The sequence below is a fragment of the Paracerasibacillus soli genome (assembly GCF_042432965.1).
Lineage (GTDB): Bacteria > Bacillota > Bacilli > Bacillales > Amphibacillaceae > Paracerasibacillus > Paracerasibacillus soli.
Window position 1 is genome coordinate 187,823 of sequence record NZ_JBHLWL010000067.1, and the last position, 57,671, is coordinate 245,493.

Annotated in this window: 48 protein-coding genes (1 of these 48 cut by a window edge); 13 read left to right on the plus strand and 35 right to left on the minus strand. The window is 37.7% G+C overall.

Annotated elements, in window-relative coordinates; genetic code table 11:
• The 3 genes from ACFFIS_RS17680 to ACFFIS_RS17690 all read right to left on the minus strand — a co-directional run.
• Positions 1–834, minus strand: partial view of a carbohydrate ABC transporter permease gene (locus tag ACFFIS_RS17680; protein ID WP_390188577.1) — the 5' portion only. 57 nt of this gene lie to the left of the window's left edge; the window shows 834 of its 891 coding nt (coding positions 1–834); the start codon lies at positions 832–834; its stop codon lies beyond the left edge, outside the window.
• Between the two features lie 12 nt (positions 835–846).
• Complete coding sequence (locus ACFFIS_RS17685; protein WP_390188579.1) at positions 847–1,794, minus strand: ABC transporter permease; 948 nt, start codon at positions 1,792–1,794, stop codon at positions 847–849.
• An 80-nt stretch (positions 1,795–1,874) separates the two neighbouring features.
• Positions 1,875–3,500 carry an extracellular solute-binding protein gene (locus ACFFIS_RS17690; RefSeq protein ID WP_390188581.1) on the minus strand — a complete coding sequence of 542 codons (1,626 nt, stop codon included), beginning with the start codon at positions 3,498–3,500 and terminating at the stop codon, positions 1,875–1,877.
• A gap of 907 nt (positions 3,501–4,407) precedes the next feature.
• Here ACFFIS_RS17690 and ACFFIS_RS17695 point away from each other — a divergent pair.
• Positions 4,408–5,361 (plus strand): acetamidase/formamidase family protein, encoded by a 954-nt coding sequence (locus tag ACFFIS_RS17695; protein WP_390188583.1) that lies wholly within the window; start codon positions 4,408–4,410, stop codon positions 5,359–5,361.
• Between the two features lie 94 nt (positions 5,362–5,455).
• Positions 5,456–5,611 carry a ribbon-helix-helix domain-containing protein gene (locus ACFFIS_RS17700; protein WP_320379966.1) on the plus strand — a complete coding sequence of 52 codons (156 nt, stop codon included), beginning with the start codon at positions 5,456–5,458 and terminating at the stop codon, positions 5,609–5,611.
• Between the two features lie 224 nt (positions 5,612–5,835).
• Here ACFFIS_RS17700 and ACFFIS_RS17705 read toward each other — a convergent pair whose 3' ends face one another.
• Positions 5,836–6,414 (minus strand): transposase, encoded by a 579-nt coding sequence (locus ACFFIS_RS17705; RefSeq protein WP_390188585.1) that lies wholly within the window; start codon positions 6,412–6,414, stop codon positions 5,836–5,838.
• 102 nt (positions 6,415–6,516) lie between these two features.
• Between ACFFIS_RS17705 and ACFFIS_RS17710 the strand changes: the two genes are divergently transcribed.
• On the plus strand, positions 6,517–7,293 hold the full coding sequence (locus ACFFIS_RS17710; protein ID WP_390188586.1) for a formate/nitrite transporter family protein: 777 nt from the start codon (positions 6,517–6,519) through the stop codon (positions 7,291–7,293).
• Here the strand turns inward: ACFFIS_RS17710 and ACFFIS_RS17715 are convergent.
• The 11 genes from ACFFIS_RS17715 to ACFFIS_RS17765 form a co-directional block, all read right to left on the minus strand.
• Positions 7,270–8,013 carry a hypothetical protein gene (locus ACFFIS_RS17715; RefSeq protein WP_390188588.1) on the minus strand — a complete coding sequence of 248 codons (744 nt, stop codon included), beginning with the start codon at positions 8,011–8,013 and terminating at the stop codon, positions 7,270–7,272. The two genes, ACFFIS_RS17710 and ACFFIS_RS17715, sit on opposite strands and share 24 nt — an antisense overlap.
• 856 nt (positions 8,014–8,869) lie before the next feature.
• Positions 8,870–9,274 carry a hypothetical protein gene (locus ACFFIS_RS17720; RefSeq protein ID WP_320379970.1) on the minus strand — a complete coding sequence of 135 codons (405 nt, stop codon included), beginning with the start codon at positions 9,272–9,274 and terminating at the stop codon, positions 8,870–8,872.
• 118 nt (positions 9,275–9,392) lie between these two features.
• Positions 9,393–11,060 carry a glycerol-3-phosphate dehydrogenase/oxidase gene (locus tag ACFFIS_RS17725; RefSeq protein ID WP_320379971.1) on the minus strand — a complete coding sequence of 556 codons (1,668 nt, stop codon included), beginning with the start codon at positions 11,058–11,060 and terminating at the stop codon, positions 9,393–9,395.
• Positions 11,061–11,398: 338 nt separating this feature from the next.
• Positions 11,399–12,889, minus strand: a complete 1,491-nt coding sequence (gene glpK / locus ACFFIS_RS17730) for a glycerol kinase GlpK (RefSeq protein ID WP_390188591.1) — start codon at positions 12,887–12,889, stop codon at positions 11,399–11,401.
• 104 nt (positions 12,890–12,993) lie between these two features.
• A complete protein-coding gene (locus ACFFIS_RS17735) occupies positions 12,994–15,012 on the minus strand; it encodes an alpha/beta fold hydrolase (RefSeq protein ID WP_390188592.1) in 2,019 nt (672 codons plus the stop codon).
• Between the two features lie 367 nt (positions 15,013–15,379).
• Positions 15,380–15,940: a glycerol-3-phosphate responsive antiterminator gene (locus tag ACFFIS_RS17740; protein WP_320379975.1), complete on the minus strand. Its 561-nt coding sequence runs from the start codon at positions 15,938–15,940 to the stop codon at positions 15,380–15,382.
• Positions 15,941–16,286: 346 nt separating this feature from the next.
• A complete protein-coding gene (locus ACFFIS_RS17745) occupies positions 16,287–17,660 on the minus strand; it encodes an alanine/glycine:cation symporter family protein (RefSeq protein ID WP_390188593.1) in 1,374 nt (457 codons plus the stop codon).
• 579 nt (positions 17,661–18,239) lie between these two features.
• The gene (gene cax / locus ACFFIS_RS17750; RefSeq protein WP_390188595.1) at positions 18,240–19,307 is read right to left on the minus strand and encodes a calcium/proton exchanger; all 1,068 of its coding nucleotides are present in this window, start codon (positions 19,305–19,307) and stop codon (positions 18,240–18,242) included.
• A gap of 419 nt (positions 19,308–19,726) precedes the next feature.
• On the minus strand, positions 19,727–20,176 hold the full coding sequence (locus ACFFIS_RS17755; protein WP_320379976.1) for a DinB family protein: 450 nt from the start codon (positions 20,174–20,176) through the stop codon (positions 19,727–19,729).
• A gap of 472 nt (positions 20,177–20,648) precedes the next feature.
• The gene (locus tag ACFFIS_RS17760) at positions 20,649–22,334 is read right to left on the minus strand and encodes an LPXTG cell wall anchor domain-containing protein (RefSeq protein WP_390188597.1); all 1,686 of its coding nucleotides are present in this window, start codon (positions 22,332–22,334) and stop codon (positions 20,649–20,651) included.
• A gap of 524 nt (positions 22,335–22,858) precedes the next feature.
• The gene (locus ACFFIS_RS17765; RefSeq protein WP_320379979.1) at positions 22,859–23,350 is read right to left on the minus strand and encodes a DUF2798 domain-containing protein; all 492 of its coding nucleotides are present in this window, start codon (positions 23,348–23,350) and stop codon (positions 22,859–22,861) included.
• 306 nt (positions 23,351–23,656) lie between these two features.
• On the opposite strand from ACFFIS_RS17765, the gene ACFFIS_RS17770 reads away from it, so the two are divergent.
• Entirely contained in the window at positions 23,657–24,193 is a 537-nt protein-coding gene (locus ACFFIS_RS17770) for a ribonuclease H-like YkuK family protein (protein ID WP_390188599.1), read from the plus strand.
• Positions 24,194–24,237: 44 nt separating this feature from the next.
• Here ACFFIS_RS17770 and ACFFIS_RS17775 read toward each other — a convergent pair whose 3' ends face one another.
• A complete protein-coding gene (locus ACFFIS_RS17775) occupies positions 24,238–24,684 on the minus strand; it encodes an OsmC family protein (protein ID WP_320379980.1) in 447 nt (148 codons plus the stop codon).
• 486 nt (positions 24,685–25,170) lie between these two features.
• Between ACFFIS_RS17775 and ACFFIS_RS17780 the strand changes: the two genes are divergently transcribed.
• The 4 genes from ACFFIS_RS17780 (at position 25,171) to ACFFIS_RS17795 (ending at position 30,561) form a co-directional block, all read left to right on the plus strand.
• Positions 25,171–26,073 (plus strand): AAA family ATPase, encoded by a 903-nt coding sequence (locus tag ACFFIS_RS17780; protein WP_390188600.1) that lies wholly within the window; start codon positions 25,171–25,173, stop codon positions 26,071–26,073.
• 12 nt (positions 26,074–26,085) lie between these two features.
• Positions 26,086–28,008, plus strand: a complete 1,923-nt coding sequence (locus ACFFIS_RS17785) for a vWA domain-containing protein (protein WP_390188602.1) — start codon at positions 26,086–26,088, stop codon at positions 28,006–28,008.
• Between the two features lie 408 nt (positions 28,009–28,416).
• The gene (locus tag ACFFIS_RS17790; protein WP_320379984.1) at positions 28,417–29,484 is read left to right on the plus strand and encodes an ABC transporter substrate-binding protein; all 1,068 of its coding nucleotides are present in this window, start codon (positions 28,417–28,419) and stop codon (positions 29,482–29,484) included.
• A gap of 198 nt (positions 29,485–29,682) precedes the next feature.
• The gene (locus ACFFIS_RS17795) at positions 29,683–30,561 is read left to right on the plus strand and encodes a GNAT family N-acetyltransferase (RefSeq protein WP_320379985.1); all 879 of its coding nucleotides are present in this window, start codon (positions 29,683–29,685) and stop codon (positions 30,559–30,561) included.
• Positions 30,562–30,615: 54 nt separating this feature from the next.
• On the opposite strand, the gene acpS is transcribed toward ACFFIS_RS17795, so the two are convergent.
• The 18 genes from acpS to ACFFIS_RS17885 all read right to left on the minus strand — a co-directional run bounded on the left by acpS (position 30,616) and on the right by ACFFIS_RS17885 (position 50,386).
• Positions 30,616–31,011 (minus strand): holo-ACP synthase, encoded by a 396-nt coding sequence (acpS, locus tag ACFFIS_RS17800; protein WP_320379986.1) that lies wholly within the window; start codon positions 31,009–31,011, stop codon positions 30,616–30,618.
• Positions 31,012–31,041: 30 nt separating this feature from the next.
• Positions 31,042–31,257 carry a hypothetical protein gene (locus tag ACFFIS_RS17805; protein ID WP_320379987.1) on the minus strand — a complete coding sequence of 72 codons (216 nt, stop codon included), beginning with the start codon at positions 31,255–31,257 and terminating at the stop codon, positions 31,042–31,044.
• A 66-nt stretch (positions 31,258–31,323) separates the two neighbouring features.
• A complete protein-coding gene (locus ACFFIS_RS17810) occupies positions 31,324–33,774 on the minus strand; it encodes a beta-ketoacyl-[acyl-carrier-protein] synthase family protein (RefSeq protein ID WP_390188603.1) in 2,451 nt (816 codons plus the stop codon).
• A 16-nt stretch (positions 33,775–33,790) separates the two neighbouring features.
• Positions 33,791–34,909: a glycine cleavage T C-terminal barrel domain-containing protein gene (locus tag ACFFIS_RS17815; protein WP_390188605.1), complete on the minus strand. Its 1,119-nt coding sequence runs from the start codon at positions 34,907–34,909 to the stop codon at positions 33,791–33,793.
• Positions 34,872–36,242, minus strand: coding sequence for a DUF6365 family protein (locus ACFFIS_RS17820; RefSeq protein WP_320379991.1), 1,371 nt, complete (start codon positions 36,240–36,242; stop codon positions 34,872–34,874). Before ACFFIS_RS17820 ends, ACFFIS_RS17815 begins: the two co-directional genes overlap by 38 nt.
• Entirely contained in the window at positions 36,208–39,528 is a 3,321-nt protein-coding gene (locus ACFFIS_RS17825; protein WP_390188606.1) for a GNAT family N-acetyltransferase, read from the minus strand. Before ACFFIS_RS17825 ends, ACFFIS_RS17820 begins: the two co-directional genes overlap by 35 nt.
• A complete protein-coding gene (gene fabZ, locus ACFFIS_RS17830) occupies positions 39,525–40,058 on the minus strand; it encodes a 3-hydroxyacyl-ACP dehydratase FabZ (protein WP_320379995.1) in 534 nt (177 codons plus the stop codon). The genes ACFFIS_RS17825 and fabZ overlap by 4 nt, the downstream gene beginning before the upstream one ends.
• 7 nt (positions 40,059–40,065) lie before the next feature.
• Complete coding sequence (locus ACFFIS_RS17835; RefSeq protein WP_320379996.1) at positions 40,066–40,353, minus strand: phosphopantetheine-binding protein; 288 nt, start codon at positions 40,351–40,353, stop codon at positions 40,066–40,068.
• A gap of 20 nt (positions 40,354–40,373) precedes the next feature.
• Positions 40,374–41,120 carry a 3-oxoacyl-[acyl-carrier-protein] reductase gene (fabG, locus tag ACFFIS_RS17840; protein WP_320379997.1) on the minus strand — a complete coding sequence of 249 codons (747 nt, stop codon included), beginning with the start codon at positions 41,118–41,120 and terminating at the stop codon, positions 40,374–40,376.
• A 15-nt stretch (positions 41,121–41,135) separates the two neighbouring features.
• On the minus strand, positions 41,136–42,074 hold the full coding sequence (gene fabD / locus ACFFIS_RS17845; RefSeq protein ID WP_320379998.1) for an ACP S-malonyltransferase: 939 nt from the start codon (positions 42,072–42,074) through the stop codon (positions 41,136–41,138).
• Between the two features lie 283 nt (positions 42,075–42,357).
• Positions 42,358–42,774, minus strand: coding sequence for an acyl-CoA thioesterase (locus ACFFIS_RS17850; RefSeq protein ID WP_320379999.1), 417 nt, complete (start codon positions 42,772–42,774; stop codon positions 42,358–42,360).
• Between the two features lie 295 nt (positions 42,775–43,069).
• A complete protein-coding gene (locus ACFFIS_RS17855; protein WP_390188607.1) occupies positions 43,070–44,308 on the minus strand; it encodes an ABC transporter permease in 1,239 nt (412 codons plus the stop codon).
• A gap of 17 nt (positions 44,309–44,325) precedes the next feature.
• Positions 44,326–45,288, minus strand: a complete 963-nt coding sequence (locus tag ACFFIS_RS17860) for an ABC transporter ATP-binding protein (protein WP_390188675.1) — start codon at positions 45,286–45,288, stop codon at positions 44,326–44,328.
• Positions 45,289–45,543: 255 nt separating this feature from the next.
• On the minus strand, positions 45,544–46,530 hold the full coding sequence (rfbB, locus tag ACFFIS_RS17865) for a dTDP-glucose 4,6-dehydratase (protein ID WP_390188609.1): 987 nt from the start codon (positions 46,528–46,530) through the stop codon (positions 45,544–45,546).
• A gap of 54 nt (positions 46,531–46,584) precedes the next feature.
• The gene (rfbD, locus tag ACFFIS_RS17870; protein WP_320380006.1) at positions 46,585–47,445 is read right to left on the minus strand and encodes a dTDP-4-dehydrorhamnose reductase; all 861 of its coding nucleotides are present in this window, start codon (positions 47,443–47,445) and stop codon (positions 46,585–46,587) included.
• Positions 47,442–48,008 (minus strand): dTDP-4-dehydrorhamnose 3,5-epimerase, encoded by a 567-nt coding sequence (rfbC, locus tag ACFFIS_RS17875; protein ID WP_320380007.1) that lies wholly within the window; start codon positions 48,006–48,008, stop codon positions 47,442–47,444. Before rfbC ends, rfbD begins: the two co-directional genes overlap by 4 nt.
• Positions 48,005–48,904, minus strand: a complete 900-nt coding sequence (gene rfbA / locus ACFFIS_RS17880; RefSeq protein WP_390188611.1) for a glucose-1-phosphate thymidylyltransferase RfbA — start codon at positions 48,902–48,904, stop codon at positions 48,005–48,007. The genes rfbC and rfbA overlap by 4 nt, the downstream gene beginning before the upstream one ends.
• Positions 48,905–49,609: 705 nt before the next feature.
• Positions 49,610–50,386 (minus strand): REP-associated tyrosine transposase, encoded by a 777-nt coding sequence (locus ACFFIS_RS17885; protein WP_390188613.1) that lies wholly within the window; start codon positions 50,384–50,386, stop codon positions 49,610–49,612.
• Positions 50,387–50,972: 586 nt separating this feature from the next.
• On the opposite strand from ACFFIS_RS17885, the gene ACFFIS_RS17890 reads away from it, so the two are divergent.
• From ACFFIS_RS17890 to sdaAA, 4 genes are all read left to right on the plus strand, one after another.
• Entirely contained in the window at positions 50,973–51,641 is a 669-nt protein-coding gene (locus ACFFIS_RS17890) for a helix-turn-helix transcriptional regulator (protein ID WP_320380010.1), read from the plus strand.
• Positions 51,642–51,692: 51 nt separating this feature from the next.
• On the plus strand, positions 51,693–52,730 hold the full coding sequence (locus tag ACFFIS_RS17895; protein WP_320380011.1) for a PTS sugar transporter subunit IIC: 1,038 nt from the start codon (positions 51,693–51,695) through the stop codon (positions 52,728–52,730).
• A 175-nt stretch (positions 52,731–52,905) separates the two neighbouring features.
• Positions 52,906–53,568 carry an L-serine ammonia-lyase, iron-sulfur-dependent subunit beta gene (gene sdaAB, locus ACFFIS_RS17900; protein ID WP_320380612.1) on the plus strand — a complete coding sequence of 221 codons (663 nt, stop codon included), beginning with the start codon at positions 52,906–52,908 and terminating at the stop codon, positions 53,566–53,568.
• Between the two features lie 23 nt (positions 53,569–53,591).
• The gene (sdaAA, locus tag ACFFIS_RS17905) at positions 53,592–54,473 is read left to right on the plus strand and encodes an L-serine ammonia-lyase, iron-sulfur-dependent, subunit alpha (RefSeq protein ID WP_390188616.1); all 882 of its coding nucleotides are present in this window, start codon (positions 53,592–53,594) and stop codon (positions 54,471–54,473) included.
• Between the two features lie 664 nt (positions 54,474–55,137).
• On the opposite strand, the gene ACFFIS_RS17910 is transcribed toward sdaAA, so the two are convergent.
• Positions 55,138–56,304 carry a M20 metallopeptidase family protein gene (locus ACFFIS_RS17910; RefSeq protein ID WP_320380012.1) on the minus strand — a complete coding sequence of 389 codons (1,167 nt, stop codon included), beginning with the start codon at positions 56,302–56,304 and terminating at the stop codon, positions 55,138–55,140.
• A gap of 858 nt (positions 56,305–57,162) precedes the next feature.
• On the opposite strand from ACFFIS_RS17910, the gene ACFFIS_RS17915 reads away from it, so the two are divergent.
• Positions 57,163–57,558: a helix-turn-helix domain-containing protein gene (locus tag ACFFIS_RS17915; protein ID WP_320380013.1), complete on the plus strand. Its 396-nt coding sequence runs from the start codon at positions 57,163–57,165 to the stop codon at positions 57,556–57,558.
• The last annotated feature ends 113 nt before the right edge of the window (positions 57,559–57,671 follow it).

A 57,671-nucleotide genomic window follows, 5' to 3' on the forward strand; every position in this document is an offset into this window, starting at 1 on the left:
ATAAACTAATAGTAATGGTAGAGAGGATACAATAATGACTGCATATTTAATAAGCCCTGCTGTTTTGACTTGATCCACTAACGACTCTGCACCACCACCGGTTGGGTCATTTAATTGCATTTGATTGACAACGAGTATTTCCCGCAAAATTAATTGCAATGGATACTTACTTCGGTCTGATAAATAAATGAGCGCGTTAAAATATTGATTCCATAAATTCACTGCATGAAATAGTGCCATTACCGCAATAATTGGAATCGACAAAGGTAAAACAATTCGCATAAAAATATAAAGATCAGATGCACCATCAATTTTGGAAGCCTCCACTAATTGATCAGGAATGCTTTGTTGAAAAAATGCACGCGCAACTAAAATCGACCAGGCACCGACGACGTTTGGAATGACAATTGCCCACATCGTATCGAGCATACCTAGTGACTTAATTACTAAATATGTCGGTATGAGTCCACCATTAAATAGCATCGTAAATAAAATAAACCATAAAATAAATTTCTTACCCATTAATTCTTTCCGTGATAACGCATAAGCACACGGTAATAGCACGAATAAGTGAATCGCCGTTCCAACAATTGTATATAAAATTGTGTTGCCATATCCACGCCAAATGGAATGATCCGCAAAAACACGTTCATACCCTTTAAATGTAATATCCACAGGCCATAACCACATTTTCCCTGAACTTACAGCTTGAGGATCACTAATGGATGCACTTAATACAAATAGTAACGGATAGACGACAATAATGAGTATGACCGTTAAAAATATATTGTTTATTATTTCAAATGTTTTATCTGACATGCCGGATTTTGACATGATTGACACCTCCTACCACAGACTATTGTCACTCGTTTTTCTCGCAACATAGTTAAACACAACGAGTAATGTAATGTTAATAACAGAGTCGAATAAACCAATTGCCGCCGCAAAGCTATATTGTCCTTCTAATAATCCAGTTTGATATACAAATGTCTGAATAACATCAGAAGTCGGGGCATTCAAGTCGTTTTGCATTAATAAAACTTTTTCAAAACCGACAGTCATAAAGCTGCCAATATTCAATATAAATAACACAATAATTGTCGGCAAAATACTTGGAATATTAATATGTATAATTCTTTGCATACGCGTAGCCCCATCAACTTTCGCTGCTTCATGTAACTCCGGGTTTACGCCCGATAATGCCGCTAAGTAAATAATGGAACCCCAACCTAACGTTTGCCAAACACCAGACCATGTAAAAACATGTCTAAACCAAGACGGGCTTGTTAAAAATGGAATCGGCTCGCCACCCATTGCAACCATAATCCGATTTACTAAACCTGTTGTCGGGTCTAAAAAGATTACAATCATCCCTACCACTACAACGACGGATATAAAATGGGGTGCATACGTTAACGTTTGCGTCCATTTTTTAAAATACTTATTCCTTACTTCATGTAAAGATAGCGCCAAAATGATTGGAAGTGGGAATAATAATAATTGGTAACCACTTAAGATAAGCGTATTTTTTAATAACCGCCAAAAATAATACGAGTCAAAAAACCTTGTAAAATGATCAAATCCTACAAATGGACTTCCCCAAATTCCATCCGTTGCAATAAAGTTCTTAAACGCAATTTGTACCCCATACATCGGTACATAATGAAAAACGATAAAATAAATTGCCGCCGGAATGAGAAATAAATAAATTTGCCAGTTTCTTTTAAAGTTTCGCCTAAATATATGAAATTTCGTTGGGACAGGAGTGGTTACTTCTGCTTTTCCATGTTTCATACTGACTACCCTCCTATTAATTAGTGGCCGGAATATATCCAGCCACTAATCCTTTCTTCCTTGCATGTTTTATTTTTATATTAGTTGCTCTTATACCGTTTATAAGCTTCTTTTTGTATTTCCATATACTCATCTAAACGCATTTTTTCAATTTGTTCGACATACGCATCCCATTCTGAAAAGTCTGCTTCGCCTGTAATAAATTGTGCTTGCATTTCACTTACATATTTTGATAAGTCTGTTTCTAAAATCGCCATTTTCTCATTTTCTTCTGGTGTATACGTAAAGCTAGGCCATACTTCATCAATTAAGTAAGGCATTAAGTTTTCTGTTGCTTCTTTATCCGTAGGCGCATTTTCAGAACCAGTAAAGTAATCGTCCGTAACCATTACAGGATGGTTACCACCTGGATTAATGATGTATTCAGCAAGTGCTTGCGTTAATGTTAAACCATCCGGATGATTTGTAATTTCTTCTTTCAATTTCGGACCTTCCGCTGTTTCCTCATATGTCACGCCTTCAATCCCCATGAAGAACATTTTTGATCCTTCATCTGTCCAAAAATAGTCAATCCAACGTAAAGTTGCTTCGGGATTTTCGTTTACTTTCGTAATAAGGAAGTTTCCTAATGAGCGTAGTGGTGACGTAATCCCTGTATACATTTTTGTTCCATCTGGGCCTTCCAAAGCATTACCTGGAATAAACTGTCCACCTATTTCTTCTCCATACAATTCAATAGGATTATAGAATTGCACTGCACCGTAACGATCTGCAGCTGCATTTGCTAAATGTTGATCAACTTCAAGAGAGTAAATATTTTGTTCGATAAGTTCATCTTCGTATAGTCGATTCAAATATTTCAGCATTTCTTTATATGGATCAGTAATCGGGAAGAAGCGGATATCACTAGATTCTGGATCCTCGTCCACGAGCGTATGTAACTGTCCTTTGTTTTGTACGCCAAATGCACCTGAAATCCAGTGTATAATACGCGACATTTGCGCAACACTACTTAACGGAATTTCATCATGTTCCCCATTCCCGTTCAAATCTGTTTCTTTCACAGCCTTCAAATACGCATAGAATTCTTCAGTTGTTTCCGGATTATCCATCCCTAACTTTTTCAACCATTCCCCGTTTATCCAGCCTTTCGCACCAGTTAATAATGAAGTAAATTCTGGTGAGTAAACAGTTGGAATGGAATAAATATTTCCATCTGGGAATGTTAAACCTTTTTTAATATCTGGATTTTCATCTAACACTTTGGCAATATTTGGTGCATACTCCTCAATTAAGTCATTAAGCGGAATGAATGTCCCTTGTGCACCATACTTTTGGATATCTGATACTGGAATATTTGCAGCATAAAATACATCTGGCAAATCATCACTCGCCAAAGCTAAATTCCGCTTTTCTTCCAAACCATCTGCTGGAACTTGATTCCATTTAATTTTCATATTCGTCATTTTTTCATATTCATTTAATAGTAAAACATCATTCCAATCATCTGCTGTTGTCGCAGATTTTCCCGCAAAAATATTTAACTCGATTTCCTCTTTTACAATAGGCATATCCGTTTTATTTAAATTCTTTAATGATTCCTCATTACCAACTTTTGACTCCTGCTTGCTATCTTTATTACATGCTGCAAGAAGTAACAAAAAGGCCAAAAACATTAGTAACATTACTTTTTTAAACTGTTTCACTAAAAAACCTCCCCACAATATTTTCTCTCGCCCACCCATTACCTTTAGATGGTAAACATTTTGACTTACTTAACAATGGCAATAAAATTGCTGTTTGAAAAAAACGCTGATGCTTAGGATTGGAGTATGATGAAATAAATACCATATCCTCCTTGTTTTTATGTTATGAGTGTTTTTTACCTCACCTCCTTTACGGTTTTTGGAATTCTGGAAATTTATCGCATCATGTACGGGCTTCATGATCCGTTATCATTACCATTCGGTTCAGCTATGCATGTAAGAAAACACGACAGGCTAGATTTTAGGATTCTAAAGTTTTGGGATTTCTGGACTTTGGATTTCTGGATTTCTGGATTTTGGATTTCTGGATTTCTGGATTTCTGGATTTTGGATTTCAAAGTAGCTAGTTTTCCTCACACCAAAGATTGGAATTGCTGTAACAACTTATACACTTGATAATCCTTTTTATGACAAATCCTGAAAGCGTTTACTATTATGTGCTACATGAATCAATGGAAGTTTGCGTCATTCTTCCATTGATTGTTAGTCAAACTAATCTGACCTTTACTCGTTATTAGCTCCCCACTCATGATCTTGAATCCCTGCGAACCTATGAAATGGATCATATAGCTAGTAACTTACGATAAATTTTAAAAATAAATCCAAATAACAGAAATAACATTTTACCTTTATTGAAACTTTTCTAATATATTATTTTATTTCATATAATACCACAACATAACAAAAAATGAAATATTAAATTAATATTTATTTTATATCATGTAATAATATTTCATGTGGGGTCAGACCCCAATATCTCTTAGAAACCATGCACATTTACTTGTATTATGCTGCGATATTATCTAGTATATTATTAATCTAAAATTTCTAAAGGGAGCGGATTAATATGACAATTCACCACCATCATCCTTATATGACCATTCACGATTTCAAATCCCATAGCCATTACAGTTGGGATCACGCTTTAAAGCCAATTGCTGAAGTAGATTCAGGACAGACCATTACATATGAAATTACAGATGCTTCTGGTGGACAATTTACCAAAAACTCGACAGCTGCTGACGTGATGAAACTCGATTTCAATAAAATAAATCCTGTGGCTGGGCCAATCTATATTAAAGGTGCACAGCCCGGGGATACACTTGAAATTGAAATGATTGATTTCCGTCAGCTTGAATGGGGCTGGACGGCTTTAGTTCCTGGTCTCGGACTACTAGCAGATGATTTTAAAGAGCCAGCATTTAAAACATTTGACTTAACAAAACGAAATAGATTTGAATTTTTGGATGGAATCGATCTATTTCTAAAACCATTTCCGGGTACTGTCGGTGTTGCCTTACCCGAGCCTGGAAGCCACAGTATTTTACCCCCAAGGAAAAATGGGGGGAATATGGATATACGGCATCTTATCCGAGGAACAAAGCTTTATCTTCCTGTTTGGGTGGAAGGGGCACTATTTTCCATCGGGGATACACATGCTGCACAAGGTGATGGCGAAGTTTGTGGTACCGCTGTCGAGGCGTCAATAGAAACGACAGTTCGTTTTAAATTGCACAAAGGTAAAACAATTCAAGGGCCACGATACGAAATTCCTGGGCCACCGACTCCCGAAGCAGACAGTAATGGATACTATGTCACAACAGGACACGGCGAAGATATTTATCAGGCATCACAACACGCTATTCGCTACATGATTGAACATTTAGTCGACACGTATAAAATGAGCGAGCAAGAAGCATATATGCTCTGTAGTGTTGCAGTTGACCTACGCATTAGCGAAATCGTCAACACACCAAACACACTCGTATCCGCCTTCCTCCCACAAGCTATATTTTATTAATGGGGTCAGACCCCTTGTGTATTGCTTCACAAGGATAATGTCTAATCCTTGCTATAACAGGGTTTATGCGCCATACTTAATATGAGGTGAGCATATGCCAATTAAGAATAGGACCACCAGTATGTTTGTGATGTTGCCAGAAGATTTACTTAAAAAGATAAAAGAATTCAAAGAAGATAACAGAATTAGAACGAGAAATGAAGCAATTAGAACACTTATTAGAAAAGGGCTAGAGGACTCTCAAGAATGAGAGCCCTCTAAAACAGCTCTTCACCGTTATTAACGTACATGATCAAATAAGCTAAGCACCGCCTGTACCTCATCCCCTTTCTATAAAATTATAAAGGTACAGCAGCCATATCATTCCACATAAGCACTTCATGGGGGAAAAAACACAACCTATTCACATACTACGTTTTTGTCATTCCTTTAACATTTTTATTTGCTATATCAAGAAAATCATTTCGGGCTTCTTCAATCTTTCTCTTTTTCAAATATCGGCAGGGGGTCAGACCCCTCATCTTTCTCTTCTACAAACTTTTGATAGTTTTCTTTTACAGGTTCGTCCAAATATTTTAAAATTTTATCCGTTCGAATGTGCGGGTTTTCCTTATTTGAGATATATGCTGCATAACTACTCCAAAGGTACTCACTTGGCGTGCTGACCATCTTTGCTTCCACTGGATTTAAATGAATATATCGGCTCACATCTAGTTTATAGTCCTTTGACTCTATTAGTTTTGCGCCATAACGTCCTTGAAAAACATGGTCAATATAGTCATGACGCCTGTTAAAATACATTGCATACTTGGAATTCAGCATTTTCATAATGTCCTTTGTATGATGATCTATCGTTTCTAATTGGAGGTGGATATGATTGGTCATGAGGCAATATGTATGTAGATAAAATGGATAGGTAGCGCGCGTTTCTTCTAATATATCTAAATACTTCTGATAATCTTTCTCATCATAAAACAATGCATTTTGTCGATTTCCTCGAGAAGTTATGTGATACATCGCGCCCGGATACCAAACACGTGGTTTTCTTGCCATATTGTGGACACTCCTTTTAGTTATAAAATTGCTAGTATTATCATATACTCTATTAGATTGCTTTTTGTAGGGGGGCTGACCCCAATAAACGAGGTGGATACATTGGCGTTTAATTCTCCTGAGAGAATAGTAGAGATTGCGGCTCATACTGGGAAATGGAAAACTCGCCTTTCTATATTACGTACGCTTCTATTAGGATTTTTAGCTGGGGCTTATATTTCCCTTGGCTTTTTACTATATATTCGCGTAACAGCGGAGCTTCCACAAGATATTTGGGGATCAGTGTCGGTCTTAATTGGTGCGGGGGTTTTTCCACTTGGACTAATCTTTGTAATTATCGCTGGTGGTGAACTTTTAACCGGAAATATGATGACATTAATAACAGCAAGACTAGCGAAAAAAATAACAACATCACATATCATTAGAAACTGGACAATCATTACGATTAGTAACTTTATTGGCGCTTTGTTTGTTGCTTATTTTTTTGGACATGTTCTTGGCCTAACGGAAACTGGGCCATATTTAGAAAGGACAATATCCGTTGCGGGTAGTAAGATTAGCGAATCTTTTCCCAAGGCATTTGTTTCTGGTATTGGAGCAAATTGGCTTGTTTGTCTAGCAGTATGGTTAGCCTATGCTGCGAATGATATTGCAGGTAAAGTGATTGGCATCTGGTTTCCGATCATGGCCTTTGTCGCTATTGGCTTCCAACACGTCGTTGCCAATATGTTTATCATTCCTGCTGCTATTTTTGCCGGATATTTTAACTGGATTGACTATCTTTTTAACTTTGGAGCTGTCTTTTTAGGAAACTTAATCGGGGGGGCAGTCTTTGTAGGAAGCTTTTATTGGGTTTCATATGGGGTCAGACCCCAATAAAAGCTTTGCTAGCTGTTCTTTATTTGTTTCAAATTGTTTTTTTCGATGTCCATTCGCTCCTGATGGATGTGGAAATCCATAAAGATACGTGTGATCTGGTATCTTCTTATCGTTAACCAACTGCTTTAAAGTTTGTTCCACCACTTTTCCAAGCGGAATAACAATGACTTTTTCGTACATTTCACATAACTCTTCTGGAAAAACCTCATTCACATATGTGGATAATAATGTAGATTGTTTAATTGTCGGTTGATAGCCCGTATAATTTTTTTCATGATAGAAGGTGGGATATTTTATTATAGAAGTAGTATGAAGTAATGACCGATTTTCCTCAAATAAGGTTGCTGAACGATTGATATGAAGTTTCTCCGGTACACCACATTGATCAAGCATCGTGATAATATTTTTTCGCATGCTTCCTGTAAAACTTGCTGCAACTTTGGCATGTTTCGTTACATGCTCTTGACTATGTCCAAGCTGAATACTTTTAACGGCTTGCTCATAGGCTACTTTCATTTGTTGCCAACCTGGGGTAATCCCAACGATAACAATTTTCGCATGTCGATTGATATAATCATTATGTGGTGCATAATACATACTCAAATTCTTATCCGTTTCAATTAAAAATTTACGGTTTAGTAAATCTTGTTTGGTGAGTTTGCGATTGGAACATAAACTTTGCATGGCCTGAATATAATCCTGAAATTTTACATATCTCATCTTATTACATCACCTTTCATCATGGGGGCTGATCACGTCTGAAGGGGAGATGATGACAATCAATCATCTCCTTTGAAACAAGTAATTAAAGTAGGTAGAAAGCGGGCCCCTCATCAGTTTATATTTATGATAAGCGACGCATAAAATATATAAATCCTTTACGTAAAATTCATCCGTTTTACTATTACATTGCCGCAGATTATGCTGATGATAGCAAAATCGCTTTCCATTCTGCTCCATTAGTTCTTCAAATTTCATCATATTTCTCATCCCCTCATGTAACACACAATACATTTCTATATAATCAGCCAAAAAGATATACGAAAACAAACTAACCTTGTATATTTAGGTTGATTTTGATACATGATATCGTGTTTCCTTTTTAGCAAATAATTGCGGCTTGATGGAAGTATATGATGTTTTATGAAATTATTTTATTCGTTAAATTTTGATAGGAAACTTTAGTAAATCTCACTTCCTCATGTTATGATGCGTATTTTTCTTTCTTTTTCTCCGCTATTAAATGAATATCATAAAATAAGATATACTAATTCATTTAGATTTGCTAAGTTCATTTGTACATAAGATTTTTGCACATTACACCTTCTGTATAAATGAAACTAATTACCTATATTTCTACCCTATTTTTATAGGTTAATAGTACCATATTACACAACATAACGCAAAGCGCAAATTATATAATTTAGAATATTTGGCCTTGTGTGGTTTTTGAAGGGGTCAGATTAGTTGGTCTTGCATGAATAAAAAACCATGCAAGTTTTATAATAACTTCACAGTATACTATAACAATTATTGTTATCAATGGAATTGGTGACGAATGCTCAATCACAGAGCTCTAGTGGGAGCTTGATATGCGTGAATCAATAATCTTTAAACGTCCTAATTCAGGGTTTATTCCTTTATGGTTCTTCGTTAGCTCCTGAATTTTATGCACTACGCTTTGAAAAAGCGCTTGTGCATGCTCAGTTGGTAAATCATTAATTCTACGGCTTAATTGCACGCCACTTATACTTGGAAGGTTGATAGATTGGCAAAACTCAGGGTTAGCACGAAGCTTTTCTTCCATTTCCCGTAAGATTGCCAGTTGTCTAGTTGTGCAGCCACAAGAATCTTCATTAATGCATGCATCCACAGAAAGCTTGTCATAGCCATAGTTCAGCAATGGACATGAAAAAGACCCTGTAGGTAAACTAGATAAACATTGACTTATTAACTGTTTATGACCTATACTTTTATTCACAGTTGACTCCCTTGTAGAAGATTTGGGAACACTCTTCTACAATAGGAGCCTTTTTTATTTCTGTAAACAAAGATGTTCATTTTTTCAACCTATGGAATTTTTATCCACACATGCAAAACTAGTTGATTTCATCCTCTATAGGATGTACTGCTTCGTACAGTTGTTGTTCGAGTTCTTTGGTGTAGTTTTCTTTGATTTCTTTTGTCCAGTTGAATGTTTTTGCCATATGGTTGATGACGGGTTGTTTGTATTCCTGTACCCAGTTAATATTAAAGAACAATGCTCCGGTACGGCGAATAAAGAAATCAATTGGTCTATATGCTAGCTCATAGTCAATAGCATAACGAAGCATGGCCAATACAACCGGGTCAAGTTTTTCAATTTTTGCATGCTCGTAATTATTTTTATAAAGATCAAATACAATGTCTACGTTTGAGCCATATCTTCTAATTAATTTTTCCGAAGTGACTTGGTCTAACCCAATTTCTTTTCCCTCTATGAGTTTTTGTTCGATAAACCTCTCAAATCCCTTCGAACCACCGACATCTCCTCCAGAAATCGGAAGATGCACCGTATGCGCTGCTGGATAATGCTGCCCTTCTTCGACATTTAATTGTTTTGCAACAAGGTCAACAATACCCTCCGCCATCTTACGGTAACCAGTTAATTTGCCCCCTGCTATCGACATTAGCCCAGAATCGGATACAAAGATTTCGTCCTTACGCGAAATTTCAGAAGGGGATTTGCCTTCTTCACTGATTAATGGGCGAACTCCAGACCAGCTTGATTCAACATCATCCGCTGTAATTTTCACATTGGGAAACATAAAGTCAATCGCATGGAGCACATAATCCCGGTCGGCAACCGTCATTCTTGGATGCGTAATATCACTTTCATACACTGTATCTGTAGTACCGACATACGTTTTTCCTTCACGAGGAATCGCGAAAATCATCCGTCCATCCGGTGTATCAAAATAGATTGCTTGTTTTAACGGGAACCGTTCCCCATCAAATACAAGGTGAATCCCTTTTGTTAACTGCAATGTTTTCCCTTTTTTAGAGCCGTCCTTTTCTCTTATCGTATCTACCCATGGCCCCGCAGCGTTGACAATTTTCTTCGCGTAAATTTCACTCACTGTATCATCTGTTAAATCTAGTACCTGAACACCTACTACTTTTCCACCTTCATATAAAAGATCTGTTACCTTCATATAATTTAGTGCAACTGCTCCTTTTTCAACTGCCTTTTTCATTACCTCAAGCGTGAGGCGTGCATCATCTGTTTTATATTCGACATAATACCCTGCACCTTTCATTCCCTCACTTTTTAATAAGGGTTCCCGCTCCATCGCAACATTCGGCTTTAACATTTTCCTTCGTTCCTGCTTCTTAACACCGGCAAGAAAATCATATACTTTTAAACCAATATTTGTTGTAAACGGGCCAAAAGTTCCCCCTTTATAAAAAGGTAGCATCATCCATTCAGGCGTTGTTACGTGCGGTCCATTTTCATACACAATAGCGCGTTCTTTCCCAACCTCCGCAACTACTTTAATTTCAAATTGTTTTAAATACCGAAGTCCACCGTGAACTAGTTTCGTTGATCTACTTGATGTACCAGCTGCAAAATCCTGCATTTCCACTACTGCAACTTTCATCCCTCTCGTAGTCGCATCTAATGCAATACCTGCTCCAGTAATCCCCCCACCAATCACAAGTAAATCTAAAGCTTCGTCTTGCATTTTTTGTTTGATCTCATTTCTTTGTAAATTTGAAAATTGCATAAATCATCGTTCCCTTCCTAAATTTTAAGTGCAACGTCTAACGATGTTTTTCTATTACTCTCCTAAACTCTCCATTAGAAAAACAAAAAAGAGACCACAAACTCTCTATTATCTATCGCTAGAAATAGAGTGAATTGGTCTCTCAACAAATCTCCATCCATCATATTAACTTACTAACAGTATAGCACGAAAGCCCCTGATTGGATAGTTATTTGCAACGTCTACGGGCCCAGATTCTTTTGGTGCTTGGCGCCTAGAAAATAGAATATTACTTTAGGGTTTGCTATGACCACGCATGAATCGGTAAGTCCTCTAAGGCTCAAAGATTTTTACAAACCTTACGTAAACTTCCTTGTCGCCATTACAGCTTTCTTCCAACCATCATAACGTTCTTCACGATGACTTTCGGTTATACGTTGTGTAAATGTGCGCTCGTTTTTCCATTGCTCAGCGATTTCATCTTTTGATTTCCAAAAACCGATAGCCAAGCCTGCCAGATAAGCGGCTCCTAACGCTGTTGTTTCATTTATGACAGGGCGTTCAACCGGCACACCTAGGATATCACTTTGAAACTGCATTAAGAAGTCATTTTTTACTGCACCACCATCTACACGTAATGACCTTAATTCAATTCCAGAATCCGCCACCATTGCGTCCAACACGTCTCTTGCTTGATAAGCTATCGATTCAAGTGTTGCACGAATAAAATGTTCTTTCGACGTACCACGCGTTAAACCAAATACAGCGCCACGTGCATCACTGTCCCAATACGGTGTTCCAAGTCCGACAAATGCTGGTACTACATAAACCCCTTCCGTTGAATCTACTTTTTCGGCATACTTTTCACTTTCCGATGCATCCTTTATGATACGCAATCCATCTCGTAACCATTGAATAGCAGAACCAGCAACAAAAATACTACCTTCAAGCGCATATTCTACTTTGCCGTCAACACCCCATGCTAAGGTTGTGAGGAGGCCATGCTTGGATTTTATCCCTTCCTCACCGGTGTTCATTAACATAAAGCAACCAGTTCCGTACGTATTTTTAACCATTCCTTTTTCAAAACATGCTTGGCCAAACAAAGCCGCCTGTTGATCTCCTGCTATTCCCGCAATCGGTACCTCACATCCAAAAAAGTGATAATCAATTGTATTGGCATACACTTCACTTGACTGGTGTACTTCTGGAAGCATACTTTTTGGTACAGTTAAAATTTCAAGTAAATCATCGTCCCATTTCAGGTCATAAATATTAAACATTAACGTACGAGCTGCATTTGAGTAATCTGTAACATGAACTTTACCACCTGAAAGTTTGTAAACTAACCAAGTATCAATCGTGCCAAAAAGCAAATCTCCTTTTTCCGCCTTTTCTCTCGCTCCAGCAACATGATCAAGTATCCATTTTACCTTCGTACCTGAGAAATACGGATCAAGTAGTAATCCAGTTCTTTCGTGGAAAATATCATTGTATCCTTGCTCCTTTAAATCACGACAAATATCTTCTGTTTGGCGTGATTGCCAAACAATGGCTTTATATATTGGCTTTCCAGTTTTTTTATCCCAGACTACCGTTGTTTCCCGTTGGTTTGTTATCCCAATTCCAGCAATTTCATCGGCAAAAATATCCGCCTTACGAATGACATCTGCCATACATGCTAAAATGGAAGTCCAGATTTCATTTGGATCATGTTCCACCCATCCTGGTTTCGGAAAAAATTGTTCAAATTCGTGTTGTGAACTCGCAACAACATTTCCTTGTTTATCAAAAAGTATAGCTCTTGAACTTGTTGTTCCTTGATCAAGAGATAGCATATATTTTTTCATTATTAGTCACCTACGAATCATTGTTTTCTTAACTCTAAAAAAGAGCGCAGGACCATCCAGTGGCCCATTGCTCTTTTTAGATATTACGTCATTTTAATTCATAACTAAAATACAGTATATAGTGCAGTGTTTGCAACTGTTATCATCGTCATGAGTACCGTATTTAAGAAGGCTGCAACATAGACATTCCCTGTTTTTCTATAAAGGAATCGATTGAATACAGCAGCAACCGCGAGCACTGGTACCAAACCAATTACGATAATCGATGATAGAGATTCTGCAGGATATCCTGCAACTCCAGTTGTAAACAATAGTCCATATTGATAAATCAAATAAAGGACTAAGCCACCCACAAAATGTAAAATAGAAACGATATATCCTTTAAATCCTTCATACTTCTCACCAGTCGTATTCATATTGACAGAAATTCCGGCAATAAAGTAGTAAATAAAGAATAGTGGTGCATATTTTAGCAAAGCAATCACATGATGCCATTCAAATGTTTTTACTGCAAATGTCCAAAGTCGGAAGTCCGTTTTGAACACAGCATCGATGATATAAAGAAGTCCATATCCAACCCCAATAGCCAACACAGCTGTAACAAACGCTGTTAGAACAGTCTTCACACTAGCCTTCACACCGTAATTGGCAATGGTTGCTCCTTCTGGTTTTTTAGCAATAAAGTGGGAACTGATCATGAGCATGAGCATGACAATGGCTACATTGATTGCCCAATACACAGTTGGATTTACCGTTGGTGCTCCAAAAAATGCTGATTCAGGTATGATTTCCATTTGCCACTTCAAATAGAAGTATTGAATCATACTAATAACAAGCATAATCATCGACCATGATTTAATGTTTTTATTTGAATTTTTCACAAGCGAAGAAATCATCACAATCGCAAATGTAATAACCAATACGAGACTAACTTGTCTTAATAATCTCATGCCAGTTACATCTCCACCGTACAACGAAGTGAAGAATAATGCTGGGAATAAGCCACCGAAAACTAATATTGCATAACTTGCTACCTTTGCTCCAGTTGTTTTTGGAACTGGTAGTGCGTCTGGTTTTTCCGTATAAATATTTTTAAAGAATGGTAATTTCCCTAGCAATAAAATCAACGGTACAAAGAGTAGGAAAAATCCAATAAGAGCTACAAATGATGCAAACTCTTTATACATCCATGATTGTCCAGTGTCACCAATTGTTACAAGATTCCCATAATCCGCAAACGCCATATCATAGAAGCCGATAGCATAAGCAGTTGATGTTTTAGAAAAATGGTTCCAAGGGTGCGTTTCTGCGGGTTGATAAATAACTCGCTTTCCGCCATTTACTTCATAAACTTTCGCAGCTTCTGGATTATCTGGATTTCCTAAAAATCCTTGCCCTTCTTCCGTATCTACGTAATCTTTTTTCACAACAGATTGGGAAGCAATCTCTGCATCTCTATCAAAGAAGAATTCATCGTACTGTGCAGCGATTTTTCCAGATGTTCTCGGACCGTACGAATGATTAATGTCCTCAGGAGTATACCCAAGTACCGTTAGCCACCAGTAATCCGATCCAAAAGTCAAAGAACTATAAATCTTTCGTATGCCACTCTCCTGAAAATCCATTTCATCTAAAACAACCGCATTCGTCGAAGAAAATCCACCCATGGAGTGACCAGAGACAGCAATAATTCCATTTCCATCTTTATCCTTTAAAACGTAATCTTGGTCGTACATATATTGTACCGCATCATAAATAGCATGTGGCCAAAATGAAAAAAAAGCCGAATCCTTTTCCATCGTACCTGTTGAATGGCCATGATCATACTGGTCTAAAGCTAAAACAACATACCCGCGCTTAGACATTTCAATTGCTTGGGCATCCTGCATTTCAGCAGAGTTTAAATAACCATGTGTTGCTACAATGGTAGGTCTTGCATTTTGATCCGCCCCGTCTGGTTTATACAATAACCCTGAAAGTTCCCCTCTTGGCGTATCAAAGTAAATCCGTGAAACATCAACGTCTCCACTTGAGCTATTAAATTGTGACGCGGTAAAACTTCCTGCAAAAATTAATAATAAAGAGATTACAATCCATATGACTGGGTTCCTTAGCTTTTTCATCATCTTCCCCCTTGTACTACAAAATTTAATCTTTATACTAATTTGATTCTAATCATCCTACTTTATATCATTTCATATGTATGATATTTTCTGATACTAGAATGAAGGATATTTTGAAGCTATGCCTCCTCCCTATTATTATAGAAAGCACGGTATATACAATGCCTATAGTGTAAAGAGAACAAAAAAAGACACACTAAATACATTCTTTGAGGTCCTGAAAAACAACAGAATCAAAGATTACAGTGTGTCTCCTACTTCTCTTCACAAATTATTAACTTAATATTAATTTTATTATAAGGTGAAAACGCTGTCAACATTTATACTCATTTTGTTGTTACACAAATCGCCAAATCAATCACCAAGATTATATAGAATAGTCTTGTGAAAAGTGCTCCCAAATTTCTATATTAGATGTCGTAACAGCTGATGCACCTGCATCTAACGCAGCTTGTACATTTCCCTTTGTACGAATTAATCCGCCTGCAAAAACTGGAACGTCAACATTTTCCTTAACTATTTTTATAATATCCGGCATGCCCCCCGGCAATACCTCTATGAAATTAGGCCTAGTTTTGTTAAGTAACTTATAACTTTTTTCCAACGCATGTGAATCCAATAAAAAGATTCGCTGTACTGCCAAAACTCCTTTTTGTCTTGCCTTAACAATAACATTAGATTTTGTAGAAATTAATCCAAATGGTTTGTATTCTTGGCAAATAAATTCAGTAGCATATTCATCACTTTTTAGCCCATGAATCATATCCATATGCAAAAACAACTTTTTGTGATGGGCATTTGCCATTTTTGTCACATTTTTTATCTGTGAAAGATGCAAGTCTAAAAACACACCTATTTTGTATGGACTTTTAAGAAAAGCTTCAAACTCTTTCATATTAGAACAAGCTGGAAGTACTTTTTGCTTCATTTTAAAATCTCCTCATATGTTACTAGCTCCATTTTTTATCAAAAGATAGCAATTTCTATTTTACTCTAACATTACATTACACAGTTAAATAGAATTATGCCCTTTCTGCAATCTAAATCCGTAACACACAAAATTTTGTTTGTAAAAAGCTTCAATCTAATGGACTAGGAAACCTAAACTACATAAATACTAATGAAACTACCACAATTTTAATCACATTGACAGTTAGACACAAATCATAAGCTCTTATTAATATCTGATATGATAATATTATTAGCTTTTTCAAGAAATGGGGCTGCGACAGAAGGGTCTAGCACATTTATTTTTCCCAGCCCCTTAATCCTAACTACGCGCCTTTTACTGTATTTTTAGTGGCTTCTTCTTTTTCTTCTTCCACTTTCTTTTGGAGACGCTTTGTTTCATATATTATGACACCTGATAATCCGAGCAAACCAATCAAGTTCGGTATAGCCATTAAGCCATTTAATACATCTGCTAAACTCCAAACAACATCAAGTGTTGCAGTTGCACCTACAAATATAAACAATACAAAAACAAGACGGTATCCCCTTACAGCTATTGGATGCTTAAATAAGTATTGGAAACATTTTTCACCATAATATCCCCAACCTAATATTGTGGACGATGCAAAAAACAATAGTCCAATTGTAATGAGATAAGGGCCCGCACCCCCGATTAATGTTTCAAATGCAGAAGATGTCAACACGCCTGCCTGAATGCTTTTATCTTGCCATTGCCCAGACATCACGATTGTTATGCCAGTAATGGAGCAAATAATTAACGTATCAATCAGAACTTGAACCATCGAAACCAATGCCTGCCTACCAGGTAAATCAGTTTTCGCTGCTGCGGCTGCAATCGGGGCAGAACCCATCCCAGCTTCATTCGAGAATAATCCACGTGCAACACCAAAACGGATTACAGCACCAACCGTACCTCCTAAAGCAGCTTCACCAGAAAATGCATACGAAAAGATTGTTGCAATTGCCTCCGGTACAAGATTAATATTAATAATCATTACAATTAACCCAGCAAGTATATAAAATACCGCCATAATCGGTACAAAAAATGCTGTTACTCTTCCAATCCATTTAATTCCACCAATAATGACAAGACCTGCAAAAATAACGAGCGCCAGACCTGTTACCCAAAACGGTATTGAAAATGTATCATTCATTAAATCAGCTACCGCTTTTGCTTGCGTTCCATTCCCAATTCCAAATGCGGCAAGCGCACCAAAAATTGCGAATAACACCCCGAGCCACTTTTGTTTTAAGCCATGTTCCAAATAATACATTGGCCCACCAGCCATATTACCCTCGGGATCCTTCACGCGATATTTAACAGCTAAAATTGCTTCCCCATATTTTGTCGCCATTCCGAATAAACCTGCAAGCCACATCCATAAAACAGCACCAGGACCACCAAGTACTACCGCTGTCGCTACCCCAACAATGTTACCTGTACCAACTGTTGCTGCTGATGCTGTCATCAGTGCCTGAAAGTGCGATATATCTCCTTCTGATGTTTTGTCTTGATTTCTAGAAAAGGCAAGTTTTAAGGCATAAGGTAATGAACGAATTTGTAAAAGTCCAAGTCGAAAAGTAAGATAAATACCAGTACCAACTAATAAGACAATTAATGGTACTCCCCAAACGAGATCACTCATTTTGCTTAAAAACTTTTCTATATTTTCCATCCAAACTCCCTCCCCTTTTTCAACAAAAATTGCAATTTCTTATTAGAATATCCTCCGGCCTCCTCCCAATCCATTTTATACAGTCTTGTAAACCCTTTCATTTTATCAATTACAGGAATTTTCTAAGTTGTTTTATTATTATAATTAAAACGAATATCATATGATATGTCAAGAGAATTTTTACTTCTAAACTTCATGTACCTCCACGAGACATCCGCTTTATAAAATGAATAAATAGTAACATGATACAGGAGGCGATATTTTTCTTTCTATCTCTATTCGTATCCCCTTTAAAGTAGGTAATTTACCATATCCTTCCGCAAAATTTTACTAATGCCCTCAACATTGTTAGATATACAGTTGATTATGAATATGGCTAGTAGATAGCAAATATTCCACCTTTATTTTGCTCCACAACAACAGGAGTAAATAAGGATCCTTCATGCTTTCTTTAACGAATAGCAGTTCTTTCTTCTCCGAGGTTCAATATCTTTCTTCACAAAAAACAAGATGCAACTCCAAAAATAGCAGTTGCATCTTGTTAAATGCTCCTCACTCAAATGAATAAAGTGTATATTACTATAATAAATAAAATCCAATCCCCATAATTACATATGCGGATAATAAAACCAGTCCTTCAAACCAATTCGTATCGCCATCGATTGAAATCATAATGACTAATAAAACGGCGGTTATCATGCCAATTAATTCTGGCCATGTAAAAACAAGAGCCATGGGAGTAGCGAACATAAAAGAGAGTAAAACTAGTACAGGTGCAACAAACATGGCGACTTGAAGTGTTGAACCAATTGCAATTTCTACAGCTACATCCATTTTATTTTTGTAAGCCATTAGTACTGCGGAAGCATGTTCGGCAGCATTTCCGACTATCGCTACAATAATGATTCCAATAAATAACTCTGACCAACCAAATGTTTCCCCAACTACTTGAAATGTATGTACCAATTTTTCTGAGATATACGCTACGGTAATGGTCGCTAAGGCAAGAATTATAATCGCCTTCTTCGAGCTCCATTCCGGAATTTCCTCTTCCTGTTCTTCCTGCTCTACTTCCTCTTCACTATTCTGATATACGCCACGATGGGTCACTAGTTTAAAAAACAGTGCTGCTAAATACAAAATAATTAGCACAATTGAAACGCCAATACTAAGCGTCAACGTTTTCTTATCACTTAATGTTTGTGAAAAAACTTCAGGTATAACGAATGCAACGATGATTGCAAAAATTAACAAACCAGCATTGTGCCGTGCATCCGTGACACTAAATGATTGACGTTTAAACTTCAATCCACCTACAAAAAAAGAAAGACCTGCTACAAGTAATAAATTTCCTAATACCGAACCAGTTAATGAGGCTAATACTATGCCAATTAATCCTGCTTTTAGTGAAAAAAATGAAATAATTAGTTCCACAGCATTTCCAAATGTAGCATTTAGTAAGCCACCAATCCTTGGCCCCATTACAATTGCCAAGCTTTCTGTAGCCCTACCAATAAAACCCGCTAGTGCCACGATTGTCAAACAGTATACAATAAACATCATAACTGTTGGCCAGTCAAACAATGCCCCGATAACTGATGCCGGTATGCCAATAGCTGCCAAAATGATAAATATCCGATTCACCATGTTTTGATCCACCTTTTAATCACAATTACTTTTAAAATACCCATTTACATTAAATTTATTTACATCAATGATGAGTTTAGTTGCCATTTTCAGCTTCCCCTATGTAGTGTAAAATTTATTTACTTTTATCCATATACATCAATCATGACCTCCATTTGCCAATTTCTAATCTTCATTGCGAATTTTTTTTAGTTGGCCAAATTTGGATTTTACTAGCCCTTGTTTCCCACTATCATTCTAAAATCCCTCAACTCTCGATGCGGATACTTGGATTCTATCGCCTTAGCTACAATAAAAAGGCACAATGAGCAGATTATATCCGCTTATTGTGCCTTTTTTGTATAAAGCTTCTGAATGTCACTAGTTATATTTACCCCTCATCTTGTAAAGGGATGAAACAAGAGAACCGTCCCTCTGTTTCACAGCATTTCTTTCATTGCTTTTATTCTGCCTACGGTTTCTGCTTCGCGATAGGCGAGCATAATGAGTAAATCTCCGTGTGTTTCTACTGAACCGTATGGTACTTTGAATTTTACGTTAGATTGCCAAAAGAGCTCATCAAAACTATTAACTCGATTTTGCTGTTTTTGCAAATCCTCTATGAGTTGTGCAAGTGAAGGAGGTTCAACCGTCCAATCGCTCACTTTAATATCAGAGCTAAATAAATCAGCATATTCTGCTGGAATATCCTGTGATTCCTTTTTGTTCACAAATAATAACTTTTCATCAGAGAACAATATATTTCCGATATGCCAACGTATTGTATTATCAAAACCTTTGAATTTGTGGTCCAATATTTCTTCATCTAAATCCTGAATAAACGTTAGTAACGAAGTTCTTGCAAGATTAAATTGTTTTAAAACGGACATGATGTTTCCTCCAATCATATTTCAGTAACAAGTATAGTTTAGACAGTAAATAAATGAAAGGCAAATGTTTGTTATGTAAATAATCTGAGTTTAATGGTTCTATTGTATGTGAAGTCCTTGCCATCAGCTATTTCTTCTATCATATCTAATGGAATGGCATATGATGATGTTGTTTTTTGAATCTACAGACTATAAGATGAACCACGATCTACTCCTTACAATTTAAGTGGATTTACTTTCTGTTTTCGTGAACTAAAACAGCTTCACCTTCCAATCACAATCACTCTCATCTCTTCACCCCTGTTGTAGTTGCATTGATATTATTATAGCTTCACTCCTTTGAATATTGGGGTCTGACCCCCGCAAATTGAAAATATGCACATGTTTAGAACACGAAAAAGACCACAACACGTCATTGCACGTATTGTGGTCTTCTAAAATTTACTTTCAGTTTGATAACAAACTCTAAAACTTATATGAATCTTCTTCTAACTAATACAAGAGCTCCACCAGTAACAGAAAGTAAACTTCCAATTAAAATAAACAAAAAGTTATTTGTTGCCGTGTTTGGTAACTTTGATCCATCCCCATTAGCATCACCATCTACCGGTGTTGGAGTTTGATCAACATCATTATTTTTATCTCCATCTTTGTCTCCGTTATCTCCATCGGATCCATCGTCACCGTCTTCTCCATTATCTCCATCGGATCCATCGTCGCCGTCTTCTCCATCATCTCCATCGGATCCATCGTCACCGTCTTCTCCATCATCTCCGTCGGATCCATCGTCACCGTCTTCTCCATCATCTCCGTCGGATCCATCGTCACCGTCTTCTCCATCATCTCCGTCGGATCCATCGTCGCCGTCTTCTCCATCATCTCCGTCGGATCCATCGTCGCCGTCTTCTCCATCATCTCCGTCGGATCCATCGTCGCCGTCTTCTCCGTCTTCGTCATCATAGGAGGCGATTTCAAATGGAACTTCGATTGTTTCCTCTACTACTGTCCCATCTCTAATAAGCATAACTGTAACATTTAAGCCTTCTAATTCCTCTAAAGCCTTAGTACTCTCACCAATTGCTTCAAAAAATCCTTCATAGCCATAACCGCCATTAACTGTTCCCAGATCAATAGTAGCTGTATTTCCATCCCATTCAATATCTAAACTACCTATGTATTGGTCAGGCTCATGAACCGTAATTTCTTCTGGCACATCAAACTTAATTTTAACTTGTTCCTCACTATGGATTGATAAATTCATAGCTTCAAACGAAAAACGTAAACCAAATTGATTCCCTTCTAAACCAGGGTAGTCCTTAATGAGTTGACTTTTCGCCTTAAAATCCCAGCGCAAATTCATTGCTGTAAAATCAACATCAATCGAACCTGAAAAATGCCCAACAGGATGATAGCCATTTTCGTCAAATGCATATACGTTAATTACATTGTCTACAATTCTATCATCTGAAACTCCAAAGACTGGAATCGTATACGTTATCGAGTGTTCAGCATCCGTTGTCATCTCTGGTAGCTTTACAGCAACAGCAGTTGAACCATCATCTAATCTAAGAAGCTTCAAATCCTCTGGTGTGATTTCAGTATCTAACACACTTACATTTTCCGGAACTTTAAATCCGACATAAAGTCCTTCCGTGCTAGTTTCAGTTTGATTTTGGGCTGTAACAGTAACATCCAGCACGTAGTAGCCCTTTTCCTCATCGAATTCCGCTTTTCCTACGATAGAGCCTTGTAAATCTAACGCTGGATTATCATCTGCAACAGATAAGCCTTCATCATTTTGAACTGTTGAAACTTCCGCTCCATTTTGGACAGTATGATCTTTAGAAGTTTCCGCAACTACTTCCTCTGTTTCCTCTACTTCTATTTCTTGTTGTTCTTGAGATTCCTCTTCAGATGCTAGTTTCTCAACTTCTGAAACTACTAGTTCTTCTGAATCAACTTCAGCTTCTTCCATTTCAACATCTTGGGCAACCTCTTCTTCTATTGTATCTTCATTTTCTGTCACATCTTGTTGCGATTCTGTCACATTGTCCTCACTTGCCGCTTCATTTTCTCCAACAACACTATCAGCAAATACTACTGTTGGGTAAAGAGCAATAAGAAAGACTAGAAATATTGTTGACAGCTTTTTAAACATTTCATCACTCCTTGTTTCGACTTTAATCTACAGATTAAGTCAGTATTTTCTTATTTCGCTTAAAATTCTAGCATACGAAAATATGATCAACAAGAGTGCTTTTTCCTATATCGAAACACCTATGCCTACGATAATAATTTGTACAAATGAAGTCCATAACAATTTATAAAAATGACTTTATTTCCTATCTACAATGGCATTCTGGCCGATTTTTAACTTCTATTCCATAAAAAAGCTACTATTCCGTTTATCTTGTAAGTATCTTTGAATATCCCCCCTCTATCATAAGACCCATGTCTTTTCTATCATATCTTTTCTCTCTATATATTTTTTCAACTTATAGTCCTTTTCAGTTAGATATGCTAAAGAAACAAGCTTCTTTTCCTTTGTGCAGGTTTTTCCTCACCACGCTCGAAACAGTTGAAAACACAAAAAAGATTATTCAACTATAAAAGCGAATAATCTTTTTATTAAACACATATTCAAACAGGTACATTACATTCTTAATAACTACTTCATTACCATTATATTTGTCCCAGCTCTTGCTTTTTATTGGATTTCATATACTTAGTAAATATGAACCGTACTAACGGCCCCATGATGAAAATTTGTAAAGGCAGCGCCATTATGAAATTCTTACCGAAAACGATAAAGTAATCTTTTACTACAGTGTTTGAAGTATAGCCACTATGAATATAAGTTGTAACTAAACCATAAATGGACATAAAGAAAGCCATTCCTATTACCATACAAGTTGATATTGTTAGGACTGTATAGATTTTCTTTTCCGTATTCATCGTCAATTTAAATGCTATTTTTTTAGCATTAGGTCCCACGATAAACATATCAAGCACAAACGCAATGATAAACCCGATAAAAAAGTCTGAAATTCCTTCTATAAAAGTCATTTTACCAATTGTTCCATTTAGGTAAAGGTTATAGATTGTCATTACTAACACCATTCCAAAGCACATCATTAGGCCAAAATATAAACTTTCTCTTTTTGTCGTTGGCATGTGTCATCTCTCCTTCCTTTCAATTTGCTTTGTTATTATAGCAAATGAAGTAAATACTTCGTAAGTAAAACTTTTTAAAAGGCAGACTTTTTAAAGTAAAATCATGCTAGCCGTATGTAAAATACTTCAGAGAGAACAATTTATGATAGAAGTGCAAAACAGAAACTACCGTCTCTTCGACTGGGGTCAGACCCCTTTAGCAAATTTTTGGTATGTTAAGCTTATACAAATCCTATAATGAAAATAGTGAGGTATTTTTTAAACCGTGACAATCTATTCGCCACGATAATGGGAGGTATGAAAGCTATGACATATCGGAATGAATCAAATAAAACATTTCAAAATCTAAGTCAGAAGCATATGTCTTTCGAACAAATTTTTAACCATATCGTTACATTTATGAAACAAGATATAACGGGTAATTACCGACTAATATTTGGTACAGATTCTCAAATTCATACAACCTTCACTAAATTTATTACAGGAATCGTTATTCAGCGCGAGAGAAAAGGGGCATGGGCCTGCATCCGGAAAGTAAATGTCCCAAGGAAAATGACAAATCTTCATGAACGAATTTCCTTTGAAACAGCATTAACTGAAGAAGTAGTCGCATTATTTACCGAAGAGAAGAAACAACAACTCATTGATATTGTACTACCACATATTTACAAGGGTGCTTCTTTTACAATTGAAGGTCATATTGATATTGGTTCCAGCCAAAGAAATAAAACGAGGATTTTTGTAAATGAAATGGTGGCAAGAATGGAATCCCTTGGATTAGAACCGAAAATTAAACCAAATGCCTTCGTTGCAAGTAGTTATGCAAATAGATATACAAAATAACGGGGGTCAGACCCCCCGTTAACTTCCTTCTGTTTATCTAGCCCTTATATCTTATTCCATTGACTTTGTACTGCTACACCTGCATCTTTTAGTAGATTAAACAGCGGACATCTTTGTTCCACTTTTTCCTTCAACTGCTGAAGTGCTTCTTCATCGGCTTTCGTATCTATCTTTATTTCAAGTGCTACTGTTTCAAAATAAGTTTGCACCCCTTCTACACCTTGGTAACCACGAGGATCTAATTCACCATCAACAAAAAACTCCAAGGCATCATATGTAATACCGATTTCCTTTGCAACCATTGCCGTGACAATAGAAGTGCAGGATGACAATGCTCCAAGAAAATATTCTAATGGATTAGGTCCAGCATTTGTTCCACCTAGTCTTTCTGGCTCATCGACTATAAAGGGAGTTAAATCTCTAACTTTGACCTCATTCCTTAAATTATCTTCCCAACTTCCATGAGCAGATAATGTCGCCTTCTTTATCATTTAAAAGTCCCTCCCATATTTTAACAACTACTCACTACTTCGACTATACGGGAAAATGGAGTTTCCGTCACCTTTTATTTCTCGGAAAATATTACTTACAGAAGTTTGAGCGTTTGAGCATTTGCGATGATGCATTATGGCATGTCAAAAGGACATGGTATTTTCATTTTATGTCATAAAGGGAATCCAAACTACTATATCACCCAGTTCGTATCATCATATAAGTACTAGTCATACGTTCTTATTATCGTTGCAACAGCCTACTTATGAAAAGGGGATTAAAAATGAAATAATGCTGTTTATCATCGTGCTATCAACCCATTTTTACTCTAAATTCAAAACACAAGTGAAACTAAAAGAGAAATGAACCATATGACGTAATACTTTGAGATTGCTACACAGATTAAAATTTTGCTCCATGATGCATTTACATTTAAAATAAGTAAGAACGTTCAAAAGTGAAAATGAAACAGGAGAACCGTCCCCATGTTTCAAGAGAGGAGTATGCAGATGTATCATTTCGATGATCAACTTCCTGAGGAGGTTTTGAATATACTTCAATCCGCTCGGAATCAAAATACAAATTTAGAAGAACTTGTTCGCCAGGGGGGATATGTTCCTCCAAGTATGGATTTAATGATTGATGCCATTACAATATTAAGTATGGGTAAAAACCTATTACTAAAAGGACCTACTGGAGCTGGAAAAACGAAATTTGCGGAAACATTGTCAAATCTGTTTCACCAACCGATGTACAGTGTCAACTGCTCTGTTGATTTAGATGCTGAAAGTCTGATGGGATTTAAAACACTTACTTATCAAGATGAAAAGCAGGTCATTGATTTCATTCCAGGACCAGTTACAAATGCAATGAATCATGGCACCTTCCTTTATATAGATGAAATTAATATGGCCAAGCCCGAAACGCTGCCACTTATTAACGGAGTTTTAGATTATCGACGCACAGTGACCAATCCATTTACCAATGACATCGTCACTGCAAAAAAAGGCTTTAATGTAATTGCCGCGATTAATGAAGGGTATATCGGTACCGTGCCATTGAATGAAGCGTTAAAAAATCGCTTTATTATTTTAGATGTGCCTTATATCGAAGGTGACCAACTGAAGCAACTCATTGCAAATAATACAAGATTGACGGAAAGCAAGACAATCAACCTTTTTGTAAAATTGTCCGCAGACTTAGTTGCAGCTGTTAACCAAGGAAAACTTTCCGAAGAAGCAGCATCAATTCGTGCATTACTTGATGCTTGTGATTTAAGTACCATGATACCTGCAAAACGAGCTATTTTACGTGCTATTGTCGATAAATTGGATGAAGTACGAGAGCGTGAACTTGTCATGAATATTGCAGAAACATTATTTCAGTAAGGAGGGGATACCATGAAATACAATCGCTGGGACGATGCTCTGATTGATACGAATCTTTTTGTTCAACTGCAAGATCTTACGACAGTATTGTCACAGGTTCCCGATTTTAATTTTGAATATACGTATGGTTCTTTTCTAGATATGAAGGAAAGGCGCATAACTGGAAGTACTTTATGGGATGCAACTAGACCAGAGATTCGGAAATCCGGCTATAAAACTGATGTGTATTTACGTGCTGTCGGGACATTGTATCATACTCATTTACCAGCGTTTCATGACTACTGGAATGATATAGAGGATGTTAGTATTTCCCGATTCGCTACACAATTAATTGCCCTGTTAGAGGATTTGCGTTTGGAAGAAGTAATCAAACATTCACGTCCAGGTACAGGCAAGGATTTTACAATTCGCAAGCACTATCTAAAGCATTTTTTCAACACCCAACTAACAACAAATATTACAAGAAGTTATGCTTTAGATGAACTATTTTGCATGATTTATCTACTGTTACAATCTGACGGTCCAGATTTAGATTTCCCTCATGCAAATCAACAGCAATTGGACGCACTAGAAAAAATAAAACCAGACTTGTATCAAAGTTACGAGGCGACATCCACACAGGATATTGCTAACGTTGCAACCCGGATTGTTTGGAAACTTACTGATTCATATGAGGATACCATTAACATTTATTTTACGTTTCCAATATTCAAGTGGGATAAAAAATATAAGCGAAATACTTTGTTTGATGAGCTTACCCGTACAGATGATGTTGCCAACAATGATCAGGAAGATGTTGATCAGGAAAAAAGTGAATATATCGATGAAACCTTTTCTACGTGGCATCGTGAGAACGAAAATGCCAACCGAAAACAAACATTTTTACAAATGGAGCTTGGTGTAGGAACGAAAACAAACCTTAAAGGCGGGGGTGCTCGCGAAACAGAAGACGCCGACCAAGCATTTGGTACGGCACAAGGAACAGCTAGAAAAAGTAAGCAAAATGATTATTCGAAACTACAATCACTTGAAAAACAAGCAGAAAAAAAAGCGAGTGAACAAAACAGTGCACCTTATGGTGATGAAAATATTGATGCGATAGCCATTATAAAAGAAGCAGAAACGCCACCCGTAGAGGATATTTTAAAATACCAGCAGTTTGTCTCTGAAATCGATGCATATAAGCGAAAACTAGCTAACACAATTGAAAAAGTGCTAGAACATAAAAAAGTGTTGCCGCGGAAGGACTTACATTACGGACGCCTTTCCAAAAAACTACTTCCAATCGTAACGGATGAGTATCCACGTCTTTTTTATAAAAAGGATCAGGAATCACATGAATTTGATGCTATTTTTACACTAATGGTCGATTGCTCTGCCTCGATGCATCAAAAAATGGAGGAGACAAAACGTGGTATCGTACTATTTCATGAGGTACTGAATCAATTAAAAATCCCACACGCCATTGTTGGTTTTTGGGAAGATGCCACAACAGTGAAAGAAAGGGAACAACCTAACTATTTTCATATCATTCATTCATTTACAGATTCATTCTACGGGAACAATGGTGCAAAAATTATGCAACTTGAACCTGAAGAAGATAATCGTGATGGTTTTAGTATTCGAGTTATTACTGAAAAGATGATGGAGAGAAGAGAAAATCATAAGTTCTTACTTGTCTTCTCCGATGGCGAGCCTGCAGCAGCAAACTATGACCAAAACGGTATTGTCGACACACATATTGCCGTATCAGAAGCGAGGAAGAAAGGGATCGACGTCATCGGCATGTTCTTGTCTGATGGGATGATAGATGAACGGGAAGATGAAACAATGAAAAATATTTATGGCCGAGAACGCCTCATGATTCAAGACGTAGCCGACCTCCCCGAACTCTTCACCCCCATCCTAAAAAAACTATTATTAAAAACAATTTGAAACATGGGGACGGTTCTCTTGTTTCATCTGAGAGTGACACATAGGAAAGGTTCTTCTGCTTCATGGAAGTGACGCAGGAGAACGATTCCCACACCTCCACCTCCACTTGTTAAATACTTCACATGGGGTCTGACCCCAGTTTTCCAGCATATTCTAGCGTTTTTCTATGAAGATATAGCGCTACTCTACTTTCAGGCTGCTTTTCCTCTGTCTTAGAACAGTTAGCTTGAGAATCAGCTATGATAACCGCATTGAATCAGCTTTTCTAAACGTATATCATAATAAGTAACGGCCTTTTAAGTACCCCATCATACCAGCTTTTATCAAATTTCACCGATTACTTACATCCATTACAGTTATATAACACGTTTCACTTGGGACTGTAAAATAATATAGTGGAGGAGAAAGATGAAGCAATTTAAGAAGAGCCAGGAATATCATGATAATCCTGGTTGTACTAGCGTAGACAGGAACAAAACTACATTTTCTAATTTACCAAAATTAATTTTGATAGGTTTACTTTCTATCGTACTCATGCTCGTCATGACAGCTTGTAGTAATGATGCAGGTGCTGATAAGAAGGAACCAATCATTTTTGCAGATGGTGGCTGGGACAGTTTGAAATTCCATAATGAGATTGCTGGGATCATTATTAGTGAAGGATACGGTTATGAAACCGAAACGATTTCGGGATCGACTGCGGCTTTAATGAAGGGAATTGAGCAAGAAGAAATAGATATCCATATGGAATTATGGTCGGAAAACCTCGGGGATATTTATTTTGATGGTGTGGAAAATGGCGATTATATTCAGCTCTCCGTTAATTTTGATGATAATTTTCAAGGATTATACGTTCCAACTTATGTTATTGAAGGTGATTCAGCGCGTGGTATAGATCCGATTGCGCCTGATTTGAAATATATAACGGACTTACCTGATTACTGGGAAGTTTTCAAAGACCCTGAGGATGAAGGAAAAGGTCGCATTATTGGCTCCATTTCAGGATGGACGGTTGACGAAATTTTATATGAAGGCATTCAGGAATATGGATTAGATGATCATTATAACTATTTCCGGCCTGGTTCCGAATCTAGTATTAATATATCTTTAGCAAGTGCGTACGAAAAAGGCGAACCTTGGATTGGATACAATTATGAACCAAACTGGGTCATGGGAAAATATGATATGACACCAATTTTAGAAGAGGTTGAAGATGGTCCACTATCTAGTATTGGTGCACAAGATATTGATATTATCTCAAATAAAAGTTTGCCAGAACGAGCCCCAGACGTAGTAGATTTTCTAAAAAAATATAAAACTTCTAGTTTGATTGCGAACAATGCACTCGTTTATATACAAGATGAAAAAGCATCCGCACACGATGCCGCAATTAAATTTTTACATGAAAATGAAGATATATGGACTACTTGGGTTCCAAAAGAAATCGCCCAAAAAGTAAAAGAAGCAATTAAATAAAGCTAGTGAAACAGGGGGACGGTTCTCCTGTTTCACCTTCACTGCTATATCATGTGAAGCTACACAGTCAGAGTTTTTCGCACTTCTCACATCAGTTGTTCGTGGACGAATGAAACTTTTACTGGCAGTTCATTCTCACATATCATACATACATCCTCTTTCATGTGAGGGGTTAAAGCTAGTTGACGTGTCAAAAAAATGATAGTTAATCATATACCGTTCAAAAAACAGAAGATGCATCGTTTAGATTTACAAAATGAAGGGAAAATCACAATGATAGAAGAAAAAATTGATTTACGTGCAGTATTAATCGACAATCTAGCAGCTAAGGTTTCTTATGTTGCCAAATCTCTTCCTTTCATGGAAGTTAACGAAACCAATAATATGATATACGTAGATTCTGGTCTGCCATCTTATAATTTAAATATCGTGACACTTTCAAAACAACAAGATAACTTAACATCTAAGGAAGCGCTACACGCCATGGTGAAACATTATAATCAAAAAAACTTTCCCATGAATGTATGGTGTTGGAAAGATTGTCCGGAAACCATCAAACATTTACAATCTATTGGTTTAAAAGAATACAAAACTACGTACTTGGGAATGATTGCTGATTTAGATCATATACCCCTGTTCAGTAAAAGACGAATAAACGATTTTTACATAAAAGAAGTTTCTACTTTAGCGGAAGTTGCTGAATTCGGTGCCATTTTATCAAACCTATACGAAGAACCAGAAGCTAGTCATATGCAAACATATTTTAAAAAGTTGGCAACACTCTCACCTTCAGCGTACCCAAATTTAAAAAACTATATCGGCATATTTCGCGATGAAATTGTCTCCGTTGGCTCCCTCATGTTTACTGGTAATTCCGTGGGAATGTACGACATTGCAACGAAGGATCGTATGAGAGGGAAAGGTATCGGCACCGCAATGGTCCAATTTTTATTAAATGAAGCCATCAAGCATCAGGCAACATATTGTTCGCTTCAGGCATCCCCAGAAGCCCAAAGGATTTACCAAAAAGCCGGCTTCCAATCATTAGGAGAATTAAAAGTTTATGAAAATGCGTGAAACAGGAGAACCGTCCCCATGTTTCACGCATTTTCACTTTGTTTGTGGAATCCCTCACATGGGGTCTGACCCCAGTTCAATTATAACGAAGCTGGCGGCGTAGTGTGCGGTATGTGTGATTGATAAGTGGAAAGTAGTGGCGTGTTGATATCGTGCTTCAATCTTTGGATGTAGTTGAAAAGTCGGTTTACCTCGTGTATCTTGCATTATTGTGATGTCTTGAAAACTCAACTCTTTTCCAAAACCAGTACCAATCGCTTTAGCCAAGGCTTCTTTTGCTGCAAAGCGTCCTGACAGCCACTCTACTTTACGCCTCTCTGAATCGAGTGCATGATACATGTCCAATTCTTGTTCTGTTAGAATTCTTTTAACAAAAGGGAGAGATGACCGTTCACAAGCTTTTTTCATTCGTGCAATTTCAACTAAATCCATGCCAATTCCTAAAATCAAACTGATCACCTACCCCTTCCATTTATTTTATCACTTAAAGGATTTCACCAATTCAAGCATCTTTGCGCTTTCCTTTTGCTTCCTCCCCCACCTGTTTATCCCACCGCCACCTTGATATTCCATTCCCTCCCCACCATCAGGATTTACTAAATGCCCTATTCCTAACTGTGTGACAGGTAATTGCCAAATAATAAAGTGATAAACAATTGTTTTTCTCAAAGAATGGGTTTGATTCCACTTAAACATGAGTCATGCTCTCCCAACCCAAATCCCTCCGCAACATACAGCAAAATCAAATAGCACCAAATAAATTCACTCATATCGCTTGAGTACTAACGAATTGTAATTTGCCCCATAGGCAAAGGAACTAATTAATGCATGATTAATATTTTTCGCTTCTCTCGTTTCCATTATCAAATCTAAATCTACCGCTTCATGCTTTGCACTCAAATTTTGAATGGGGGCAAGTGTCCCTTGAAACGCTAAAATTGCACTTAAAATCCCTAATGCTCCCGCTGTTCCATGTGTTTCGCCAAAAACCGATTTCGGTGCAGTCACTGGGGTTTTTGTACCAAATAAATCATGAAGCGCTTTTGCCTCTACTTTGTCAAATGACCAGAGACCACCTGCTGCGGATGCGATAAAATCAATATCATGTGCAGTTATGTCTGCTGATTCCAACGCAAGTTCGAATGACCTTTTCCACTCTTCACCTGTTGGATTGATACGCGCAACGCGACTATTATCACATGTTAAACCGAAGCCCGTCATTTCTGCCAAAATAGATGCATCGCGTTCTTGCGCACTTTCCTCGCTCTCTACTACAAAAGCTACACTACCGCTTCCTAAAACATGTCCCTGACTATGTGCATCAAAAGGCATCGGCATATTTCCACTTAAATAATGAGGAATTCGATGTAAACCGGCAACGAGCGGTTCATTAAACTCATCAGATGTTACCACAATGACTTGATCACAAATATCTTGCTGAATGAAATTATTTGCATAAAATAATGCATTAATTGCGGAGACACCACCTGCACATATTGTCGATGTCGGCCCCTTTAACTTAAAATTTAAGCCAATATGTCCAGCTGCTGCATTCATTACTGTATTAGGAAACAATCGTGCATTTGCCTTTTGTGCACCTTCTGAAATAACAATTCGATTAAATTCTTCTACCGTTTCAATTGGTCCCGTTCCAGTCGCAAAAATTACGCCTACCCGCTCGCTATTACGGCGATTAATTTTTAAGTTTGCATCTTGTAAAGCCATCCTTGTCGCTACTGTCGCCTGTCTACTAATCGTATCCATTTTACGTAATAAACTTGGATTCATATATTTTCGGTATGAAATATCCGGAATAATGCCAGCATGTTTGATACCATATTCAGTAGAATCGAATGTAGCAATCTCTGTTAAGCCGGATTCGCCGTTCCGTAGCAAGTCAAAAACATCTTCTTTATGTTTTGCATTACCAGCAATCGCTCCTATACCTGAGATGACAAGCCTTTTCTTTTGATAAATTTTTTCTTCGCGTGCCTGTTCTTGATCTTTCTGTAATAAAATGGTTGCGTTATTACCACCAAACGCAAATGAATTCGATAATACAACTTGAAGTGGGCCCTTTTTCACATGATTGGGGACAAAGTCAAAATCGAATGCGCGATATTCCGCTTTAAAATTTACAGTAGGTGGTATGATTTCATCTCGGATAGCTAAAATACTCGTTACCGCTTCTGCCGCCCCAGCTGCACCTAGCATATGCCCAATCATAGACTTTGTAGACGAAATAGGTGGTTGATGTCCATTCAATAGTGACCGTAATGCTTTCGGCTCAGAAGAATCATTTGCTGGTGTACCTGTCCCATGACCGTTAATATATGAAATGTCATTTTCTGACAAGCTAGCTTGCTGAAGTACATGCCTCATTGCGCGTAACGCACCATCTCCAGCCGGATCAGGTGCTGTCTGATGATAGCAGTCTGCTGATAAAGCATAATCTAGTACTTCTGCTAAAATGGTCGCACCTCTTTTCAAAGCAATGTCTCTTCGTTCCAAAATTAAAAATGCCGCACCTTCACCAATGTTTACCCCATCACTTTTACTATAAGGAGATGATGGGCCGTCACATAACGCTTGTAAACTATTAAATCCGCTTAAAGAAAGCTTCGTTAATGGATCTACTCCACCTGTCACGACTACATCCGCTTTCCCTGCACGAATTGTGTCTAATGCATATCCTATCGCATTCGTTCCTGCAGCACATGCATTTGAAATGACACTTTTATGTCCTTTTATGTTCAAATCTCTCGCAACATTATCCGCCGGTACGTGAATCGGATATTTGTAAATCAATCCAGGGTTTGTTTTACGAATTCCTTTTTCAATCCATTGTTTATGGAATTGCTCCCCACTCCTAATACCACCTAAAGATGTCCCAACGACAATCCCGATTCGATATGGATCCATTTCAGTAAATCGAATTCTAGCATTTTTTACTGCTTCACGGGCAGCTAGAACGGCGAATTGACCACTCCGATCTAAGTCTAACAATTCCCTTTTAGTAAAGTGGTCTGTTGGATTAAATTGCCCCACTTCTCCACCGTAACTAGTACTTAAATCAGAAGTATCTAATTCTTGGACAAGCTTTATCCCACAAGATCCCGCTTGTACATTTTGCCAAAACTCCTCGATATGATGGCCATTAGCAGAAATAATGCCTATCCCTGTGACAACTACTTGATACTTTTTCCATTGCATAGCATAACTTCCTTCATTAGACTATTTTTATTTCCCATGATTTCGGAATAACATATGGCGATGAAATCGTTTCAATTGGCACAAGTTGACCCTTCTCATGATGATAGGCTACTAATGATAATCCCGAAACGGCAAATATGTCCTCTACTACCCCTAAAGCAAGCTTTTTACCAAGTTGATAACTATGAACAACTTGTACTACCTTTCCCACTTCAACATGTTCAACTAGAATCGTATCATCTTTTGCCAGCACTTCTTTCGCATCAAAGCAAAAACCAACTAATCTTTTATCTACTCCCTCTTCTCGTATTTCCTGCAGCACCTCACTTGCAGCAAACTCATCCTTATCAAAATGAACGAGCCATTCTAAACATGCTTCAAATACGTTTAACTCACTTGTTTCGTAACGAACATTCGGTTGCCGCACTTCTAACATCGCAATTTCTAACGCTTGCATTCCAACTGGGTGAACCGAAAAGTCTTCCGAATCCTGTTCTAAAAGATGCTCCCACAATTTGAGCCCACTTGATGCAGCAACACATATTTTGTACCCGTACTCTCCTGTTACACCTGTTCTCGCAAAAAGAATCGATTGATCTTGCCATGTTGTCTCGACGAAAGATTGGAATGGTAACGACGAAATATCAAAGTCTAAAAATTCTCTTCCTACTTTCCAAGCATATGGACCTTCAAAACCAATAATTGCAAATTGATTTGTTACGTCTTCCACGACGACGATATCATCGTTATTTCCATGCAAAAGTAATTGATGTATCTTTTCACGCTGATGTGCAGATGTTTCAATTAATATATAATCTTCCTGATGATAAATTGTAACCAAATCGATTACTTGTGCGTCTTCATCTAATATTAAGGAAAAGTCTACTTTTTCTATATCCATAAATTCGATATCAATCGTGAGGAATTCATTCAAAAATTCAACGGGATCATCGCCAGTTATTTTTATTTTTCCATTTGCCGTGTAGTCTATTATGCCGACATGATTTCGAAGTGCGTCATACTCTTTTTCAACATCTACATATCGTTGCACTATTTGATAGTCTCCAAGTTCGTCCACTACAGATTTATCACCAATATTACCTAATTGTTTTTGCAACACGCGATTGAGATTCATCACATATTTCCTCCCTTTTCTCGATTATTTTATTGACCATTTCCATCGCTTGAGGAACTTCCGTTACAGCTTGGATATACCGCTTCTGTTGTTCATAAACAGCCGCTTTTGTCCGTTCACAATACAATAAATCGTGGATCTTCATGCCTGTTTCTTGTATATTGAAAATTTCTGCCGTTTCAACTACTTCCATCCACGGATTATCCGTTAATAAGGGTGCAAGCTCCTTCACCCAGCCATTTGGAAATGTAATAAATGGATATACTTTCGTTGATAATATCGTTTGCCATTTCTCCATAATTGGTATGAAGCTTTTGCGATTTACTTCCCAGTGGTGCGGAATCGAAACTTCACCTTGTTCGTTCGTAGTCAGTTGTGAGTTTTGTAAACTTAATACAGGGACGTAACCAAAGATTGCTTTTGCCATAGAACAAGACGTAATATTGTCTGTAATAAATAAATCACAGGAAAATAGTAATTCCTCATATGCAGCTAAATCAAGAAATGGCATTGGTTTAAATTGGATTCGATCATTTTCAGTTGAATGAATAAAATTATCTTCCGGCGCAATACCTACAATCACGACTTTGGATGGTAATTCTTTTACACCTAAATAATTCACCATGAACTTTTGAATGATATTTTCATAACTATATGAACTATCCATATGAACACCTGCTTCAAGCCGACGCATTTTTACATACATATTTGCCCATGCTGCTTTTGATAGCATGATGAGTTTATCTTCATCCTTACAGGCAAATGTGCTACGTATTTCCTTTTTTATTTGTGCATCGATGGAAAATGGTTCGGTATATAATGTGACAGTTATGATATTGTCATCCGCTTGAACTGGGTGATTAATTGGACACGTACGAATAACCTTTATTTCATTTGGTATTTTACGTATCCTTGTTTCATATTTCATTCTTGATTTTTCCTTTTGATGTGAAGTTGGCTCAAACAACTTGTTATATAAGGTAGGACTTTCGGTTGCAAAACATAAGGAATCGATTGTCGCGATTGGAATATCAAATCCAATCATATGGTCCAAATCTACTAACGGTGGTTCTATTTCCAAAATATGATAGTCTGCTAGTATGATCAGGTTCGGCTGAAAATGCGTAACACACGCATCGACAACACGCCTCTGTTTCACCTGTCTCGTTAGCGAAGTTGCCTCCATACCAGCATGTTTCGTATAGTGAATGAATTTTTCACTCGTTAAAAAATGACACTGCACCCCTTCGCTTACTAATTGTTTAGCTAAATAGATCGCATTATGAAGTTCTCCAATACTATATTGGCTCGGTGCTATAAACAGTACTTTCATCCATCATCCACCTCCTATTTAATTGATGCACATAGGCTAAAGCCGCTTCTAAAGATGTCGTAACAGCGATAAAAAAACTTGTCGATTGCTGCTGCTTGGAAAGTTGCTTTGGTGATACTATCAGCGATACTTGAAATCCTTTATCAACCCATTCCGAAATGGCTAATTGGGAAGGTTTTTCTTCCGTCCATATTGCAACATACAACTCCTTCCCCAAATGGAGCACTGCTTTTGCTTCGGACGGATACATACGCCGTTTTACCTTTGCTTCTTTTAATTGATATGATTTTGTATCATGCCAATAATAAATCGTTCTCTCTCGTGAATATCGATTCCAATAAAAATGCATGATCACATGCTCTAACGCTATTGCCTGCTCATTCCCCATTGCGATGTCAACCCGAATAACTGGAGCAGCCGGCATCAAGTAATATGCAACTGTATAATTTTCTCCGTGACAAGCAACGCCTTCCCAAGCCGTATGTGCAAGCTTGTTTCTCTCATATGTGAAATTTTCCATTTGGCCTTTTTCAAACATATACCCATGACTTGCCGTTATTTCATGTGCAAGTCCTTGGGGATGAATGCCCGCCGGTGTCGTTCGCTGCTGGCCCCATTTACCGAGTTTAGGAAAATAAGATTGTACAAGATTTTTTTCTTTATAATGGATGCCTGTCAATGACGCTTGAAAATCAGGTGACATCTCTACTTGTAAACTAGCATTCGTAAGGGTGACAATCGTTTTCTCGCGTCGTATGCTCTCCACGATTTGGACCCCTTCTTCGTCCCCATGAGAAATATATAAAGACAAAGGCTCTGTTACACAAATTCCTAGTTGTTCATTTTCAAATTTAACTGTCCCAGTAAGCATCATATGATTCGTGTCAATAGGGAATGTAAATTGAACTGCACTGTCATGCTCTTTTTGTAGTTGCTCGATTGCCCTACGTTCAGTAACTGCAAGTTCTATAATGGAGACAGATAATATTCCGTTCATTTTTTGCATATGTTCGGTAAACAGTTGCACATTTATTTCCAATACTGGGGTATCTACAACAGCTATTTTTGATGTCAACTTCATGTTAATCCGCTTTGCTACTGGATACATATCGTTACCCTTTTGGCCAGTTAGTGCGTACCATACACGCTCTGTAGCCTTTTTATCTCCATAGCCAATTGTATAATAATGGGTAAAGTCAGGTTCTCTACCATCTATATAAGATTTACTCCGTTTTAAAAGATATCTTTCCAGCTGTCGTTCATTTTTTGGCTGATACTTTGCAAACAAACGACGTAACATCGGATAAAAGTGAATTCTCTTTTGTTCTGATTGCCGTGTCGCAATAAGAGCCGGCATCCACCTTAATCCATATAAGACACGTTCTACCTTTCCTTGCCAAATCAATCCTACATGCAATGCATCATTCGAAAAAGAACTCCATGGCATGGCATATTGCGCGGGATCACTTGGCAAATCTGTATCATACATATATTCGTAATCATGGATTGCAAAAGGAAACTGTTCATACACCAGTGGCTCCGTGACAGTTCCCGATTGAAATGGCAACGTAATTTGTGCATCCAATAATGTACACCACGGATAAAATTTAAGTTTTTTCCCATTTCCAAGTGCGTAATCATGGATTTGTACGAAGCCAGCACGCGTCAGCGTAATTTCTCGAATAAAATGCAAGTAGCCTTCTTTACACTCCACTAACAATACTTTTGATTCCGTTTTTGGAAATAAAACTTTTATATTTCTACGATTCATTCGCTTCATTGCTCCGGTAAATGGATAATCCAAATCCGGCCAAGCTTCTATCGCAACTACTTTATCTGTCGTCTTTTCAACTAATTTTAAGCTACCCGTTTCTGCATCAAGCTCCACGATAGTTTGTATATCTTCCAAGTAAGCTTTTTCTGCTTGCATGTAGCGACTGTTCGCTTGCGGTAGAATACTATAAAAAGTAAATTCCTTCCGATAAACTAACTGATTTTCCATATCATACAAGGCGACATAAACAAGTTGTGTTCCAGTTTTTTTCGCCCGTATTCTTAACGGTATTTCCTTGCTCTCTCGTCCCTTTAATGCAATAAAAGCCGCTCCATTATTTTCAATTTCAAGGTACATTTCATCATCCGCTTGAACCGTATAATATTTCACGATTGTTTCTGGTAAGTTATTTTTTACCGCTACGGTAATTGGTGCCCATTGGTGCAGAATCATTGTTGGCTTCTCACATAAGTGAACTTCCAAAGCTTGTTTCACATGGATACCATAATGAAATGTAAACGAATATGTGCCCAATTTTATCGTTGTTTGTAGTAATTGCGGGCCGAGTAATTGTGTGGATGGCGTAACATTTTCCTCCCATACGATTTTTTCACCTGCCCGTATGAACCGTCGCTTACGTCCATTTTTATATTTCATTCGTTCATTTCCCAAAGTCGTTTGAAATGTGACAAGTACAGTTTGTGCTAAGCGGTTTTCATATTCAAATCTGAGCGTAATAGGTTGTCCTGCAATAACCTCTTGTCCATCCATGCTATAACTAATAAAGTGAAATCGCGGATCAGCCATCATCGCGACCCGCTCCGATTGAAGGTCAATCCAACAGGCGATAATATCGTCACCAAAAGTCATCTCATATTTATACGTTTCCATTCCATATAACGAAAACGTATCTTTTTCACTAGAACGAATTTGGATAGCTTTTGTATTTAAAAGACTTTTCCATCCACTATCCACCAATGACTCATCTAAGTCCGTTACACGATAGCCGGTTTTTAAAAAATTAATGACATATGGTAAGTAATTTCGTAACTCCAAAAATCCATCATAATCGATATAACTTCGACTCGAGCGAATAAAACCTACCCGCTTATAAAGTGGCAATGCAATGTGATGGCTCGGATCTACATCTACATCAATATATTGATAGCCAAGGTCTGTAAGTTTCACGATTGCTTTTGAAAATAAAATTCCTGGCAGTGGACCATTACGAAATTGTGGATGAATAAACAGTTTACTCCCCCAAACTGCATGTGGCCCTGCCGCCTTTTGCCCACAAACAGATGTAAATAATACCGTTGCAATAATATTTTCCTCATACTCCATACATAAAAATAATATGATTTCCATTTGTTCAAAAAATCGACGAATGTCACTTTCCTTTAGTGGATATCCCGAAGTTACCGGTCCAAAACCGAATGCGTTATACAGTTTGGCAATTTTCTCCGCATCATCTTCCGTACATGACCGAATATGCAATTGATCTAACTTCATCTTGTATCTTTATCTCCATCAGGTCTTTCGGAGACAGTTAATGCCCCTCTTGCAACACATTCTCGCGCAACATAAGCCGCTACCTTTACTTGGGAAAGCACCCCAAATTTTTTTCCAATTTTCACCTTTAAACGAAGCTGATCACCGGGCACGACTGTTTTTAAAAATTTCATTTCCTTTATTGCAACTAAATAACCAACACGTGAAGATATATCCACATGACGATCGATAACAAATTCATCATTCTCTACGGTTGTTGCTGCAATTTCATCATTTTCTTGCATCGATTGAAGTGCTTTCGTACCATAAACAACAGCAGTCAATTGCGCTAATGCTTCTACAATGAGCACGCCAGGCATAATGGATTCTCGTGGAAAGTGTCCTTCAAAAAATGGTTCGCTTACGGTTACATTTTTTAATCCAACTCCCATATCGCCCGGTTTTAGTTCTACTACACGATCAAGTAGTAAAAAAGGCCACCGATGTGGAATTAGCTCTCGAATTTGTTCTACAGAAAGAACTGTTTTCAATGCGCCCTCACTCCTCCTGATTTTCTACAATATAATCTGCGAGTTTATTAATCGAACTAAAAACTTCTATATTATCATCAAAAACTGTTACATTAAATTCATCCTCAATTGCGACAAATAACTCCAATGCATCAATCGAATCAAGTCCTAAACCGCGCCCAAAAATTGGTTGGTCATCCGTTATTAACTCTGGCTCGATATCAAGGTCTAATCGTTCTACAATAAGTTCTTTTAATCGTTCTGTTAATTCCTTTCGCTTCAGCGCTTGTTCTTTCGTTTCTTCATATGTTAGCATGTCCATTCACATCCCTTTCTTTAGCCATTTATTAGTCCCCCGTCTACGGTAAATACTTTTCCAGTAATATATGATGCATCATTCGAGCTTAAAAAAGAGACCATCTTGGCGACTTCTTTTGGCTTCCCTAAACGCTGTAACGGAATGAGGTTTATCATCTGTTTTAATGTTTGCTGGTCCATTGATTTCGTCATATCCGTTTCAATAAATCCGGGTGCCACTGCATTCGCTCTAATTTGATAACTAGCAGCTTCCTGAGCAATACTTTTCGTAAACGCAATCATCCCACCTTTTGATGCCGCATAATTCGTTTGCCCACTTGTTCCTGAAATACCACTCGTAGAGGCGATATTGACGATGGCGCCTTTTTTTTGCACCATCATTTGCTTAACTGCTTCCCGTGTGCATAAATATGTCCCTCGCAAATTAACATTCAGTACATCATCCCATTTCGTGCTACTCATTAGTGGTAAAAATCCATCCTTTGTTATGCCGCTGTTGTTCACTAAAATATTTACATTTCCATGATGCTTTTTTATATTTCTGAAAAACTGTTGCACTTCTTTTTCCACTGAAACATCTACTTGATATGCATGTGCCCTTCCACCTAGCTCTTCAATTTGCTGCAGCGTTTTTCCCATTTCCTCTTCATTTGCCACATATGTGAGCACAGTAGTAACCCCACGTCTTGCAAGATCTATTGCAATTGCACGCCCAATTCCTCGAGATGCTCCAGTCACAACTGCTAATTCTTCACCTGAAAACAAAGCGTTCACCTCTGTCTATCTTTGATAAGATTTTTGATACGTACGAATATATTTTTTTACCTTCATCGCACTTTCCATTGCATATGTTTTGATTTGTGGTCTTTCGAATGCCCGCATAAAACCTGTCAATGTCCTGCTTGTACCAACTTCAATAAAATGATACACACCTCTTTCACATAAATGCGAAATCGTTTGTTCCCATAAAACGGGATAAGTACATTGCAAACGAATATCTTCTAAAATCGCAGTTTTATTTTTGGTTTCCAAAGCACTACAATTCAATACGACGGGAATAGATGCATCTTGCATTGGAAATTGCTGAACATCACGCATAAAATCAAGTTCCATTTCTTCCATCAAACGAGAATGAAAGCCTTGGCTAACATTTATTCGCTTTGCCCGAACACCTGTCATGACGGCTAACTGTGCTTGTAATGCGTCTATTTCAGTCATTTCTCCTGAAAAAACAACTTGTTGTGGAGAATTATAGCCTGCCACATCTATCCGATGATTCATTGCTTCTGCAATTACCTCTTGTAATTGTTCCTGACGAGAGCAAACTACAGCAAGCATCGTTCCTTTCTTCGTTACAGCCATCATTCTTTTTCCACGTTGGTGGACAATTTTAATCGTGTCTGAAAAAGTGAATACACCTGCGGCAACCAAAGCCGCAAACTGTCCCACGCTATGCCCCGCTACGTACGTTGGTGTAATATTTTCATGTTGCAAGAGTCGATATATTCCGACATTTAAAGTTACAATCGCTGGCTGCGCAATCTCTGTGCTTGTTAATGTTTCTGTCGGTCCATAAAGGCAAATTTCTTTTAAGTCAAAACCAAGCGCTTCATTGGCCTCTGCAAATAATTCCTCAAATACGTCAGGGTAAGCTTTTAAAAAGTCCCTCCCCATCCCAACATGCTGTGAACCTTGCCCGGGAAAAATAAAAGCGTTCAATTTTACACACCTCCTAATATAGTAAACTTCAATTAGTGGGGGTCGCACTTGCTGTATTTTTCTACGGTTCTAATGACACGACTGATTCTATTAGTTTAATTGTTTTTTTAGTTTTATTCGTTCTATTCATTCTAATGGCTTCTACTAGTTCTACAGATACGATTACAATTTGGTGAAACGAATTACGCTTTTACTGCGTGTGGACTTTCGGTTATTATGTTTAAATACGAGCGAATTCACAAAATCTATGTTAATTAACTAGTTCGGTGTTTGTTAATTAGTTCTACGATGATAAAAATCTTTCTATTTTTTGCTCAAATTCCGCATCAAGTCGATATATTAATCTACCATCAGGATACGTAAGTGCATGTTCAGATTCCCCTTTTGCAAGCAATGCTCGTCCATACTTACGAAATATGCGATAGGAAAATTGTAAATAAGCTTTTTTCGGCTGTTGCAGTGCAGTTTCTACAATGACAACATCACCAAACTTTGCTGATTCTTTATACGCGCAATCAATGTGCACAACAGGAAAGTATATTTCCTTATCTAATTCTCGAAAATAAATTCCTGCCTCTTCCGCTAGTTTCATTCTGCCAATCTCAAACCAATTTAAATAATGAGAATGATGCACAACTCCCATCGGATCACACTCTACATACCGGACCGGTACTTCCGTTCTTACCCATTTCAATGTCATGGCTACCTCCTACATCACATGAAACATACGCTAAAAAACTATCATTTACACACCTAAGATATACTCCAATTTCTATTGCTTACACGCTATCTTCTAATAGAGCGACGTGGCGAATATATGATGCACGGTTCAGTTGGTGAAACAGCGGAATTAGGAGATCCGTCTCATGTTTCACTGCTGATTTGTGTGAAACGGGAGAACCGTCCCCGTGTTTCACCGCTGGTTTGTTCGGGCGGGAGATCCGTCTCGTGTTTCACCGCTGGTTCTAGTGAAACGGGAGAACCGTCCCCATGTTTCAGTTGAATCGGAAGAGGCGGACGGATAATAAGAGAAATATGATTCCCATGGAAAACAGGACTGCGATTGAAACGAGTGCGGATGTGATTCCTTGTCCGTAGACGAGTAAGTTATTAAATGCGCTCATTGCCCAAGCTGTTAATGTTACATGCGCTACTGTTTGTAGCCATTCTGGGACAATGTATAAGGGCCACCATGAGCCACCAAGAGCTGACATTGATAATACGATGAGCAAAGAAACACCACTTGCCTGGGCCCGCGTCTTACAAATTGATGCAATAAGCATGGCCATGCCAGTAGCCGCAAAGGCAGTTGCGATAATGAGCAAAATTAGCCCTGTAATCGAGTGCCCAAGCCACATTCCAAAAACAAAATGTCCCACTGTAAATAACACAAGCATTTGGAATAAAGCCGTCATGAAATTCGCTAGCATTTTCCCGCTTAAAATGGACATTCTTGTAATTGGTAATGTCTGCAATTTCCTTAGCGTGCCCCGTTCCCGCTCATCTAGTAGACTTGATGCTGCAGCAGTCGTCCCCAATAATACAAACATAACCGCATATCCCGGAACGTTGGATTCAAAGGGGGTCGTTTCACGTGCCTTATCACCATTTTTTACAACATCCGTCGTGACAACAATTGGGGGATTCTCTACGTAATACGCACTTTTTTCTTTGGCTGATTCAATTTCCCCTGACGGATCTAAGGTAACCCCATGGGATTCCTTCGATTGCTCCGTCATTTGCGTGATTGCCTCAATCGCAACTTCATTCGCCACCGATTGCATAGATAGTTTCGCAGTATATTGAGATAAAATATCATTTACAACACCAGGTATAACGAGATCTGCAGGGTCACTCATTACTATGAGCTCCGCATGCTCACTTTGTAGTACCTTTTCCGAGAATCCCTTTGGAATTACGATTGCAGCCTTATATTCTGGCACGAGTTTCCTAGCCTGTTTTCGTGTTAAATCCTTTCCCTTATCTGTCTTTTCTACAATTTTTAAAACGGACGTATCTTTTAACACAGCGATTAGCTGATCTGTCATTTCTCCTTCATCTTCTACAACTAACGGAATAGAGAACTTCTCCATTTCCCCCTCCGTAAAAATACCTGATAACGCGAAGCTAGCAATCGCAATTACGATAATTGGTGTTAAAATTAAATAAATGAGGCCAGGAATATCGCGTAAAAATATTTTTATATCTTTCATTGCTATGTTCCATACATTCATTTTCCTATTCCTCCAGATTAATTCCGTAGTTTCTTACCTGTTAACTTTAAAAATACGTCCTCTAAATCAGATTCCCGCACATTAAAACTTTTCACTTGTAACTGTTTTTCCCGGATCATTCCTAATACTTTTTCTGTTGGAATTAAGAGATCATGTGCATGTATAACTAGTTTATCGTCTACATAATGAACAGAGTCAACATAGTTGTCATGCGCAATTTCCGTTAACATTTCCTCCCCAATTGGATCCATTCTAATTTCCAACTGTTTTTGTCCGTGCTTTGTGAGGAGCGCTTCTGTATCATCTAAATCCATAATTTTCCCTTGATCATAGATTGCGACACGATCACATAGCAACTCTGCTTCTTCCATATAATGCGTTGTATATATGACACTCATTTTTAGCTCTTTCACTAAATACTGAATTGACTTAAATATATGACTGCGAGATTGCGGATCGACACCGACAGTTGGCTCATCAAAAAATATGACTTTCGGATGATTGAGTAAACCAATTGCTAAATTTAATCTTCTTTTCATACCACCGGAAAAATTCCCCACCTTTTTCGTCGCTTGATCATGCAGTTGAGAAATTTCTAATGCTTCTTCTATACGCTCCTTTTTTAATTTCCCCTTTAACCCATACAAATTTGCAAAAAAACTTAAATTATCATATGCGGTTAATTCCAGGTATATCGCCAGGTCTTGTGGAACCAAACTAACTTTACGTTTAATCTTGCTCAATTCCGTTCGTAAGTTATGCCCACAAACAACAGCCTGACCAGTATCTGGTTTTAAAACCCCAGTCAACATTGAAATCAGAGTTGTCTTACCTGCACCGTTTGGCCCAAGTAACCCTAAAATTTCCCCCTCATACACATCCAAATCCACATTCTCCACAGCCATAAACTTCCCAAAAGACTTCGTCAACTGCCTCGCCGAAATAATCTTTGAATCATCGGGACGGTTCTCTTGCTTCATTTCCACACTCACACTCCCTTATATCCCCCCCTTGAAACATGGGGACGGTTCTCGTGTTTCATCCTTTCGCCTCCCCTTGCTCGACTAATTCACAAGTAAAACAAGGCGGTGGTTTTTACAGTTCATTTAAGACAAGATGTCCTTCATTTCAGTCGAACACACGTGGGCATTTTTTTAGATTCATTTGAGCCAAAACACACTACGGCATTCCTCGCATTCATTTAAGCTGAAACACACTACGGCATTCTCTATAGCTCATTTAAATGATACTTTTTCCTCTATTTTCTCCCACCAATCACGATGTGTAAGATACCACTCGATTGTTTGCTTTAGACCATCTTCAAATGTATAAAACGGTCGCCAGCCAAGATTTTTTAACTTTGTCGAATTAATCGCATAACGCTTGTCATGCCCTAATCGATCTGGTACAAATTGAATGAAATCATCTGTTAATGCTAGCGTATCAATGATTTGCCGAACGACTGCAATATTTGTCCGTTCATTTTGGCTACCTACATTATAAACTTCTCCACTTTTCCCTTTTTCCATAATAAGGTCAATTGCTGCACAATAATCATGACAATGTAACCAGTCACGAATTTGTTGGCCATCACCATAAATCGGAACTCGTTGACCTTGTAATAGTCGCGTAATAGTTAATGGGATTAATTTTTCTGGTAACTGGTATGGCCCAAAATTATTTGAACATCTTACAATATTCATTGGTAAATCATATGTTTCAAAATACGCGCGAACGAATAAATCTGCAGACGCCTTACTTGCACTGTACGGATTATTCGGTGCAAGCGGGGACTGCTCCGTAAAGGTCTCCTTTTCTGAAAAGGCTAATTCACCATACACTTCATCTGTTGAAATGTGGATGAACTTTTGAACTTGAAATTCCTTTGCCAACGCCAACAACAGCTGCGTACCGATTACATTCGTTTGTAAAAACAAATGGGGGTCCACAATAGAACGATCAACATGGCTCTCCGCGGCAAAATGAACGATATAGTCAAATGATTGCTTTTCAAAAACCGTTCGCATCAACGCTTGATTGGTGATATCCCCTTTTATAAATGTATACTGCGAGTTTCCATCCAAATGTTGATGTTTTTTTATATCTCCTGCATACGTAAGTGAATCAACATTTACGATTTGCACTTCCGCATATTTTTCAATCATATAATGAATAAAATTTCCGCCAATAAAGCCAGCCCCACCAGTAACTAATAATCGCATTGATTTCCCCCCTTATAATGGAATAGAAAATAACTCTATTTGGCCACACATGTACTACAGAGTCTTTTTTATATTATTTTCCATGACATATTCTTCTAAAGCATCCTTCCAATGTCGTAACGGTGCAATTCCACATTCTATCAATTTCCCACAATCCATACGAGAATTAGATGGTCGTTGGGCTGGGGATGCAAACTCCCTAGCAGATATAGGTTGTACATGAACATGGCGCATATCCAATTGCATAAAAATTTCTTGGGCAAATTCAAACCAAGTACAATATCCTGCATTCGTAAGATGATATATTCCAAAATGGGATGTTTGTATGAGTTGAATCATCACTTTTGCCACATCTACCGTATATGTTGGGGTTCCAATTTGATCATCAACAACATGAAGGGTATCTTTTGCTTGTCCAAGTCTTGCCATCGCATGAACAAAATTGTTCCCATGAAAACCATACAGCCAAGAGACACGAACAATAAACCAACGTTCCAGTGTATGTTTAACAATTTCTTCACCAGCTAATTTTGTTTGACCATACACATTTATTGGACATGTTTCGTCACACGCTGTGTAAGGTCCCAGCTTTTTCCCGTCAAACACATAATCGGTGCTCACATACAATAAAGTTGCATGGTGCTTTTTTGCAGCCTCTACAATATGTCTTGTACCTTGAACATTGACCTTTCCACATGTTTCCTTATCCTTTTCCGCCTTATCAACATTCGTATATGCAGCACAATGGATGACGATATCTGGCTTAATGATATCCATATAACCGTGAACCTGAGCTTCATTTGTTATATCAAAATCACTTGTTCCAACACCAATTATTTCTAAGCCTTGCTTCTGCCCCTCGCGAACAATGTCACACCCTAATTGTCCTGTAGCACCTGTCACCAATACCTTCATACATACATCTCTTTATATGAAAAAGTTGTATCGACTTCCGCCAAAAAGGGCTGCAACTCATCTTTTTTTGATAATATCGGCGTTGAAATAGGCCAGCTAATCCCAATTTGTGGATCACACCATTTGATACCACAATCATGGTCCGGTGAATAATACGTATCCACTTTATAAACGATATTTGTGTTAGGGGTTAACGTACAAAATCCATGTGCAAATCCTTTTGGCACATACAACATTCTTTTGTTATACTCGGATAAAATAAACGAAACCCATTCTCCATATGTCGGCGATCCTTTACGAATATCGACGACCACATCATAAATCGCTCCGCTTGTCACCCGGACAAGCTTTGATTGTGCTTTTTCCAACTGTTGATAATGTAGACCGCGTAAAATACCTGGTTCTTTTGAATACGAATGATTATCTTGAACAAAGTAATCAATGATACCAAGCCTCTCTAATTGATCTTGCCGATAGCTTTCTAGAAAAAAACCTCGATGGTCTTCATGAATGTCAGGTTCAAGCAACAATACCTGATTCCATACCCGTTCAACGATGTTCAAATTAACACATCCTTTGTTAAAGTTTTTCTAGACCTTTCTACTATATTGAAAAGATATTTTCCATAATCACTTTGGGCATACTTTTCTGCAGCTGTTAGTACTTGATCTATGCCAATGTATCCTTTGTGATAAGCAATTTCCTCCAAACAGGCAACTTTCAAACTTTGTCTTTTTTCAATCGTTTGAACAAATGTAGAAGCCTCAAGCAAAGAGGCATGCGTACCAGTATCTAGCCAAGCAAAACCCCTGCCAAGTATTTCCACATGGAGTTTTTTCTGTTGTAAATACGCTTTGTTTACATCCGTAATTTCTAATTCACCGCGATCTGACGGCTGGAGATTACTCGCAATATCTATGACATCGTTATCGTAAAAATAAAGTCCTGTAACCGCATATGTCGATTTTGGCTTTAAAGGCTTTTCTTCAATGTTTTTCACCTGACCACTTTTTTCAAATTCAATAACCCCATACCGCTCCGGGTTATTGACATGATAGCCAAAAATAGTAGCACATGATTGTCGGTATACTGCTTTCTCCAATATCGTCGCAAATCCATGACCATAAAAAATATTATCACCTAAAATAAGGGCTACACGATCATGGCCAATAAATGTTTTACCAATAATAAACGCCTCTGCAATACCACCCGGGGACTCCTGGACCGCATACGTGATATCCATTCCAAGATTTTCCCCATCGCCAAGTAATTGTTTAAATCTAGGCGTATCTGTCGGAGTTGAAATAATTAAAACCTCCCGAATCCCCGCAAGCATTAAAACAGATAACGGATAGTAAATCATTGGCTTATCATAAATCGGCAACAACTGCTTTGACACAGAACTCGTCAACGGGTACAAACGAGACCCATACCCACCAGCCATAATAATCCCCCTCAAACAAACACCTCCTTTACGTGAAACACGGGGACGGTTCTCATGTTTCACGCTGCTTTTAGGAAACATGAGTCGCTTCCCTTAAGAGATGGAGAAACTGCGAGACGGTTCTCATGTTTCAGCAACGACCTAGTCAACTCTTCTTATTCTAGCCATCCTAAATCTACTAGCCTTATAAACTGACGAATATGAGATATACATACAAAACATATTTGAACTGAAGAAAACAGTGCACTATACTGGCTACCTTTTAATTGGCCTTACAGCTTTGCCTGATTACAGTTGGATATATGGTTTCATATTTTAGTGCTCCTTAACTTTACTGGAGCAACAAAAACTGTGATACTTACAAGAAATTAAGGAATTTCGCAATACGGACAGTATTCGCGTAAAATCATGGTGAGAAAAACTCGTAGGTAAATCTAATGAAGTTAGTGAGGTACGCAAAAAATTAATAAGTTTAATAATTCGGTAATTAAATCTATTATTACCATTATATACAATGTAAGGGAAAAATATATAGTCTATTAGTATCACTTTTGAAGCATATAGACGTTTTTTCCACTCCATCATTCCTAAGCCTTAATTACCATTCGGGGAAACACGGTGAAACATGGGGACGGTTCTCTCGTTTCATCCACAATTTCCACAATAGATTTTGCATTGTTCGGAGCCATTTGTATTATTCAAATCTCGTGTTTGCCCATCTTAAGCCCTAGCAACTAAACTCGGTGAGACTCCAAAAATTCTAGCGATTTGGCGATATGAAACACCCTCAATTTTTTTAACATTCCTCAGAATCTCGTTTCTTTTTAATCGTGGTAAACTTTTAACATGTGCAATCTCAACAGGACCCAACAATATCTCCATTTCCTTTTTTGCTTCTGTATCTGTTTTTCGTACCCGTCTAGGAAAGTCATCTAAACATTGATCACCATTTTGTAATTCATTATAATCTCTAAACATTCTTCTAGCTGCTTCCGCATTATCAGAGAATTTCTCCAGAACAAAATCCTTATCCAGTAGTCCCATTGGAAAATATTGTTTACCATAATATCCCAGGCAGCTGCTCCACTTCCATTCTTCCACTTTACGAGTCAATCCAGCCATTATTGGATTTTGATGAATATATCTTGTAACTGTTAATAAATATCTATCTGACTCAACATTTTCACTTCTAAAACGGTCTTGAAATAGATGACCTGTTGTCTTATACTTCCAATGATAATACGAAACGAAACTTACCCCAATTCGCCTCATCGTATTTGAAATGTCTTCTATTCCTTCCTTGAGTAACAAATGCACGTGATTCCCCATTAAACACCAAGCAAAAACTTTAATTCCTGATTTGCTTTTGTATCTTTGAATTGTTTCAAGAAATCTCATACAGTCCTCATCGTCATGAAAAATCTCCTGTCTATTCGCACCTCTTAACATAATATGGTAAACACCAGTTTTACTTTGTATTCTGGCTTTACGCGGCATCTTCTTTCTCCTCCCAATCTATGAAATTTAATAATAGTCGAAGTAATTTTTTTACGGATTTTCTTTTCGGGGAAAAACTTGAAGGTATAGGATTAGCAAGATTATTAGGTTAATATGCATACTTTTCTACATCGCGAAGCACCAGAACCGTCCCAACACTTCACAAGATAGTCTATTTTATTCTCTTAGTCAAGAACACACATTCCTATAAAAATTGTATTTTACATAACTTTAAAACTTAAAAACTCACTATTAATATAAAATATGCTAGATAAACACCAATTTAATCATTTAAACCTACTCATAATTAAAATTTAGTAATCATTAATATAAAAAATACACAGCATTGAAAACTGCGGACTAATCTAATATTCGAGTTATGACCCATTTAATCGTGGTCATTGGTCATTATGCGCATGAAAGTGTCACAAAGATTCGGGATATGTGTCGCCATGAAACATGAGAACCGTCCCTATGTTTCAAATTTTATTTGAAGGGTTAAAATTTTGTTTGAATTCTATTGATTTTGTGGTATAGTTTAATAGAAGATCACTTTGAAAACGATTACATTCGAGAGGTGAGAGGAATGAAGGAAAAGGACAAGCTTATTTTTGATCATGCTATTAGAACCGCAAATATGATAGTAGACTTGTTTGGACCAAGATGTGAAGTTGCAGTTCATGACTTTTCAGATTTACAAAGGTCCTTGATACATATTGCTGGAAATGTAACACACCGTGAAATCGGTTCTCCAATCACAGACCTCGTTTTAAATGAACTAAGAAAAGAACAGGAAGATATAGAAGATATTCCAAGTTATCGCACCCAATCAAAAGAAGGACATGTTTTAAAATCTACTACAGTCTTTTTAAGAGACGAAGATAACAAGATTATTGGGGCACTTTGTACAAACTATGACATTAGTCTTTTAATGGAATTTGGTGGCGAGATTGACACTTTTATTGATTTTCAACAAGATAAACAACCAGTCGAAACATTTTATCATTCTGTTCAAGATGTTACACATGACATGGTAAACCAAGTACTACTTCGTTATAAAAAAGCACCTTCCCAAATGTCCATGGAAGAAAAAATTGATTGTGTCAGTGAACTAGATAAGAAAGGGACATTTCTCATAAAAGGAGCAACAGAGTATGTTGCACATGTTCTAGGGGTTTCAAAATTTACTGTCTACAATTATTTGAATAAAGTCCGTTCTATGCAGGAATATCTTATCGATCAAGACGCGGAATAAGGCGCATTAAAATGATAGCGCATTCATATAACATCAAAGGGGAGAACATCAATGGCAATTTTAAAGGGAAGTATTTTATTATTAGTGGTACTAGCTTGCTTTACGTTATTTAGTTATAAAGCGCCAAGAGGTATGAAAGCAATGGGAGCTTTGGCAAGTGCTGCCATTGCCACATTCTTAGTCGAGGCTTTTCAACGTTATGTAGGTGGAGACCTGTTAAACATTAAATTTTTAGGTGAAGTAGGAGATGCAGCTGGAAGTATGGGCGGTGTAGCAGCTGCTGCCCTCGTTTCCCTGGCAATGGGAGTATCACCTGTTTATGCATTAATGATGGGGGTATCTTGTGCTGGACTAGGATTATTACCAGGTTTTGTTGCTGGCTACCTGATGTCTTTCGTCGTGAAAAAAATTGAGAAAAAAGTTCCCGATGGACTTGATTTAATTGTTACAATAGTTATTGCAACACCGCTTGTCCGATTACTTGCAGTCTATGCAGATCCGTTAGTTGATGCTACACTACTTAATATCGGTGGAATTATAACACAAACAACAGACGCTAGCCCGATTGTTATGGGAATTATCTTAGGCGGCGTTATTACAGTCGTTGCAACAGCACCATTAAGTTCCATGGCCTTAACAGCGATGTTAGGACTAACTGGTGTCCCAATGGCAATAGGCGCACTAGCCGTGTTCGGTTCATCATTTATGAACTTTGTTTTCTTCCATCGCATGAAGTTTGGTGATCGCAAAACAACAATTTCTGTTGCAATTGAGCCATTATCACAGGTTGATATTATTTCAGCTAATCCAATTCCGATTTACGTTACGAACTTCCTAGGTGGGGCTTCATCCGGTATCATCATCGCGCTATCGGGACTAGTCAACGGAGCAACAGGTACCGCTACCCCAATCGCTGGATTTGCCGTAATGTTCGGTTTCAATGACCCAATCAAAGTAACAATCATCGCACTATCTTGCGCATTAATCAGCGCATTCTGGGGATACGTTGGATCCATTTTATTTAAAAACTTTAAAATTCGCAGAGTCAATCAAGTCACTGCAATCGATACAGAACTAGAACCAGCATGAAACACAGGGACGGTTCTTGTGTTTCACTTACTTAGGCGTAAAAACAGCGGAAAACAGATGGAAGGTTCTTCTGCCTCATATTTGATAACAAGTCCCCTCACTAACGTTTGAGGGCACGAGATGAAACAGGAGAACCGTCCCCATGATTCACAAAAATAACAAGGCGGTGGTAAATATGAAGTTTAATTCTGTTTTTGATATTATTGGTCCAGTTATGATTGGGCCATCAAGTTCACATACAGCCGGGGCGGCACGTATTGGAAAGGCAGCAAGAAATCTTTTAGGTGATGAACCTCGGTGGGCAAAGATCCACTTATATGAATCTTTCGCTAAGACATACAAGGGGCACGGGACAGATTTTGCCTTGGTAGGAGGATTATTAGGTTTTGAAACGGACGATCCACGAATGAGTAAGGCACTAGAGATTGCAAACGAGCGCGAAATTAAAATAGAATTTATTGAAGATACTGCGGCAGTCGACCATCCGAATACAGCTAGACTAATTATTGGCAATGATGTAGAACAAGTTGAATTGGTTGGGATATCAATCGGTGGTGGAAAAGTAGAAATTACCGAGTTAAATGGTTTTAATCTACGTTTATCTGGAAATCACCCAGCAATTCTTGTCATGCACGATGATCGTTTCGGTGCTATTGCTTCTGTGACTACCATTCTCGCAAAACATAAAATTAACATCGGTCATATGGAAGTAAACCGAAAAGATGTTGGGAAAGAAGCTTTAATGGTAATTGAGACAGACCAAAATATCGGTGAAGCCATTTTAAAAGAACTAAATGAAGCAGATAATATTACACACATATCAACAATCATTAGTTAGACAGTTAAGAGAGGAGAATGCATATGTTTCGCACAGTTGCTGAATTAGTAGAAATGGCGGAGAAAGAAAACATCTCAATTTCAGAAGTGATGATTCGTCAAGAGATGGATGTAAAAGAAAAAACACGTGAAGAGATTTTTACTGAGATGGAACGTAACCTTGAAGTAATGGAACAAGCAATCAATGATAGTTTAAAAGGAAAAGGAGTCACATCAGTAACTGGATTAACAGGTGGCGATGCCGTACGAATTCAGGAATATATGAAAAACAAAACCCCATTATCTGGAAATCTAATGATGGATGCAGTTAGTAAAGCAATGGGAACGAATGAAGTAAACGCAGCAATGGGAACAATTTGTGCAACCCCAACAGCAGGAAGTGCAGGCGTTGTCCCGGGTACATTATTTGCTGTTAAAGAGCAACTAAATCCAACACATGAACAGATGATTCGCTATTTATTTACAGCAGGAGCTTTCGGATTTGTTGTGGCAAATAATGCCTTTATTTCTGGGGCTGCTGGTGGATGTCAAGCAGAAGTTGGCTCAGCCGGAGCAATGGCATCAGCTGCAATTGTAGAAATGGCAGGAGGAACACCGCAACAATCTGCAGATGCTTTTGCAATGACATTAAAAAATATGCTTGGGCTTGTTTGCGATCCAGTAGCGGGGCTTGTCGAAGTACCATGCGTAAAAAGAAATGCAGGTGGCGCCTCTCTCGCTATTGTCTCAGCAGACATGGCACTAGCAGGTGTCAAAAGTAGAATTCCTTGTGATGAAGTGATCGGAGCAATGTATCAAATTGGAAAAAGAATGCCAGCCACACTCAGAGAAACCGGAGAAGGCGGCCTAGCAGCAACACCAACAGGAAAAGCATTAAAAGAAAAAATATTTGGACCATCCGCATGAAACATGGGTGAAACATAGGGACGGTTCTCGTGTTTCATCTATGGTCGTTTGAGACACGAGTTTTGCCGAGACACGGGACGATACATGGACGACACATGGGGACGACACATGGAGGCGGTTCTTCCGCTTCACCCCCGGTTCCAATCATCCTAAACAATTTTTACATTTTAATCCACAAAATACAATATATCTTACCAACATCACTTCATGGATGGACTTTATTATTTTAAGTCCATCCCATTTTTTAGCTTTCTATCCATGAAAACCCTATCAATACCAATCTATTAGACATTATTTATCATTTCCATAACCATTTTCCTCTATATTAAGGAAAAAATACAACATTAGAACATGAAATCAGCCGTAAACAGCTCTTATATCTATAATCGAAACAAGTGACACTTTGGGGGGATAAAATAAAAAATATTTTTCAGTGTTAGATGGATGTCAACAGTTCGATTTCATATTGTTTTCTATAAACACCTATAAATTTATGTCCACTTCATATATATTCCTCTTAAGCAGTTGATTGAAACAACAGAACCGTCCCGCTGTGTCACTGCCCTTCCCTTCACGAAGCTCACCTGATAAAACGCAAGAGTAGCCCCCATATTTAGCTCACTTGAATGAAACGCGAGAACCGTCCCCATGTGTCACCCATGTGTCACTTTCCTAAAACTAATGCGATGAACATTTGGCTAATTTTTATAATTGCTCGTTCGTCGATATTGAACTTGGGGTGATGATGGGGGTAGACAGCATTAATTTCTTCGTTTCTACCTCCAACTGTAAAATAAACACCTGGGATTTCTTGTTGGTAGAAGGCAAAGTCCTCGCTAGCCATTAACGGATCATCAGTCATGACATTTTCACCACCAAATAGAAGGTTCGCCGTTTCCTCTACACGCTTTGTTTCTTGTGGGTCATTATACATCGAAGGGCATTCTTTCACATATTCGAAATCAACCGTGGCACCATTCGCAGCACATGTTGCTTTTGTAATATTTTCTAAAGCTTCTTCAATGATATTACGCGCTTCTTCATCAAATGTACGAACCGTTCCTTTTATTACGGCAGTATCTGGAATGACATTATTTCCAGCACCACTAACAAATGATGCGACCGTTACAGCTGCTGCCTGAAATGGATTAATGCGTCGGCTCACAATTTGTTGCATATTTACGACTAACTGACTCCCTGTAACAAGCGGATCCACGGTTTGATGTGGTTGGGAACCATGTCCACCTTTTCCATGAATAACAATGTGAAAATCATCCTGTGCTGAAGAAGCGTACCCTTCTTTGACACCAACCGTACCGAACTCCTCCGTTGATACGACGTGAGCACCATAAATAATATCCACACCATCTAAGCAACCGTCTTCAATCATTGGCTTTGCACCGCCGGGGGTTACCTCTTCCCCAAACTGATGAATAAATTTTATCGTACCAGGAATCTCATCCTTTATTTCACTTAAAATCTTTGCAACCCCAAGTAGTGCAGCAGTATGTAAATCATGTCCACAAGCATGCATAACACCAGGGATTTGCGACATGTAGTCTACGTCCGTTTCCTCTTGAATTGGCAATGCATCAAAATCGGCACGTAGCGCTACTGTCTTACCCGGTTTTCCTCCTTTAAGCGTTCCAACAACGCCTCTTCCACCAACCCCAGTTCTTACCTCAATCCCTAAATCTTCCAAGTGATTCGCAATTTTCTTTGGTGTATGCACTTCCTGATGGGAGAGTTCTGGATACATATGGAGATCCCTACGGATTTTTACTAACTCGGGGTAAATTTCTTCTAGTCTCTCAAATAATTTTTCTAGCATATCTTGATTCCTCCAATTTTATTTCATAACTTCTATTCTAACTTTACCAAATAAAGATATCTCAATCAGCAAGAGCCCGGGCCCACAAAATCTACCACATGATGTTGCATATTTCATGTATTTCTCCTACTCCCATTTACTTTTTATCCTTATTCAAATTTATGAAAATAAAAATCACACAACACATCGAACCATGCTGGTGCTCACAATACAACGAGATGTCGTATATTATGCATCAGCAGTTCATACTACGAACAATAAATATCCACCGACAAAATAAGATGAAAAAGTAAAATAGGAATAACCTCATTCTTTTTTGACACCGCATTCATGACACTAACTATATGACGCGGCACTTAAGATGCTTCCTTGTACAATAACCATTCTTCCCGACGCTTATCTAAATTAGCACCATATTATCTTGAGATTCCTTACACACTATTATTCTTGTATCAAATACTTATTTGCACTCCTAACTTTATTTCACAGTATATGAAGAGGTTATGTATTAATATACACTATTACTTATAATTATAACAATATATTTATAATAAGTGATGTGCGATTTATATAATTAGTAGTAAGCAAAAGATTTTCATTCCTTCCCAGATGAGTCATCATTTGAAATGTATTTTCAAAAGTGAAGTTTACTATATCATAATCATCGCCTTTACCTTGTATAAATGCAAACTACAACAGCATCCCCTTTCACTTTTCATCATTCTAGCAACTACAATTTTCGTATGCCTCTTTCCATCCTTTACATTTTTAAACAGTACTTTTAACTTGAATTTGTATACATTTAATGGCACATTATAATTGCTTTAAAAATTAATTAAACTTTGCAAGGTGGTTAATATGTATAAACGTAAAAATATTATCGAATTAGTGAATGATACAATTATGACTTTTGGACAAGTTAAAGTCGAATGTAAATTGCAAGAGAAAATAGATGAGATGGACATATCATTAATAGAATTATCGCATCTTACTGGTATTAGGTATGCTTCATTATGCGATTTGAAAAATAATAAGAAGGTAACCCTAAATCTTCAACATTTAACCGCAATCATGATTGCATTACGTATTCAATCATTTGATGAATTATTCACACTAACGTTTGAGGATGAAGAACAAAGTAAAATGTTTTCTGTTGAAAGTGAATTATATAAGAAAAACGGATTACCTCATGATGCAATTGAACAAATGAAGGCAAATAAAGAAATACTCGATAAACATTACAATAAAAAATAAATAATAAAGTACGCTTAGGAGCTGCCCCTAGAAGTTAGCGATAAAATCTAATTTCTAGGGTCTTTTTGATAAAAAATATATGATGATAATCCACAAGAATAACGAAAGAGCGG

Coding starts and splice junctions, on each gene's coding strand:
- ACFFIS_RS17700 (WP_320379966.1), top strand. CDS start 5,456: ATGCCAATTAAGAATAGGACCACCAGTATGTTTGTGATGTTGCCAGAA.
- ACFFIS_RS17835 (WP_320379996.1), bottom strand. CDS start 40,353: ATGCTAACATATGAAGAAACGAAAGAACAAGCGCTGAAGCGAAAGGAA.
- ACFFIS_RS17685 (WP_390188579.1), bottom strand. CDS start 1,794: ATGAAACATGGAAAAGCAGAAGTAACCACTCCTGTCCCAACGAAATTT.
- ACFFIS_RS17885 (WP_390188613.1), bottom strand. CDS start 50,386: ATGCCGCGTAAAGCCAGAATACAAAGTAAAACTGGTGTTTACCATATT.
- ACFFIS_RS17820 (WP_320379991.1), bottom strand. CDS start 36,242: ATGAAAGTACTGTTTATAGCACCGAGCCAATATAGTATTGGAGAACTT.
- ACFFIS_RS17790 (WP_320379984.1), top strand. CDS start 28,417: ATGAAGCAATTTAAGAAGAGCCAGGAATATCATGATAATCCTGGTTGT.
- ACFFIS_RS17895 (WP_320380011.1), top strand. CDS start 51,693: ATGGCAATTTTAAAGGGAAGTATTTTATTATTAGTGGTACTAGCTTGC.
- ACFFIS_RS17850 (WP_320379999.1), bottom strand. CDS start 42,774: ATGACATTGAAATGGGTAAGAACGGAAGTACCGGTCCGGTATGTAGAG.
- glpK (WP_390188591.1), bottom strand. CDS start 12,889: ATGAAAAAATATATGCTATCTCTTGATCAAGGAACAACAAGTTCAAGA.
- ACFFIS_RS17855 (WP_390188607.1), bottom strand. CDS start 44,308: ATGAATGTATGGAACATAGCAATGAAAGATATAAAAATATTTTTACGC.
- ACFFIS_RS17785 (WP_390188602.1), top strand. CDS start 26,086: ATGAAATACAATCGCTGGGACGATGCTCTGATTGATACGAATCTTTTT.
- ACFFIS_RS17765 (WP_320379979.1), bottom strand. CDS start 23,350: ATGCCAACGACAAAAAGAGAAAGTTTATATTTTGGCCTAATGATGTGC.
- ACFFIS_RS17745 (WP_390188593.1), bottom strand. CDS start 17,660: ATGGAAAATATAGAAAAGTTTTTAAGCAAAATGAGTGATCTCGTTTGG.
- cax (WP_390188595.1), bottom strand. CDS start 19,307: ATGGTGAATCGGATATTTATCATTTTGGCAGCTATTGGCATACCGGCA.
- sdaAA (WP_390188616.1), top strand. CDS start 53,592: ATGTTTCGCACAGTTGCTGAATTAGTAGAAATGGCGGAGAAAGAAAAC.
- rfbD (WP_320380006.1), bottom strand. CDS start 47,445: ATGAAGGTATTGGTGACAGGTGCTACAGGACAATTAGGGTGTGACATT.
- ACFFIS_RS17695 (WP_390188583.1), top strand. CDS start 4,408: ATGACAATTCACCACCATCATCCTTATATGACCATTCACGATTTCAAA.
- ACFFIS_RS17860 (WP_390188675.1), bottom strand. CDS start 45,288: ATGAAGCAAGAGAACCGTCCCGATGATTCAAAGATTATTTCGGCGAGG.
- ACFFIS_RS17715 (WP_390188588.1), bottom strand. CDS start 8,013: ATGAGATATGTAAAATTTCAGGATTATATTCAGGCCATGCAAAGTTTA.
- ACFFIS_RS17815 (WP_390188605.1), bottom strand. CDS start 34,909: ATGAATCTCAATCGCGTGTTGCAAAAACAATTAGGTAATATTGGTGAT.
- sdaAB (WP_320380612.1), top strand. CDS start 52,906: ATGAAGTTTAATTCTGTTTTTGATATTATTGGTCCAGTTATGATTGGG.
- ACFFIS_RS17810 (WP_390188603.1), bottom strand. CDS start 33,774: ATGCAATGGAAAAAGTATCAAGTAGTTGTCACAGGGATAGGCATTATT.
- ACFFIS_RS17755 (WP_320379976.1), bottom strand. CDS start 20,176: ATGTCCGTTTTAAAACAATTTAATCTTGCAAGAACTTCGTTACTAACG.
- ACFFIS_RS17795 (WP_320379985.1), top strand. CDS start 29,683: ATGATAGTTAATCATATACCGTTCAAAAAACAGAAGATGCATCGTTTA.
- ACFFIS_RS17825 (WP_390188606.1), bottom strand. CDS start 39,528: ATGAAGTTAGATCAATTGCATATTCGGTCATGTACGGAAGATGATGCG.
- ACFFIS_RS17705 (WP_390188585.1), bottom strand. CDS start 6,414: ATGGCAAGAAAACCACGTGTTTGGTATCCGGGCGCGATGTATCACATA.
- ACFFIS_RS17770 (WP_390188599.1), top strand. CDS start 23,657: ATGACATATCGGAATGAATCAAATAAAACATTTCAAAATCTAAGTCAG.
- ACFFIS_RS17890 (WP_320380010.1), top strand. CDS start 50,973: ATGAAGGAAAAGGACAAGCTTATTTTTGATCATGCTATTAGAACCGCA.
- ACFFIS_RS17740 (WP_320379975.1), bottom strand. CDS start 15,940: ATGAAGCAAAAAGTACTTCCAGCTTGTTCTAATATGAAAGAGTTTGAA.
- ACFFIS_RS17760 (WP_390188597.1), bottom strand. CDS start 22,334: ATGTTTAAAAAGCTGTCAACAATATTTCTAGTCTTTCTTATTGCTCTT.
- ACFFIS_RS17775 (WP_320379980.1), bottom strand. CDS start 24,684: ATGATAAAGAAGGCGACATTATCTGCTCATGGAAGTTGGGAAGATAAT.
- ACFFIS_RS17910 (WP_320380012.1), bottom strand. CDS start 56,304: ATGCTAGAAAAATTATTTGAGAGACTAGAAGAAATTTACCCCGAGTTA.
- ACFFIS_RS17735 (WP_390188592.1), bottom strand. CDS start 15,012: ATGAAAAAGCTAAGGAACCCAGTCATATGGATTGTAATCTCTTTATTA.
- rfbB (WP_390188609.1), bottom strand. CDS start 46,530: ATGCGATTATTAGTTACTGGTGGGGCTGGCTTTATTGGCGGAAATTTT.
- ACFFIS_RS17805 (WP_320379987.1), bottom strand. CDS start 31,257: ATGTTTAAGTGGAATCAAACCCATTCTTTGAGAAAAACAATTGTTTAT.
- ACFFIS_RS17915 (WP_320380013.1), top strand. CDS start 57,163: ATGTATAAACGTAAAAATATTATCGAATTAGTGAATGATACAATTATG.
- ACFFIS_RS17725 (WP_320379971.1), bottom strand. CDS start 11,060: ATGCAATTTTCAAATTTACAAAGAAATGAGATCAAACAAAAAATGCAA.
- ACFFIS_RS17780 (WP_390188600.1), top strand. CDS start 25,171: ATGTTTCAAGAGAGGAGTATGCAGATGTATCATTTCGATGATCAACTT.